Source organism: Pandoraea sp. E26 (assembly GCF_000681415.1).
Taxonomy (GTDB): Bacteria; Pseudomonadota; Gammaproteobacteria; order Burkholderiales; family Burkholderiaceae; genus Pandoraea; species Pandoraea pnomenusa.
Window position 1 is genome coordinate 458,865 of the sequence record NZ_AYXJ01000009.1, and the last position, 57,671, is coordinate 516,535.

A 57,671-nucleotide genomic window follows, 5' to 3' on the forward strand; every position below is an offset into this window, starting at 1 on the left:
GCCCAGACTCATGATGTGGACCGGTTCCAGGATCCGATGCTCGTCGGCCTCCACCACGAAGACCCGATACCCCGACGGCACATTGCGCAAGGCGTCCAGGCTCATGATCTCGACGCCGGAGGACAAGCGAAGGTCGCGACGTTCACACACTCGTCCTCCGGTCGGGATCCCCCGCCAGATCGATGGCAGCACGGGCCCGAAATGCCCGCTGCCTTCGTAGGCGGCCGCGTCGAGCAACGCGGCCCCGAACGCGTGGTTGCCGAGCCCCGAGCGCACCAGGTGTGCCGCGTCGCGATGCGCGATGTGAGGGACATAACACGCCCACACGCGTGCGATGTAGTCGCCGGCGAAGTCGACGAGCCACTGACTGTCGTGTTGCGCCGACAGTGGCGTCGAGGTTCCCATCACGAAATCCTCGATGGATTCGCCGAGGAAATGCGCGAACGGCAATCCCATGCAGTATCCGGACTGTGCAAGCGTATCGTAATGACACGTGCCGGGACGCGGGAGCGGGTGGGCCGCCGTCGCGCAGGCCCGGCGGACGTCCGCGAGAAGCCGTTCGCCCTGACGCGGCGGCAAGTCACGTGCCGCGTAGGCGATCGGGTAAAGCATGTCGCTCGCCGGGCGCCTGGGCAGCCCCGTCAGTTCGCCCGCCAAGCCCACCTCCGAGAGCAACCATTGCCGCAGGCCGCCCGCCACGTCTTCGTGACCGCGCCGGGCGAATGTCATGCGCAGCGCCGAGGCGGGCGCGCTTCCTTGCGCGGTATCGCTCAGCACGTTTTTCAGCCGTTCGGCATCGAAACGCGTGACGTGGGGCGCGAGAAACGCCTGTAGCGCGGGGTTCCCAGGCACGTCCAGGCGCGTGCCGAGCAGGAGCGCTTCACCCGTGACGAGCGACACGAGCAAATGGTCGAAGGCGCCTCGCAATGCCACAACGCCGGCTATCCGGCACCCCGAGACCTCCACGACCGACAGCTCGGTTGCCCCCGCGAGCCGTTCGCGAATCAATGTCTGGTGGACCTGCGGGACCCTCGGGAGGTACCAGAACAGCAGGCCCGCTTCGATGCGGGCAAGCGTGCGAACGAGCGATGTCCGAAAACGCGCGTCACTCCATGGTGCTTCGATGCGCTGTCGGATGTCCAACTCCGGCGCCTCGTCGGCAGGGCTCGCGGCGAGCGGCGTTATGACCGGTTCGCCGCTACAGGGCTGCGTACCGAACACATACCCCGCTTTCCATCGATCGACAAAGTATGCCCATCGTGCAAAGGCTCGCTGCCGGAGTGTCTCGTAGGTGGGTTCGTTGAAGTCGGGCGTGGGCCGCCGGGTCGTGGGTGCCGGCGGTGCGGGCTTGGACGGTGGCGGGCGGACGGACGACGCGCCCGCGCGCGTGGAATCGATCGCGGCGGCGCGCGTCGGCGTGCCGATGAGGATCACGGGGATCAGATCCTTGAGCGGCTCGATAAACACTTGAAAAGCGCGGCCGTCGCTTTCGACGCAACCGTTGCCCGTGAACTTCAACGCACTGTCATGCGCCGCGCCGCCGACCATGCCGAATCCGCCGTTCGGCAGTGTGGCAATGCTGTCGTCGGTACACGCGCCGGCGATGCGTCCCGCGCCGCACGTGACCCCCGCGAACAGCATGCGCCCCCGTGTGTCAGCGAAGGCGATCAGGTAGCCGGCGGGCACGCGCATGAGTTGCGCCTCCGACTCGACCGGCATGCATGCCGGACCGAGGAAATCATGCACGTTGTCCTGCCCCTCTCGTAGCGGCGGGCGCTGTGCACCGTCGCCACCGATGCGCAAATCCGTGCGGAATCGGCTCAACACGCGCCACGGGGTGTCCGGCACGCCGGAATGCCTGGAGAACTGCGTGAGCGCAGTCGCCAGATGGGTCAACTCCTCGCGCGCCCCGTCTGGGACCACGCTCGGGTCGAGGATGCGATCGACCAGCGCATAGACGGGTGGCACATCGCTCAGATGCGTGAGCAAGACGTTGACGGCGTCGGACAAGGACTGGTTGTCGGGACGCCGGAAGAACATCCGCATGGCGTTGGCGAACAGCATCTGACGGTGAATGCTGCGCAGCTCCGTGAGGTCCGCACCGGCCGAACGTTGCGAGAGCACGCCGTAACCAGCCCCCATCATGCTCGCCGCACTTGCACCGTAGACCAACTCGGCCTTCCAGCCGAAGCTGCGAACCAGCACGCCGCAAATGGCGATGGCCATGACCTTGAGTCCGTCGAACGCAGATAACCGCACCTGGTCCCAATGGCGAAGTTTGCGCCATGACTCGGTCACGATGTGCACGTCGATATTGAGCCGAATGTGGCGCACCCTCGCCGACCACATCAGGTCGTCGAGGTGCTCGGGCACGATGAACCGGAAGTCGGGATACGGCAGCAGGGCCTCGTACAGCGCATCGATCGTCGACGCTCGCGCGGGCGTCACATTTGCACCGTGCTGCGCCGCGCGCGCAGGCACCGTGTCGCCGGCCGACGCCGCGGCGATGCGAAACTTTCGTTGCTCCCAGAAGATTGGACTGTCGAGCTTCGACGCATCGACCATGGACATGTGGTCGCGCATGAATGACTTGAACGCCTGCGTGTCTTCCGTGGACGGGCGCCACACGAAGTAGTCACCCCGCTTGATGGAGATCAGTACGGCCAACTCTCCCTCGCGGACCACGTAAGCCGCAAGATCCGCGATCACGTGATGCCGGAACGTGATCAACTGTGTTCGCGCCGCCATCGCCTGATCGTCCTGTTCGAGCAGGAACCGGTCCGCGCCGCAGCCGATGGCGCGCTCGGCAATCGCGCGGTACAGCGTGCTGACGAACACCGCTCGCGCGAGTTGTGCATGGGCCGACGCCACCTCTCGGGAACGCTCCAGCGTCTGCACGGCCGCCACGTCGCTATCATGCAGCGCCTGCCGAAAGGCGTCGTTGTCGACGGCGGCGAGCAAGCGCTCGGCGCGGGTATCGCGGGAGGAAACCGACGTCACCTCGCGCGACCCGCCAAGTTTGAGATACTCCTTGCGAAAGTGGTGGCCCAGCGCGATCTGCGCCAGAGAAAACGTTTCGGGCGTCACGAGCTGGGCGTTGGCACCGTGCCCCTGAAAGTGAAATCCCTGCTCGCGATAACGCACCTCGACGATGGCGTCCCAAGGCAGGGCCTCGTCTCGTGCGTAACCCAGCGTGGTGCGATCGCCGAGCACGCGCTCCATCAAGGCTCTCGTATACGTCACCGTCTGACGCTCATAAAACGTGAGATCGCGCAGCGCATCCCGGACGGCCTCGCCACTCTCGTACAAGGTCAGCACCTGATCGAGCGACAGTACGTCACGTGCGTCGAACCGCGGCTCCGATCGATCCGCCAGGTCCGATCCATCCGACGGATCCGCGCGCTGTGCGTCCCCCGCGGGTGAGGCATGCCCCGGATCGTCGCCGCCGAGCAACGCTTCGCCCGACGGGCCCATGGGCGTCTCGCCGAACACCTTGCGATATGCCACGACGCCCGCGAGTGCGGCGACCGGTAGCAACGCCCCCCCCGCAACGACCTGACGCTTTCGCGTCGGCCAGTGTCCACACAGCGTCGCCAGCGACGCGCCCGCGCCGACCAGCCGCGCCGCCCCACCCAGCAGCGGCTGCGCAACGTCGCCGGAATTCACGGGCGGCGGTGCGGACGGCGGTGGCAATGGCGCGGCGGCGGATCGCGTCGTCGGCACGTGCGGCGCGTGTGTCGGATAGGGGGCGGCAGTCAGTTGCCTGACGGCGTTGGCCCGCGCGCGATCGTCGGCGTCCCACTGATCGCAGGTATGTGCCCACCGCCGCAGCTGCAACTGCCGATGGGCCGCCGCCACATGCTCGACGCCGCCCGACAGCGCGAATGCGCCGTGTTGATGCATCAGCGCGAGCAGCGCATCGAGCGCCTGTGCGGCCGTGCACGGTTGCAGGCGAAATGCTCGACCGGCGTTGTGGGCAGCCGCACGAACAAAGTCACGCGCATTGAGCCCTGCGATCACTTCGCCCGGCGTCTGTCCCGGGCTCCGGCTCTCGAGTCGGCGTCGAATCGCACTCGTCAGATGAAAAAAATCCAGCTGTGCATGCACGCCCATGAACCTGACGACGAGCGCGCCGATTTCCGCGCACGTCAGCATCGGCAAGGCGAGTGCCAGTGCCGCTGCGTATCGCGCTCGCGCATGCACGTCGCCCCCCCGTGGCAATGCCACTATCGCACGCGCCATGGCAGCGGCTTCCAGCGACGTGCTGACCACAATCCCCCACATCGGCAAATCGGACAGGACATAACCGGCGATGCCTGCCGCACCCAGCAACGCAGCGCTTTGCGCCAACGCACGCACCGGGCCGGGCCCATTGGGCGCCGCCACGCCATCGGCGTCGATCATGCCGGCCATGACGTGCTCCCATGCCCGCGTCGCCAGCGCGGGATGCCGCCTCACGAACGCGGGCAACCGTTCACCGAGCCATTGCGCGTCGGCGCTCGTGATGTCGTCGATGCAGCCCCCTTGCAAGGCGGCAAGAATCGCATGGCAAAGTCCGCCGAACGGCAGGTCCGGTACTCCCCAGTCGGGTCGGCCATCATGCCACACGCCAAACCGGCAGCCGTCCTGACACAACGTCAATCCACATGTCGCGCCCGCGCGCGCGGGGAGCGCCCCGGGGTGTTCAGACAGCAGCGCGTACAGCGACGTCTCGCCGAGCGTCCAGTGCGCCGCGTTGCCTGCGTCGCGCAGGACGTCCTGCCCGCCGAGCAGGCCCCGCATCAGTTGCGCGGCGACCGGCCCCCAGCGTTCCGGGGAAACGGCGAATCGATACACGACCTGCACGCGCCAGTCCATCGTGCTCACCGGCGCGAGATCCTGGGTTTGCTCGCACCATTGCGCGCGTGTGCGCGCCGCCGCCTCCCCCGGCGTCTCGGCGCCGTGAAGGCGCCACGGGGCGTACCCCCCGCCGTTGATCCGCATGCGGCCTCCTTGAACCGGTGTTCGCCGTTCCGACGGCATCCCACTGTCATCTTCGAGTCCACAGGCAGGCATCACTGCCACGATTCGCTCATCGGCCGCCGGACGGGCATCCCGGCGCACGCCCCACCGACGGCTCGATGCGCAACCCGGGTAGAATGGCGGTCGCACGTATTCGCAAGACTTCCGATTCCACGATGAACCACGATCTCGTCATTCTGGGCACCCCTGCCTCCCCACCGACTTCAGACGCGCTGCAATCCGCCATTCACGCGCTGGTGCCCGGCGCACCGGTGACCTTCGCCGGTAATGCGGCACGCATCGCCGACGTTGCCGACACGCCGGCATTGCGCGCGGCGGCGGCAGGCTTCGCGCAGCAGCATCAGGTCGACGCCGTACTCGTGGACAGCGCGCGCCGTCTGACGGACTTCAAGGTGGTGGCAATGGACATGGACTCGACGCTGATCACGATCGAGTGTGTCGACGAAATCGCCGACTACTGCGGGCTGAAGGCCGAGGTCTCGGCGATTACCGAAGCCGCGATGCGTGGGGAGATCAAGGACTTCAACGAAAGCCTCACGCGTCGCGTGGCGTTGCTCAAGGGGCTCGACGCCTCCGCGCTCGAGAAGGTGTACGACGAGCGCCTGCGGCTCTCGCCCGGCGCTGAATCCATGCTGCGTGGCGTGCAGGCGCTCGGTATTCGCACGCTGCTCGTCTCGGGCGGCTTCACGTTCTTCACGGAACGGCTGAAGACTCGCCTGAACCTGGACGTCACCCGTGCGAACACGCTGGAGATCGTCGATGGCAAGCTCACCGGGCGGGTGCTCGGCGAGATCGTCAACGCGGAAGTCAAGGCCCGCACCGTCGCCGAAGTGACGGAGCGATTCGGCGCCGCGCCCGAGCAGGCCATCGTCATGGGCGACGGCTCGAACGACCTGCAAATGATGGCCCTCGCCGGGTTGTCCGTGGCGTTTCGCGCAAAGCCGGTGGTGCGGGAAAAAGCGTCCGTCGCCTTCGACTACGTGGGACTCGACGGCCTGCTGTCGCTGTTCCGCAACGACTGAGACACCCCCAGCCCGACGGCCGCGCCCCCGTCGTCACGTGTCGCTCTCGCGCCCGCCAGACGATCCCGGCGTCGCCGCGGGACGGCACGACGCGAAACTCACCGGGTTGAGCAAGTGCGTCGTCGCGTCGTAGAGCAGATGGTCCGGGCGCAGATCCGGATGCGTTATGCCCGCGGCCCCGTGTCGACGCCCGGTGCAAAATCCGTGAAGCTGAAGGAGAACAGCAACTTGTAGACGTACGTTGCATCCGCCGGATCGGCAAAGACCTCGCCGCACCGCGCCGCCATCCGGACGCAGGACTGCCAGTGCACGAGTTCGAAAAGTGGTGCATGCACTTCGTCCACTTCCGGCACATGGCTGTCCATCAGCGCAGACACGCGCGCCTGCAGCGAAACCATGTGCGAATCGTCCGACGCCAGCGGGCCAGGCGTTGGCGCGTCCGGCCCCATCCGCAACCAGGCAAATACCGATGCGGCACCCAGGTCGACCGGCCAGAAGCGACGGGCCTGCGCGTCGAAATGCACGTTGGCGCTGTGAAGATCGCCATGCGTCACGCCCACCTCCACCAGTTGCGCCTGCATGGTGTCGAGCGCCTCCAGGATCTCTCGCTTCGACTCGCCGTACTCCGATGGCCAGACCTTGTTCAAGGGCTTGCCCGGCACCCGGCGCATTCGCAGACAGAGGTAATCGTCGCGCGTGAAAAATGCCTCGGCACTGCACGCGCCGTAGAACCGGTTGAACATTTCCGCCTCATGCTCGACGGCCGCCCGGATGAAATCGATGCCATCGACGCCATCAATGCCGCTCGCGCGCGGGCCGTGAAAAATCTTGATGACGAACTCGGGATCGCGAAGATCCTCGAATACCGCTCCGCCGTCGCCGCCACCGATTGGCCTGCGCTCGCCCGGTGCCCCGAGAAGATCGTCGCGCGTGCGGGGGTCGCGAATCATCGCGGAACACTCACCGCTCGAATGCGACGGGATTGGCGCAAAGGTCTGGGGCGATATCGCGGATGGCGATACGACGCGAACTTCGGTGGGAGGCGGCATGAGAGACGTCGATGGCATGGGTGACATGAACCGGATGAAGAAATCGTCGCGGCAGCACGGCCCGAGCTTGCAGGAACGTGGCCGGTTTGGGTGCACGCGCGTGCGGCGCTCAGCCGCTGTGCCGGGCGTCCGCCCGCGCTTCCGGCACATCTGGGCTCGGCCACGCGTCGCCAAAGCTCAGCGGATTGAGTCGATCGGTCGCGGCATCGAACAGCACGCCGGAGTTTGCAAAACACCCCGCATGAAGGATGCCCCGCGCCAACAAGCGTTCGTTCATGGCGAAGAGCAAATCGTAGAGCTTATCGGCATCGACTGTCCCGGCCGTCAACGGCTTGCCCGTCATGCGCTGCATGTGCAGAAAGATATCCCCGTCTCTGGTACGCACCAGCCGTGCGGACCCTTCGCCGTAGTACGCCTCGAACATTCGCTTCTCGCGTATCGCCCGCCCGAGCTTGGCAGGCCCTTCCGGCGCGCCGGCCCAGAAGTCAGGCAAATGAAAGCGGAACAGCAGCTTGTATACCTGGGACGCATCCCGAGGATCCGGGCTCACGTAGCCGCAGCGCGGATGAAGCGCCTGCGCGACGTCTTCGCCCAACAGATCGGCTCGCGTGGCGGTCGTTTCCGCAATCTCCGGCGAACGGCTGTCGATCAAGGCAAAGAGCTGATGTCGCGTGTAATCCAGTTGGCAATCGTTGACGGCGAACAGCGAGTGGGACTTTACCGGGGTGACATACGCTTCCCGGAAGCCAATGGGCAGAAAGGCCCCTTCGTGATAAAGCAGGTTCTCGGCGTGAAGACCGTGATGAATGACGCCGCTCTCGATCAATTGCCGCCTGAGCGCGTAAAGCGACTCGTTGACCTGCGCCTTCGAGCCGAGCGCCGACGGAAGCATGCCTCGCACCGGCATGCCCGCGAGCAGACGCATGCGCACACAAAGCCGGGCGTCACACGTGACGAATACCTCCGCGCCGGCTGGCCCGTAAAGTGCATTGAAGCACGCCACCTCGTGGTTGGCGCGGGCCAGTCCTCGCTCGGGCCGGGCCGCGGTGTGCGTGTCGTCGTAGACCTTGATCACGTATCCGGTGTTGCCGATCTCGCGAAAGACGCGCGAGTGCTCGCCGGGAACGACGCACTGTTGCTCCACGGGATAACCGATGAAAGCGTCCAACGGCCGCGAATCGTGAACGACGTTCAGCGTCGCATACGGGCTGGGGGAGTCGGCGGGAAGCCCATGGGCCGGGGCCCGGGCCGGATCGTGCTCCGGCAACCGGATGCCGGCTTGAGAGGCCGGGCTCGCCGTGGAGGGCGGCGATGAAAAAACGAAAGGCGTCAGGACGATGGAGAACATGGCGGCGGCAGCCAGCCGACGCGCCCGCGACGGCGAGCGTCATCCTCTGGCTGCGATTCGGAACGGAGGAGCCGCCAGCTTCCATCGTCCGCGCCGCGACGGCTTGCGAGATTCGCTCGCCGGTCGTCGCGGCAACCGCTCAGGCGCCCAGGTGCGCCTTCAGGCTGGCTTCGATGTCGGCCTGCAAATCGCGCACATCCTCCAGCCCCACATAGAAACGCACGAGCGAGCCCTTGTGCACCCATGGCGTTGCCGTACGCATGGACGACACGCGATACGGCACGACCAGGCTGTGCGCACCGCCCCAGCTGAATCCGATCTTGAACAGCCGCAACCCCTCGATGAACGCGTCGATCTGCGCCTGAGAATAGCGCTCGTCGAACACTACCGAGAACAGGCCGCCCGCGCCGGTGAAATCGCGTCGGAAACACGCATGTCCCGGGCAGTCCTCGAACGCCGGGTGCAGCATCGCCGCGATCTCGTGACGCGAATTCAGCCACGTGGCCAGCGTCATGGCGGCGCGATCGTGCGCCTCGAAGCGCAAGCGCATGCTCGGCAGGCTGCGCAGCACCAGACTGCAATCGTCGGCCGACACGCCCACGCCCATGCGCATGCGCGCCTGTTTGAGACGGTGATGCAGATCGTCGTCGACGCTCACCACGGAGCCCATCAGCACGTCGCTGCCGCCCGACTGGTATTTCGTCAACGCCTGTACCGAGATGTCCACGCCATGATCGAACGGCCGGAACGCCAATCCTGCGGAGTACGTATTGTCGATGGCGGTGACAACGCCACGCGCGCGGGCGACGCGCGCGATCGCGGGCACGTCCTGCACTTCCATCGTCACCGAGCCCGGCGCCTCGAGCCAGATGAGCTTCGTCTCGGGTCGAATCAGCGCGCCGATGCCGTCGCCGACCATCGGGTCGTAATACCGTACCGTGATGCCGAACGATTCGGCCAGCCAGTCACCGTGCTCGCGGTTCGGGCCATAGGCGTTGTCCGGAATCAACACGTCATCGCCGTGCCTGAGCAGCCCGAAGTACACATTGGAGATGGCCGCGAGCCCCGACGGGAACAGCAGGCAGTGCTTGCCACCCTCGAGCGCCGCCAGACGACGCATGAGCTCCATCGAGGTCGGTGTGGCATGCAAACCGTAGCGCCACTGGCTGTCGTTCTTCCAGTCGAGCGAGCGCATCGCCGACAGGTCGGAAAAAACGACCGTCGAGGCGCGCGCCACCGGCACCGGCATCGCGGAGAAGCCCGCCGGGAGCTGCGTGTCGGCGTGCAGGATGTTGGTCTGCCAGTGCCAGCCGTTGGCTTCCGGCGTATCGAGGGGCTTGCGGTTGTCTTGCGTCATCACGGCTCCGGAAAAGACTCGGGCCGGCAACGACGCCGGCCCCCGGGAGTAACTTACACGCGCTCGAACACGGCCGCAATGCCCTGGCCGCCGCCAATGCACATTGTCACCAGCGCGTAACGGCCACCGATGCGCTGCAGTTCATGCAGCGCCTTGACGGTAATCAGTGCCCCCGTCGCGCCGATCGGATGGCCAAGCGAAATGCCCGAGCCGTTCGGATTGACCCTGGCCGGATCGAAGCCGAGATCGCGCGTGACCGCGCAGGCCTGGGCGGCAAAGGCTTCGTTCGCCTCCACCACGTCGATGTCGCCGACCTGGAGTCCGGCACGCTCGAGCGCCTTGCGCGAGGCCGGCACGGGACCGATGCCCATGTAATTGGGGTCCACGCCTGCGTGCGCATAGCTCACCAGACGCGCCAGCGGCTTCGCGCCGCGGCGCTGCGCTTCGGCGCGCTCCATCAGGATCAGCGCGGCCGCGGCATCGTTCAGGCCCGACGCATTCCCCGCCGTCACGGTGCCGTCCTTCTCGAACACGGGACGCAACTTCGCCATGTCTTCCAGACGTACGTCGGCCCGCACGTGCTCGTCGGTCGTGAACGCGATCTCGCCCTTCTTCGTCTTGATCGAGATGGGAACGATCTGATCCCTGAAGTACCCCTCGGCCATCGCGCGCGCGGCGCGCTGGTGCGACTCGACGGCGAGACGATCCTGATCCTCGCGCGTGATGCCCCACTGCTTCGCGATGTTCTCCGCCGTCACGCCCATGTGGATGTTGGCGAACGGATCGTGCAGCGCGCCGAGCATCATGTCGACCAGGCGCGATTCGCCCATTCGGGTACCCCAGCGCGCGCCCGGCATCACGTACGGGGCACGGCTCATGCTCTCCGCGCCACCCGCCATTGCCACTTCCGCGTCGCCGAGCAGGATCGACTGCGCGGCCGAGACCACGGCCTGTAGCCCCGAGCCGCACAGGCGGTTCACCGTCATGGCCGGCGCGTGCTGGCTCACGCCAGCCTCGATGGAGGCGACGCGCGCCAGATACATGTCCTTGGGTTCGGTATGAATGACGTTGCCGAACACCACGTGTCCGACGTCTTCGCCGCTGACTTGCGCGCGCGCCATGGCTTCGCGGGCGACGATCGCACCGAGCTGCGTCGGCGCGAAATCCTTCAGGCTGCCACCAAAATCACCGATCGCGGTACGAACTCCGCTGACGATCACGACTTCTCGTTGCATGTCTCTTCTCCGGGTGGATATCAGTTGGCAACGAGTATAGCGCCGTCGCGGGTTCCCGCGATGTAAGGGTCACTGGAGGGAAGCTTCAGTGGCCAGTATGGCCAGCACGGCGTCCGTGCGCGGCACCGGGGCCACGGCGCCATAGCCGGTCGTGGACAACGCGGCGCAAACGTTGGCATAGCGCGCCGCCGCGAACGGATCGTCGCCGAGGGCCAGCCGCGCCACGAACGCACCGCCGAAACAGTCGCCGGCACCGGTGGCGTCGACCGCCTGCACGGGATACGGTGCGACGATGCGCCGTTCGTGCGGCGTGGCAACGTAGCACCCTTCCCGACCCAGCTTCAACGCCACAACCTTCACGCCGTGGGAAAGAATTTCGTCCAGGATGGCGTCGCGGTCGTCGAGGCCGGTCACGGCGGTCACGTCGTCCCAGCTCGGCAGGCAGACGTCGGTCAGCCCGAACGCTTCGCGCATCGTGGCGCGAGCGCGTGCCAGCGGCCAAAGCTTCAGGCGCAGGTTCGTATCGAACGACACCTTGCCGCCCGCCTTTCGGACGCTCGACATGGCGTCGAACGCGGCGTCGCAGGCGTTCACGCTGATCGCGAGGCTGATCCCGGACAGGTGCAGAAACGATGCGCCGGCGAGCGCATCGGACGGCAACTGCTGCGCACGATAGCGGCTCGCGGCCGACCCGGCGCGCAGGTAGTCGAAGTGATGGCCGTTTTCGTCGTGGGACACGAAGTAGACGCCGGTTGGCGCCTGCGGGTCCACCGTCACGTAGCGAGTATCAACCGCTTCGTCGCGCCACAGGTCGAGCAACATGCGGCCGAAGAGATCGTCGCCCACGGCGCTCACGAAGCCGGTCGTCACCCCCTGACGGCGCGCCGCAATGACGAAGTTCGACGTATCGCCGCCGAAGCCCTGCAGATACTGGCGGGCGTCGTTCGGCGACTGATTGAACTCGACCATCGCTTCGCCCATGGCCAGCACCTGGGGAACGGGCGCCGCCGGTTGCGGTTCCACGCGCGCCATCAGACGACCTCGCCCCACAGGTCGTGACCGTCGGCGCCGGTCACAGTCACGTTCACGAATTCGCCGACCTTCAGGCGCTTCGCGGCCTTCGCGGTGGGTTCGATGTACACGAGGCCGTCGATTTCCGGGGCGTCCGCCGCGGAGCGGGCCACGCCGCCATCCTGATTGATTTCGTCGACGATTACCTGGAGGGTCGTGCCGACCTTGCGCTGCTGGCGTTGCGCCGAAATCTCCTCGGCCACCTCCATGAAGCGCGCGCGGCGCTCCTCGCGCACTTCGTCGGGCAGGGCGCCCGCCAGCTCGTTCGCCTTCGCGCCCTCGACCGGCGAGTAGGCGAAGCAACCCACGCGATCGAGTTCGGCTTCGCGCAGGAAGTCCAGCAGGTATTCGAATTCGGCTTCCGTTTCGCCCGGGAACCCGGCGATGAACGTGCTGCGGATCGTGAGGTCCGGACACATCTTGCGCCACGCCTGGATGCGCTCGAGATTTTTCTCGCCCGAGGCCGGGCGCTTCATGCGCTTGAGCACGTCGGGATGCGCGTGTTGAAGCGGCACGTCGAGATACGGCAGGATATGGCCTTCGGCCATCAGCGGGATGATCTCGTCGACGTGCGGGTACGGATAGACGTAGTGCAGACGCACCCACGCGCCGTACTGCCTGGCCAACTCTCCCAGCGCCGTAACCAGTTCGGTCATGCGAGTCTTGAGCGGACGCCCGGCCCAGAACCCGGTACGGTACTTCACATCGACGCCGTAGGCGCTGGTGTCCTGCGAGATCACCAGCAACTCCTTGACTCCCGCCTTGAACAGGTTTTCGGCCTCGAGCATCACCTCCGCGACCGGGCGCGAGTCGAGATCGCCGCGCATCGACGGAATGATGCAGAACGTGCAGCGATGGTTGCAGCCTTCGGAAATCTTCAGATACGCGTAATGACGCGGCGTGAGCTTGATGCCCGCGGGCGGCACGAGATCGGTGAACGGATCGTGCGGCTTGGGCAGGTGTGTGTGCACCGCGCTCATGACTTCGCCCACGGCGTGCGGACCGGTCACGGCGAGCACTTTCGGGTGCACCGCGCTCACGATGTCCTGACCGGCGGCGTCTTTCTTGGCGCCCAGGCAACCGGTCACGATGACCTTGCCGTTTTCGGCGAGTGCTTCGCCGATCGCATCGAGGCTTTCCTGGACGGCGTCGTCGATGAAACCGCAGGTGTTGACCACAACGAGGTCGGCACCGTCATAGGTACCGGCGATGTCGTAACCTTCGGCGCGCAATTGCGTCAGGATCTGCTCGGAGTCGACCAGGGCCTTGGGGCAGCCGAGCGAAACGAAGCCGACTTTGGGGGTGCCGGCGGGCGATGGGCGGGACATGGGGCGAAATCCTGATCAGGTAAATACGGTAACGACTGCGCGAAGCCGCGTATTTTACCTTGTTCGCCCGCGGTCCGTTCCAACTATCGTTGCCGAGCGCTCCCTGCCTCCGCCCGACTGGCCATGAGACAGCGGGCGCGCCGCGCGGACACCCGTTATCTCGGCGCGGACCGCTCAGGGCTTCTTGTTCGGATCCTTGCCCGGCATGCCGCCGGGGGCGCCCGGCGCGCCCGGGAACGGGAACGTGCTGAACATGTTCTTGGCCTGGCTCTGCATCTGCTCCTGCATCTGCACGAACAGGTTCTTCGACTGCTCGATGTAGTTGGTCATCATGCCCTGCATCATCGGCGCCTGCATGTTCATGAATTGCGCCCAGACGTCCGGGTTGAAGGCTGCGCCCTCATAGATGCCCTTCGACTGATCGGCCAGCTTGTTCTGAATTTCGATGAACGTCTGGATATTCTTCTCGAGGTAAGTCCCCATCATCCCCTGCAGCGCATGGCCGTAGAAGCGGATGATCTGGGCGAGCATCGCGCTCGAGAACATCGGCACACCGCCGGTCTCCTCTTCCAGAATGATCTGCAGCAGAATGCTGCGGGTCAGGTCCTCGCCCGTCTTGGCGTCGACGACCTTGAACTCCTCGGTCTCGAGCACCAATTGCTTCACATCGGCAAGGGTGATGTACGTACTGGTTTGGGTATCGTACAGACGCCGGTTCGGATACTTTTTGATCAGGCGTTCGTCAGTCTTCTTGCTCGCGGCCATGCGGTGGGTTTCCTGCTTTTATGAAGGACTTCCCCGACCGGCGGTCGGGGTTAGTCACATATTATCGATTCTAGGACGTTTGCTGCTATGCGGCAAAGCCCTAACCCGCAACGGAGCGCGGCACCTGCTCTCGGCCCGCACGGGCCATCGCCCCGTTACCGCTTACCCCATGTGCAGACCGCCGTTGAGCGAGAAGTCCGCACCGGTGGAGAAGCCCGAGTCGTCCGACGCCAGCCATGCCACGATGGACCCGATCTCGCCCGGTTCGCCCAGACGCTTGACCGGAATCGTCGCCACGATCTTGTCGAGCACGTCCTGGCGGATCGAGCGCACCATGTCCGTGCCGATATAGCCCGGCGACACGGTATTGACCGTCACGCCCTTGGTCGCCACCTCCTGCGCCAGCGCCATCGTGAAACCGTGAATGCCAGCCTTGGCCGTCGAGTAGTTCGTCTGACCGAACTGGCCCTTCTGCCCGTTGACCGACGAAATATTGATGATGCGGCCCCAGCCGCGCTCGCACATTCCCTCGATCACCTGCTTGGTCACGTTGAACAGGCTCGTGAGGTTGGTGTCGATGACCGCGTCCCAGTCTTCACGCGTCATCTTGCGAAACACCACATCGCGCGTGATCCCGGCGTTGTTCACCAGTACGTCGACTTCGCCGACCTCGGCCTTCACCTTGTCGAACGCCGCCTTCGTGGAATCCCAATCGCCGACATTCCCTTCGGATGCGACGAAATCGAAACCCAACGCCTTCTGATCTTCGAGCCACTTCACGCGACGCGGCGAATTCGGACCGCAGCCCGCCACGACCTTGAAGCCATCCTTGTACAGCCGCTGGCAAATGGACGTACCAATACCGCCCATCCCGCCTGTCACATATGCAATGCGTTGAGTCATGGAACGCTTCCCCCTAAATAACGGCAAATCTGCCGCCTGTTGCGACTGCCAATTGACCGACGCGCAGGCCGCGCGTTCCCGCGCATGCCTTTCGTCTCCTGATGACCCGCCATCGCCGGTGCGCGTTGCACGCGCACGACCCTGACGGTTCAGTGTTTTTTGGTGGACCGCGCGAGTCGCGCCCTGCGCTTCAGCGCCTGGCGCCCTCGATGTCTCAGACGCGCTCGACCGCCAGCGCCACGCCCATGCCGCCGCCGATGCACAGCGATGCCAGACCGCGACGCGCGTCGCGACGTGCCATTTCATGCAACAACGTCACCAGAATACGGCAGCCCGACGCGCCAATCGGGTGACCGATGGCGATCGCGCCACCGTTCACGTTGATCTTGGACGTGTCCCAGCCCATTTGCTGGTTCACGGCCAACGCCTGCGCCGCGAACGCTTCGTTGATTTCCATCAGATCCAGATCGCTCGCCTTCCAGCCGGCACGCGACAGGCAGCGCTGCGAGGCCGGCACCGGGCCGATCCCCATCACCTTCGGATCCACGCCGGCGTTGGCATACGCGACGATGCGCGCAAGCGGCGTGAGGCCAAGCTGCTCGGCGCGCTTGGCCGACATCACCACCACGGCGGCGGCACCGTCGTTGATGCCCGACGCATTGGCGGCGGTGACCGTGCCGTCCTTCGCGAACGCCGGCTTCAGACCGGCCAGCGCTTCGGCGGTCACGCCGTGACGCACGAATTCGTCGGTCTTGAACACCAGCGGGTCGCCCTTGCGCTGCGGAATCGAGACCGGCACGATCTCGTCGTCGAAGCGGCCTGCTTTCTGCGCCGCTTCCGCCTTGTTTTGCGATGCGGCCGCAAAGGCGTCCTGCATCTCGCGCGTGATGCCGTATTCCTTGGCGACGTTTTCGGCAGTGATGCCCATGTGGTACTGGTTGTAGACGTCCCACAGGCCGTCGACGATCATCGTATCGATCAGCTTGGCGTCGCCCATGCGGAAGCCGTCGCGCGAGCCCGGGAGCACGTGCGGCGCGGCACTCATGTTTTCCTGGCCGCCGGCCACGACGATGTCGGCGTCCCCGGCGCTGATCGCGTTGGCGGCCAGCATCACGGCCTTCAGGCCCGAGCCGCACACCTTGTTGATGGTCATGGCCGGCACCATGGCGGGCAGCCCGGCCTTGATCGAAGCCTGACGCGCCACATTCTGGCCCGAGCCGGCCGTGAGCACCTGCCCCATGATGACTTCGCTGACGTCTTCACCCTTGAGCTTCGCACGCTTGAGGACCTCATCGATCACGATAGCCCCCAGATCCGGCGCCGCCACCTTGGCAAGCGAACCGCCAAACTTACCGACCGCAGTGCGCGCAGCCGACACAATCACGATATCCGACATGTCTCTTTCCTCGTTTTCAAATGGTTCGAACCGGGGGGGTGCCCGCTCGGTGTCCGTGGACGCGCTTCGGCGTCTCGCGGCACTTGCCGATCGCCGCCACACTCAGGCCTTGGCCTTCACATAGCGGCCGGGCGCCGGTTCGATGGGGGTATAAGCAACATTACCATACGCCTTTGGCGCCTTGATGCGTTTGCCGGCGTAGCCCGCGAGCCACTCGCTCCAATCGGTCCACCAGCTTCCCGGGTGTTCCGTCGCGCCCGCGAGCCAGTCGCCGGCGTCCACGCCCGTGTCGTCGTTGCGCCAGTAGCTGCGCTTCTTTTTCGCCGGAGGATTGACCACGCCGGCAATGTGGCCCGACGCCCCGAGCACAAAGCGACGTTCACCGCCGAGCAACGGCAGCGAGCGGAAGGCCGACGTCCACGGCACGATGTGGTCCTCGCGCGAACCGAAGACATATGCCGGGGCGTCGATGGCCCCGAGATCCACCGCTACGCCGCACGTTTGCACCATGCCAGGCTGCTTCAATTCGTTCTGCAAGTAGAGATGGCGCAGATACCAGCAGAACATCGGCCCCGGCAGATTGGTGCCATCGCCGTTCCAGTAAAGCAGGTCGAACGGCTGGGGCGCGTTGCCCTTCAGGTAGCTGTCGACCACGTAATTCCACACGAGATCGTTCGGACGCAGGAACGAGAATGTATTGGCCAGCTCCACGCCACGCATGAGTCCCGGAGGCTGACCGAGCCCGCCGCCGATCGTCTGCTCGCGAAACTGAACGTGCGGCTCGTCCACGAAGACGTCGAGAACGCCGGTATCGGAAAAGTCCAGCAATGTCGTGAGCAGGGTCACGCTCGCGACCGGCGATTTCGGGCCCTTGTGTCCCTTTGCCGCGAACACCGCCAGCGCCGCGGCCAGCAGCGTGCCGCCGACGCAGAAACCCAGCGCATTGATGCGCGACTGTCCACTGATCTCGCGCACCACGTCGATCGCGGCAATCGGCCCTTCGCCCACGTAGTCGTCCCACGTCTTGTGCGCGAGCGACATGTCGGGGTTGCGCCACGACACCACGAACACCGTATGCCCTTGCTCCACCGCGTAGCGGACCAGCGAGTTCTCGGGTTGCAGATCGAGGATGTAGTACTTGTTGATGCAGGGCGGCACGACCAGCAACGGCCGTTGATGCACGGTCGGCGTGAGCGGCTTGTACTGAATCAACTGGATCAGGTCGTTCTCGAAAACCACCGCGCCCTCGGTCGTCGCCACGTTGCGACCGACCTCGAAGGCTGCCTCGTCGGTCTGCGAGACCTTGCCCTTGCCCATGTCGACGAGCATGTTCTGCACGCCTGCGAGCAGACTGTCGCCGTGCGTCTGCACGAGGCGCTGCTGCGCATCCGGATTGGTGGCGATGAAATTGGCCGGGGAACTCGCCGCCACCCATTGCTCGACGGCGAAGCGAATCCGCTCGCGCGTCTTGGCGTCGGCGTCGATCAACTCGGCCATGCGCATCAGGAAGCGGCCGTTGAGCAGATAAAGCGCCGCCGGCAGTGCATAGAAGGGATTCCGCCAGCCTTCGCCGGCAAATCGACGGTCGCCCAACGTGGGCGCCGTGTCGAGCCCCGGCTGGTTGAAGCTGGCGACAAGTTCGGAAAATTCACGGGCATATTCGGACTGAAGCGCGTTCAGTCGCGCCGGGTCGACACGCATCGGTGCCGGATGCGGCAGAGTGCCCGCCTTGAAAAGTTCGAAAAGTCCCGCGAACGGATTCGCGGCGCTGGCAGCCCCATTGGCGGCAGCGGACGACGGGCCGGCAGCCCCCGGCAATGCCCCGAACATTTGTTGGGCGGCCTTGAACCACTGCGACATGTCCTGAGCGGAGAGCGAAGCGGAGGGAAACTGCTGGGCAAACGAGGCGGCAAACGAAGCCGGATCGAAGTTGGCACTGGCGCGATTCATGATAGCCTGAGTGTCACGTCCGTTGCGTTCACGGGCCGGCGCCCGAAACGCGGCGGCGTGCTTCGCTTTTACAGCGATGCGCCCCGCCTGTGAAGCATTCTTGCGTGCGCGCGCAGGCGTGTCAATGGCTTGCGGCGTACGTCCTGAGCGCATTGTCGCGTTGCAGCACCTTTTTTTGAATGCGCGTTTGCCCCGATGTTTATCGTCATTCTCGGTTGGCTTTATGTCATTGCGATGGTCGCCATCACCGCGCCGTCCGCATGGCTGGGGGTCATGATCTTCCTCGGCGGCGGCGTGGCGCCCGTCGCCCTCTGGCTTTACATCGCGGGAAGCCGCATCCGGCGCTCCCGCGCGATGCGACGCTCTGACGCAGGCGGTGTTGCACTCACGCCGTCCGCGTCCGATGCCGGCGCCGCCTCGCCCGGGGCCAGCCCCGCAGCGGGCACTTCGCCGGAGCGCGATCTCAATTAGTACGCCAGACGAGCGCGGCCATGCGACCGGTCGTGCGGTCACGGCGATAGGAGTAGAAGCGAGACGGTTCAGCGACGGTGCACCATTTGCCGCCCGACACGCTTGTGACGCCTTCGCGCGCGAGTCGCAGACGCGCCAGCGCGCAAAGATCCGCCATAGACTTGCCAACGTCCGGGGCGCCGTGCGCGACGAAGGCGGCCCGAGTGGCATCGTGCTCTTGCGGCGTGGCCGCGGCAAGGAACGCCTCGCGCACCTCGGGACCGACTTCGAACGCTGTCGGGCCGATGCACGGCCCGAGCCACGCAATGACGGGCGCGTCCGCGTCGTCTTGCGGCAGCCGAGCGCGGAGTGCCCGCACCGTCTGCTCGATCACCCCGGCGCAAAGTCCACGCCAGCCCGCATGGGCGGCGGCGACAGCGCGCCCCCGGGCATCGCACAGCAACACGGGCAGGCAATCGGCCACCATCACGATACTGGCCAGACCGACGGCGCTCGTCGCACTGGCGTCGGCCTGCAACGGCTCACCGGCATTCAGGGCATCGAGTGCTGTGCCGGCGTCGACCACGCGCGGACCGTGGACCTGCGCCACAAACGCCGACGGCACACCCGTGCGGGCAGCCAGCAATTCGCGGTTGATGCGCACGGCATCGGGATCGTCGTCTGCCTTGTAACCCAGGTTGAACGTGGCTTGCGGGCCTTGGCTCACCCCGCCCGCGCGAGTGGTGAACACGGCGCGGACATTGGCGGGGGCCGGCCAGTCGGGCACGATCCAGTCCGCGGGCATCGGGTCTTGCTCCGGCAGGAACTCAGGCAGGAAAGAAGTCATCGAGCGAATCGGGGAGCGTTGAGAAGTCGAATTCGAGCCCGAGCGCGGTCATGAGTTCACGCATGTCGTCAGGCAAAGGCGCCTGCCAATGCATGGGCCGTCCGTCTTCGGGGTGCATCAGTCCAAGCCGCCAGGCGTGCAGTGCCTGCCGTGCGAAGCCACCCGGCAGGGTCGGTCGCTTGTGGCGAGGCTTGTATAGCGGGTCGCCCAGCAGCGAATGCCCGAGGTGCGAGAGATGCACGCGTATCTGGTGCGTTCGCCCCGTGTCCAGCGAACAGAGCACGAGCGACACCGGGGAGCCGTCCCATTCCGTACTGGCGACGGTGACGACGCGGGTGCGCGCCGGTTTGCCGCCCTGACCGTGCACGACAGCCATGCGGGTACGCTCGCGAGGGTCGCGCCCGATGGGCGCGTCCACGAGGGTGCGTTGCGGCGCGCGCCCCCATACCAGCGCGGCATAGTGTCGCTTGACCGTGCGCGCCTGCAATTGCCGCACCAGATCGGTCTGCGCCACCAGCGTGCGCGCCACGACCATCAGGCCCGAGGTTTCCTTGTCCAGTCGATGCACGATCCCCGCGCGCGGCAGGTCTGCCGCCGCCTGGCCGTAGCGATGCAGCAAGCCGTTGAGCAGCGTGCCGGACCAATTGCCCGCGGCCGGATGCACGACCAGCCCCGGAGGCTTGTTGAAGACCGCGAGCGTCGCGTCTTCGTACACCGCATCGAGCGGCACCGGTTCCGGCGCGAACGCAAGTTGTTCCGGCAGCGCGGCGGGGGTGATGCATACGGCCTCGCCGCCCGCCACCTTCTGGCGTACCTTCGCCGCCTCGCCGTCGAGCGTCACGCGACCGTCCTCGACCCACGCCTGCAAGCGGCTTCGGGAATATTCGGGAAAGCACTGCGCGAGCGCCTTGTCGAGGCGCTCGCCCGCGACCGATTCGGGCAGGATGGCGCGCAGCGGCGCGGAGTCCGGGGCACCGTCGGGCGCGGCTGCCCCCGGGGATTCTCCCGCGGCAAGGGCGACATGGGGGGCACTCGGAAAAGCGTCGGGAAGCGAATCGAGGTCGTCGTCGGACGAATCCTCCGCAATTTCCGTGGCAAATGAGGCGGTTACGCTATAATCCGGCAGAATTGATCGGGTCATCGAGAAGTGAAGCCAACGAGCATGCAAGCCCTGAAACTTGTCAAACAACTGATGCTGGCCGCAGTCGTGGTCGGCGGCGTGGCCGCCTGCGGCATTTTGCCGGAGAAAGTCGACGAAACGGCCGGCTGGTCGACGAACAAATTATACTCGGAAGCCAAGGACAGCTTCGATAGCGGCGACTACACCAAGGCCGCGAAGTACTACGAGTTGCTCGAAGGCCGCGACCCGTTCGGCCCGCATGCCCAGCAAGCGCAAATCAACACGGCTTACTCCTATTACAAGGACAACGAGCCGGCACAGGCGCTGGCCGCCGTCGATCGCTTCATCCGGCTGCATCCGGACAGCCCTTCGATCGATTACGCCTATTACCTCAAGGGTCTGATCAACTTCAACGACGACCTGGGTCTGTTCGGCCGCTTCTCCGGCCAGGATCTGAGCGAGCGCGACCCGAAGGCCCTGCGTGCGGCCTACGACAGCTTCAAGTATCTGGTCGAGCACTATCCGACCAGCAAGTACGCGAACGATGCGGCCCTGCGCATGCGCTACGCCGTCAATGCAATGGCGGCCCATGAGGTTCACGCCGCCGAGTACTACTATCGTCGCGGCGCCTATCTTGCCGCCGTGAACCGGGCGCAGAGCGCGCTCAAGGAATATGACAAGGCACCGGCGCTGGAAGATGCGCTCGGCATCATGATCAAGTCGTACGACAAGCTCGGCATGACCGAACTGCGCGATGACGCCCGCCGTGTGATGGAGAAGACCTATCCGAACAGCGGTTACCTGACGGTCGGCCATCGCACCGATACGAGCGGTGACAAGAAATCCTGGTGGCAGATCTGGCGCTGACCGGAAAAGCGAGCGCCGACACAGCGCCCACGAAAAAGCCAGACCCGCGGGTCTGGCTTTTTTTATGCTCTCCCGCGACGACTCAACCGTTCGCGCTGGCGGCGATCTCGTCGAAAAAGCCGCGCACGATGGGCAGTTCCCGGGTCCGCTTGAACGGCGGCAGACTTTGCCAGATACGGCGCCCGTAAGGCTTGTCGACAAGACGCGGGTCACAGATCATCAACACCCCGCGATCCCCCTCGGAGCGGATCAGTCGCCCCGCCCCCTGCTTGAGCGTAATCACGGCCTGCGGCAATTGATGAACGGCGAACGGACTGAGTCCCTTCTTCGTCAGCGCGTCCAGACGCGCAGCCAACACGGGATCGTCGGGTGGCGCGAAGGGCAGCTTGTCGATGATGACCAGCGACAACGCCTCACCGCGCACGTCCACCCCTTCCCAGAAGCTTTGGCTGCCGATGAGCACCGCGTTGCCGAGCGCGCGGAAACGGTCGAGCAACTCGGTTCGGCTCGCCTCGCCCTGCACGAGCAACGGATACGTCCAGCCGCGCCGCTCGAATTCATCGCGCAGGCGCTCCGCCGCACGATTCACGGCGCGCAACGTCGTGCACAGAACGAACGCGCGCCCGCCGCTCACCTCGAGCACTGGCAAGGCGGCGTCGAGCACGGCGTCGGTAAAGCCCGGCGCGGACGGCTGCGGCAAGCCACGAGGCACATACAGCAGGCTCTGGTTCGGATAGTCGAACGGACTGGCGAGCGTGAGCGACTTGCCCGCATCGAGCCCCAGTTGCGCCGCATAGTGCATGAAATTGCCCTTCACCGACAACGTCGCCGACGTGAAGATCCACGCCCTCGGCGCGCCTGCGCGCTGCTTGGCGAAAATGGGGGCAATCGATAGCGGCGTCTGATGCAGTTGCACCGCCTGCGAAAACACTTCGATCCACCGGACGGTCTCCGGGGGCGTATACGTCTTCGGCTCGCTGCCCTCGCCTTGCCCCGCCTCGGCTTGCTGCGCGGCCTTCGCTTCGGCGGCCACGCGGGCCGCCTCCGCCTCGCGCGCCCTGGCGGCCTTCTCGCGTTTGCCGTCGGTCACGCGCGGCGCCTCGGGATCCAGCAGCGGCAACGGCGTCTCGCCTGGCGTGGGTGGCGTCACCCCCATCTGCCATCGCTCGAGCTGCTGATGTAGTTCCACGGCGCGGCGCGCGCATGCCCCCAGCGCTTCGGCCCGTTCGGCCTGGTGCTGAAGCGTCTCGATCATGTCCTGCAGGGCGAGATCCACCGCATCGAGCGCACCGAACAGTTCGTGATCGTCCGCAAGTTGCGCCACCGACATGCGCACATTGTCCTGCCCGAACGTCAGGCGCACGTCGCGCGCGGCACGCTCGAGACTGGCGCCGAGCCTGACCCAGTCGGCTGCGTCGCGCGCATGGATCAGGCCCTCGGCCACGCAGTCGCGCGCCAGTTCCAGCAACTGTCCCGTCGAAACCGTTTCACCGAAGAAGAGCGTCGCGGTTTCGGGCAACTGATGGGCTTCGTCGAAGATCACCGTGTTCGCGCTTGGCAGCAACTCGGCCATCCCCGTGTCGCGCAGCATCACATCGGCGAAGAACAGGTGATGGTTCACCACGACGATGTCCGCCTGCTGCGCCTCCTTGCGCGCCTGCATCACGAAGCAGTCCTTGTAGCGCGGACATTCCTGGCCAAGGCAGTTATCGCGTGTCGACGTGACCTGCGCCCAAATCGGCGAATTCTCGGGCACCGACGCCAGTTCGGCCTTGTCGCCGCTGTGCGTGATCTGCGCGAACGTGGTGATCTCGCGCAACTGCGCCGCTTCGTGCCGCGACGCGAAGCGGCCTTCCTGCTGAGCACGCTCCAGATAATAGTGGCAGAGGTAGTTCGCGCGGCCCTTGAGCATGGCCACGGTGACCGGCACGGCAAGCGCCTTGCGCACGGTCGGAATGTCGCGCGCGAAGATCTGATCCTGCAGGTGCTTGGTCCCGGTCGAAATGATGGTCTTGCCGCCCCACAACATGGCGGGCACGAGATAGGCGTAGGTCTTGCCCGTGCCCGTTCCGGCCTCGGCGATCAGCGTGTCGTGCGTGTCCATGGCGGCCGCCACGGCGCGCGCCATTTCAGTCTGCGGTTCACGCGAGCGGTAGCCGTCGATCGCGCGCGCAAGCATCCCGCCCTCGCCGAAGATCTCCTGCAACTCGCGCTCGCGCTTGGCGGCGAGCGGCTTGAGTCCATGGAAAGTGGGTGCGTCGGGGCTCAGGGAAGCGTCAGGGGAATCGCTGGGTGCGGCGGAATCGGTCAAAACGGCTCAGAAACTCAAAGGCGCCGCGAATCGCTACAGCGGGATTCGCGACGCCGGCAATGGAAAAAAATGGCGCGAACGTCGAGGCAGTCGCCTCGAACGCCGCGCAGACGCCCCGCTTACGCGGGTTGGTCCGGCATCTGCTGCACTTGCAGCAGCGTGATCGTGTCCTTGATCTTCAGGCGCCGCTTCTTGAGCCGGGTGACCTGAAGTTCATCGTACGCGGGCTCCGTCAGCAATTTGTCGATCAGGTAGTCCAGATCGCGGTGTTCGATCTGCAACTCGATGATGCGGCGTCCAATGGAGTGAAGATCGTGCTGCATCGTGGCAACTCTCCTGCAACTCTCGAATGTTTCCCGTCATGGCCAGTGACGTCATGCCCCGAAGGCCGGTCGGCGGTAACGCAGTGACGCGAGGGCGTTGCGCACACCACCCCGGCGCTACGGGGTGCGGCGCACGGCGCCCGAGCGCGGCGCCAACAGGTTACTGTCCTTGCAGCGCCTTCTGTGCCGGCGTACTTCCCGATTGCGACTCCTTGCGACGCTCGTCCGACTTCTTCTGGCGCTCGATCGCTTCCTGTTGCTTCAGGTTGTACTTGCGTACGTTCTCTTCGCGCTCGGCCGCCTTCTGCGCCGCCGTCGCCTTGGCATCGTCGAGCTTCTGCTGTTGCTCGGCCTGCTTGGCATTGTACTGCTCGGCGTTTGCCGCACGCTGCGGTGCCTGCCCCGTTCGCTCGGTCACGCGCTGCTGATATTCCGCTTGCTTCGTCTGATAATCCTGGACGTTCTTCGCGCGCTCGGCTGCGCGTTGCGGCGCTTCGGCCTGCGTTTGTGCGCGCTTTTCGGCCAGACGGGCGTCGCGCTCCTCGGCGCGCGCCTTGCGCTCCTGGTCTTCGAGCACCAGACGCTGGCTGCGCAGCGCACGCAGCGCCTCACGTTGTTCGTCGCGCGCATTGTCGATGCAGTAGTTCACGAAGAACTTCGACGCGCATTCGTACTTCGCCTCTTCGAACCGGTAATCGATCCAGGCGCGCTGGCGATCGAGCAAGGCGCGCCGGCCGGCAAAATCGTCGTCGGCGGGATGCAGGTCGAGTTGATCGTCGTAGGCGACCGGCTTATCGTCTTCGATCCGGGCCGCAGCGGCCTGACTGGCAGATGCCGGCACGCGGTCGGCTGTTGCATCGAACGGCACCTGCGGCACGCGGATCTGCGACGAAGTGCGCCCCGCCGCCTCGGTGGCCGAAAGGCCTTGCGCGAACGACGCGCCGGGCACGGCGGCCGCAACCGCCGCGAGGCCGAACACTGCGGCAACGACGCGCGAGGCGCGGCGTTCACGATGCAAAGTCAGGCGCGGAAACAATTTTGCGAAAGAAATCATGAGGTTGAGCAGAGTGATGCCAAATTTTAGCATTGCCGGCCCGGACGCGCCCGCGGTTTATGGCAAAATGCCCCGCTCCTGGCACTTGGGTAAATCGCAACACTCATGACGCAAAACGTAGCCCTTCAGATCGTTCAACGCATCGCCGACGAACTCAGCGTGCAGCCGCGTCAGGTCGCCGCCGCCGTGCAACTGCTGGACGAAGGCGCCACCGTGCCCTTCATTGCGCGCTACCGCAAGGAAGTGACCGGCAACCTCGACGACACGCAGCTGCGCACGCTCGAAGAGCGCCTGCTTTATCTGCGCGAGCTCGAGGAGCGCCGTGCGTCGATCCTCGCGAGCATCGACGAGCAAGGCAAGCTGACCGACGAACTGCGCACCGCCATCGAGGCGGCCGACACGAAGCAGACGCTCGAAGATCTCTATCTGCCCTACAAGCCGAAGCGCCGCACCCGGGCGCAGATCGCCCGCGAAGCCGGCCTCGACCCGCTCGCGCAGGCCCTGCTCGCCGACCCGACGCTCGATCCGCAAGCCGAGGCCGCCAAATTCGTCGACGCCGAAAAGGGTGTGGCGGACGTCAAGGCCGCCCTCGACGGCGCCCGCGACATCCTCTCGGAACAGTTCGGCGAGACGGCCGAGCTGCTCGGCAAACTGCGCGACTATCTGTGGAATCAGGGCGTCGTGTCCTCCAAGGTCGTCGAAGGCAAGGAAAGCGAGGAAGGCGAGAAATTCCGCGATTACTACGACTACGCCGAGCCGATCGCCGCGGTGCCGTCGCACCGTGCGCTCGCGCTGTTCCGTGGACGAAATCTCGGCATCCTGATGGTCAAGCTGGGCCTGGGCGAAGAACTCGATGCGCAGGTCCCGCACCCGTGCGAGGGCGTGATCGCCGGCCACTTCGGCATTCGCCAACAGAACCGCGCCGCCGACAAGTGGCTTGCCGACGTGTGCCGCTGGTGCTGGCGCGTGAAGGTGCAGCCGCACCTCGAATCGGAACTGCTCACGCAAATGCGCGAGAGCGCCGAGAGCGAGGCCATTCGCGTGTTCGCGCGCAACCTCAAGGCGCTGCTGCTCGCCGCGCCGGCCGGCCAGAAGGGCGTGATTGGCCTTGACCCGGGCCTGCGCACCGGTGTGAAGGTCGCCGTGGTCGACGCAACCGGCAAGCTGCTCGGCACCGACACCATCTACCCGCATGAGCCGCGCCGCGATTGGGACGGCTCGCTTGCCCGCCTGTCCAAGATCGCCGCCGCCACCGGCGCCGAACTCGTCAGCATCGGCAACGGCACGGCGTCGCGCGAGACCGACAAGCTGGCGCTGGAACTGATCAAGCGCCACCCCGAGCTCAGGCTGCAGAAGATCGTGGTCTCGGAAGCCGGTGCTTCGGTCTATTCCGCATCCGAATTCGCCGCCAAGGAATTCCCGGAACTCGACGTGTCGCTGCGTGGTGCCGTGTCGATCGCCCGTCGCCTGCAAGACCCGCTGGCCGAGCTCGTGAAGATCGAGCCGAAGGCCATCGGCGTTGGCCAGTACCAGCACGACGTGAACCAGCGTGAGCTGGCCCGTATGCTCGATGCCGTGGTGGAGGACTGCGTGAACGCCGTGGGCGTGGACGTGAACACGGCATCGGCACCGTTGCTCGCGCGCGTGTCGGGCCTGAACAGCACGCTCGCCAAGAATATCGTCGACTTCCGCGACAGCAACGGCCCCTTCCCGAACCGGGAGGCGCTCAAGAAGGTGCCGCGCCTGGGCGACAAGACGTTCGAGCAGGCCGCGGGCTTCCTGCGCGTGAACGGCGGCGACAATCCGCTCGATCGCTCGTCGGTGCACCCGGAGGCGTACCCGGTCGTCGAACGTATCCTCGCCAGGATCAAGAAGTCCATCGGCGAAGTGATGGGCAATGGCTCGGTGGTGCGCAGCGTCTCGGCCAACGAATTCGTTGATGAACGCTTCGGCCTGCCGACCGTCAAGGACATCCTGACCGAACTCGAGAAACCGGGTCGCGACCCGCGCCCCGAATTCAAGACGGCCACGTTCCAGGAAGGCGTCGAGAAACTGACCGACCTGAAGCCCGGCATGCAGCTCGAGGGCGTGGTCACGAACGTGGCGGCCTTCGGCGCGTTCATCGACATCGGCGTGCATCAGGATGGTCTGGTGCACGTGTCGGCCATGTCGACGAAGTTCATCAAGGACCCGCACGAGGTCGTCAAGGCCGGCGACATCGTGAAAGTGAAGGTGCTCGAAGTCGACCCGCGCCGTCAGCGCATCTCGCTCACCATGCGGCTCAACGACGACCTCCCGGTGGCCGGCGCGGGCGATCGCCCGGGCAACGGCGGCGGTGCACGCGGCGGCAATGGTGGCAGCGGCCATCGCAGCGGTGGTGGCGCGCGTCAGCGCGAACCGGAAACGGTCAGCGCCATGGCAGCCGCTTTCGCCAAGCTCAAGCGCTGAGCCGTGTGACAAGCACGCCGCGCGGCAGTCGAATCGCCGCACCGCGGAGCAAGCACGAAAACCGCCGTCTCGCGACGGCGGTTTTTTTTTTGTCGATGCCTCGCCCCCGGACCGAAGGCGGAAATAAAAAGCCGGCGGAGCCCTCGCTCCACCGGCAGCTTTCGATACTGCGCGCGGCGTGTTACGCCGCTCGCCTCCTTCGCATCAGATCTCGATCTTCGTGCCCAGCTCCACCACGCGGTTCGCGGGAATGCTGAAGAAGTCGGTCGGCTTGGCCGCATTCTGATGCATCCAGGCGAACAGGCGCTCGCGCCAGATCGACATTCCCGGCAGCTTCGTCGGGACCACGGTCTCGCGTGCGAGGAAGAACGACGTATCCATCAACTCGAAGTGCATGTCCGTCTTCTCTTCGAGCAGATGCAGCACCTCTTTCACGTCGGGTGTCTCGTTGAAGCCGAAGGTGGCTACCACGCTGAACAGCCCGCCGGTGTGGTCCTTGACCTCGATACGGGTCGAATCTTCCACGTACGGCACGTCGACGGTTCGGAACGTCAGGAAGATCGTGCGTTCGTGAAGGATGCGGTTGTGCTTGAGGTTATGGAGCAGGCTCACCGGCACGAGCGAATTGCCGCCGGTCAGGTAGATCGCCGTGCCTGCCACGCGGTGCGGCGGGTGCGCCAGCAGACCCTGCAGGAACGGGCCGAGCGGGATACCGTCGGCGGCGGTGCGCTCGCGCAGCAACTGACGTCCCTTGTGCCACGTCATGAGCATGAAGAACAGGAATGCGCCCAGTGCCAGCGGCAACCATCCGCCCTCTTCCACCTTGATCAGGTTGGCGCCGAAGAACGCGAAGTCGACGACCAGGAAGCCGGTGATGACCAGCGCGACGAGAAACTTGTTCCAGTTCCAGACCTTCACCATGACGACGCAGGCCAGCACGGTAGTGATCACCATGGTCGTGGTCACGGCGATACCGTACGCCGCCGCCAGGTTGCTGGACGACTTGAATGCCAACACGATCCAGACGATGACCAGCAGCAGCGCCCAATTGATCACCGGCATATAGATCTGCCCGATCTCACGATCGGACGTATGCAGGATCTTCATGCGGGGCACGTAGCCGAGTTGAATGGCCTGGCTCGTGAGCGAAAACGCGCCCGAGATCACCGCCTGCGATGCAATCACGGTCGCTGCGGTCGCGACGATCACCAGCGGCATGAGCGCCCAGTCCGGGGCCATCAGAAAGAACGGATTCTCGATGGCCTTCGGGTTCGTCAGCAACAGCGCACCCTGACCGAAATAGTTCAATGCCAGCGCGGGAAACACGAGGAACGACCAGGCGAAGCGAATCGGACGAATCCCGAAGTGCCCCATGTCGGCGTACAGGGCTTCCGCGCCCGTGAGCACCAGGAACACGGAGCCGAGCACGATATACGCCTGCAGCGCGTGCGTGTGGATGAAATGAATGCCGTAGTACGGATTGATCGCCTTGACGATCTCGGGCGCGGCCACGATGTTGTAGACCCCGAGCACGCCGAGAATCACGAACCACGTCACCATCACCGGCCCGAACAGGCGGCCGACCTTGGCCGTGCCGGACTTCTGCATCGAAAACAGGACGATCAGGATGACGATCGTGATGGGAAGCACAAAGCGCGAAAGCGACGGCGCGGCGATCTCCAGGCCTTCGACGGCCGACATCACGGAAATCGCAGGTGTAATCACCGCGTCGCCGTAGAACATGCAAGCGCCGAACATACCGAGCATCATGAGCACCGCGGCCCATTTGCTGCCCGCCCGCACACTGCGCAGGCTGAGCGCCATGAGCGCAAGCACGCCGCCTTCGCCGCGGTTGTCCGCGCGCATCACGAACAACACGTACTTCAGGGAGACGACGATCACCAGTGCCCAGAACAGCAGCGAGATGATGCCGAACACGGCTTGTTGATTAAACGGAATGCCGTGTTGCGGATCGAAACATTCCTTGAGCGCATAGAGCGGGCTGGTGCCGATATCGCCAAAGACCACGCCAATGGCCGCCACCATGAGCGCGGGCATGGCCTGAGGGCGGTGCCCGTGTCGTATGTTTTGCGTCATAAGGTTTGGGTAATCGCTTTATTGCGCTGCACAAAATGGGCGCTATTCTAACTGGGCGCCGGTTCCCTCGCCAGTCCGGGCAGGTGCGGATTTCCGGGGGTAATGCGCGACATGCCACGCTAGGATAATTCGCGCCGCGCCCCATGACCAGTGCGGCACGCCGAGGGTTTTACCGCGTCTCGGCGGCGCGGGACCGCGCGGGGAGTCCCGTATTTCGAGTTGCAAATGCGCGACATATCCCAGGCATGCGCGATTCGTGAGTCGACAGTCCCCGCAAATGCGTGTAGCGCCCACGAAAAAGCCGCCCGAAGGCGGCTATCTTTTGCTGCGAGGTGCCCGCTGCCTCCGAAGGGCCGCAGGGCCGGTCGGGGCCCTCCGTCAGCGCGCCGCCTCAGACGAGGCGGCGGCGATCGGCGGCGATCGGCGGCAATTAGCGACAATCAGCGACGACGTGCCGGCTTGCGCGTGCCGGCCCCCTTGACCGAGCGCACGAGGTCGGAATCTGCGCTGTTCTGCTCGGCTTCGAGCGAGCGGATCTGGCCCTGGAGGTCCGTCAGGCGAATACGCGCCGCGTTGCGTTCCGTTTCCAGCGCCGAGGCCTGCTCACGCACGGCCTGTTGATTCTGGGCCAGCGCCTGTTCCTGCTGGCGCTGAATTGCCAGATCGCTCTGCACGGCGTTCAGGCGCGCTTCGCTCTCGGCCAACTGGCGCTCCATCATGGCCCGCTGCGCTTCGAGCTTGATCCGGCGGATTTCCACGTCGGCGAGCACTTGCGTCTGGCGCACGAAGTCGGCGTACAGCGATTCGGCCTTCTTCTCGTTGTTCAGCTTGACGGCACGCCAGAACTGGCCTTCGTGAAACAGGGCGACGTAGTAACCCATCGTCTGCGGATAGAACAACAGGCTCGCCCCGTAGCGGCCGTTGTATGTGGTGCGAAGTTCGGTGACTTCCTTGTTCTGGATGCGATCGCGCAGTTCCTGGATGGTCCCCGATGCGGCGGCCGGCGCCGTGGTCTGCGAACGCGCAGCAGGCGCAGCAGGCGCGGCGGGCGCTGCCAGTTGCGAAGGCGTTGCGCCGGTGACATCCTTGACCGGTTCGGCGGCGCCTGCCGACGTTCCCCACGCAGCCAGGCATGCCACCCCCACGCCTAACCAAAACCGCCCCCGGCAATCACTGATTTTCATCTGATCTGTTTTCCTGTTATCGACTGGATCGTTTGTCGACCCTTATTCGTCGCATTCATTCGCCACCCCGGACTCCGTCCCGAGGATCTGAGACCTGCGTATTTGTTGAATGATAACCGCACGCCCGCAATAGCCGCCAATTCTATCCATTGCGGGGCGCTCTTCCAAGCAGGGAATGCTGAATTGTGCAGGCGCGATTTCAACTGTTGATACCGCGCAACTCCGGCGAACGCGCGAGTTCCTCCGAGCGGAACCTGCTTGTCGGAAAAATCCCGTCACAAGCCGACACATTGCGCACGCGCCCACGCAAGCCGCGGAAAATGCCCCGTGCCCCGTGCCCCGTGCCCCGTGCCCGGTCCGCCCGCTTACCCCTCGTACTCGCTGGCCAACTCCGAGTCGTTGCCGAGGATCTGATATTTGCGCATTTTTTCCCACAGCACCTTGCGGCTAATGCCCAGCGCGTTGGCGGTGTCCTGACGGCGCCAGCCGTTGGCATCGAGCGCCGCCACGATACGGGCCCGTTCGGTGGCGTCCCAGCGAGCGCGATCGGCCGAAGCACCGGCGCGCGCGGTATCGTCGCCGCGCGTGGCCGGGCTGATCGCCAGCGCGTCGAAGATCGGCCGGATGCGACGCTCGTCCCAGCCGCCGAGTTGCCGGTAGATGATGCCGACGCGCTCGGCGATATTGCGCATTTCGCGCACATTGCCGGGAAATACACCGCCTTCGACCAGTTCGCGAAGCCACCCGGGCACCTGCGCCGCGACGTCGCCATCGCCATCGCCGGCGAGCTTGCCGACGACCTTGTCCAGGTACGCCGTGAAGACCGCCAGCTTGTCGATGGCGCCGCGCTCTTCGAGGCTCGGGATATGCAGTTCGATGACCGCGAGCCGATAAAACAGATCGGCGCGAAACAGCTCGTCGCGCACCATCGACTTGAGATTCTTGTTGGTCGCCGCCACCAGCCGGAAATCGAGCTTGACCGGCTGTGCGGAGCCCAGGCGCGTGACCGCGCTGTCTTCGAGCACGCGCAGCAGTTTGACCTGTTGATACAGCGGCAGATCGCCGATTTCGTCGAGAAAGAGCGTGCCGTCGTTGGCCTGCTCGAAATAGCCCTTGTGCGAATAGAGCGCTCCGGTGAACGCGCCCTTGGCGTGGCCGAAGAAGTGCGACTCGAAGAGCCCGTCCGGGATCGCGCCGCAGTTCACCGCCACGAACGGCCCCTGCCCGTAGTGACTGTGCTTGTCGTGCAGCAGGCGCGCAATGCGCTCCTTGCCTACTCCGGTTTCGCCGTGAATAAGGACGTTGGAATCGCAATCGGCGAACGCATCGACCTCGGCGAGCAGTCCGAGCATGGCGCTCGATCGCGCGACGAGCGGATCGGCCGGCGTGGGCGCGCGGTCGGCGTCGGCAATGGCGCCCGAGAGCTTGAAGATGAGCGTGCGCAGCTCCGCGCCCGTGAAGTCGAGCGTGAGGATATTGCTGTACTCGGGCGGATATACGCGCGGATCGTTCTCGCGCGGCGACGTGGCCACCCAGATCACGGGCATGCCGTGACCGAGCTGCCACTCCTGTGCGTTGGTCGACGCCCCCTCAATGACCGACACGCTGACCACGGCGATCGACGGACGCGCCCTGGTGCGCTCGCGCGACAGGTCGATGCCGTCGGCGCGAATGACTTCCATGTCGAAGCTCGCGAGGCAATGCGCCACCCGGTCGGCAATGTCCGACTTGCCTTCCCACACGTACACGTCGAGGTCTTCACGTACTGGCTTGCTTTTCATGCTGATCCGCGTTTTGCCGAACGCCCCCGGCGTCCGGCATGGTGAAGTTCCGTAGTCCGGCCCGATGCCGAATCCGGGTCAGGGCAGCGTTCGTGATCCATTGGCCATTGTCGTCGCCCTGCCCTAATACACCAGTTGAACGAGGCCGTTCTGACAGTTGATGCTGTCGACGGTCACCGTCGTGGTACCGATCGTGATGCCGAGCGCCGACAGCGCGCTGTTGATCAGGGCGCTCAACGGCGCGAGCAGCGGGTTGAGCAGCGTGTAGAGCACGCTCGTCAGCACCGGCGTGAGGTTGCTCGTGCTGATGATGTTGTTGTCGTTGATGTACTGCGCGCGACAGCTCGTCGGGTTGCCACTCAGGCTGCATCCTGTGTCGGCCAGCGTCGTGACGACGTTGCCGAGCAGCCCGCCCAGAATACTCCCTACCGTATTGACCAAGCCGGTGATCGTGCCGGTCAGGCCGCCGACGATCGATCCGACGTTCAGCGTGAGCACGCCGCCCAGCGTCGTGTTCAGGCTGGAGAGCGTCGCTTGCAGGTTCGACGCCGCCGTATTCAGGTAATTGTTCACGGTCGTGATGCCCAGTCCGGCATTGGGGACGACGCCGAGCAGCCCGTTGGTGACATTGCTCAGACTCGCGCCCGACGAATTGCCGATCGGCTGCGTGCCCACGTCCACCGTGAGGCCGCCGAGCAGCGCCCCCACGATCTGGCTCAGGTTCACCGTCGAGCCGACCGGCCCCCAGGTTTGCGGAAACGGGCCGGTAAAGGTCTTGGTCGGCGCCGGCGTGGTACTGGTCACCAGCGAGGCGCTGACCTTGCCGTTGACCGTGATCGCCCCGAGCAGCGTGGCGATCGGCACGCGATTGGTCAGCACCGTCGTGCAACTCGCGGCGCTCGTGTTCTGCACGCTGCCGGATGCGTCCGATCCCACGCACAGATTCACGAGCCCCGAGGTCTCCTGAAGTGTTGCCGAAGGGGTCGCACCGCATTGCAGGGCCGTCACGGTCGCCGTCGACTGGGCGAGCTCGACCGTGAGCGGCAGGGTCAGCCTGGTGCCGGCGATGTTGAGCACGCCGCCCAGCAAGCCGTTGGCCTGCGTATTGACCTGGAGAAACACGCGCACCTGCGCCGTGCTCGCCGTGGCGCCCACGCCACCGATGCCCAACTGCGGCGGTGAAATGATGCTGGCCTTCGCGCTCACCGTATTGCCGAGAATCGAGAGCGACGGGATCGAGATCGCGCTCGTGCCGCTGCCACCGATGATCGCCGTCGAGATCAGGTCCATCACATTCACATTGGCCGTCAGCGCGTTGGCGGCACTCACCCCGGCCATGTCGATGTTGGCGAACACGCCCGGCGTGGTGGCCGTGCCGAAGAGATTCACCGGCAGGCTCAGTGCGTTGGACCCCGCCAGCGCGCTCACCACACCGTTGAGCGCCGTGACCGACGCCGAAAGCGCACCGCTTTGGGCGGCGAGCGCCGTTTGGGTAGCGCTCAGCAACGTGCCCACCGTAAGATTCTTCACGGTCGCCAGCCCCTGCAGCGATGCGACGGTGACGTCGCCGGTAATCGGCACGCCCAGCGCCTGCAGCAGGCCACTCGGGGTGATCGTCGCACCCACGAGCTGCTGTCCGTTGGCGATATACGCCGCGGCATTCACGCCGAGCGACGTGAGCAACGGACCGAGCACCGAGTTGCCCGTATTGAGCGCGAGCAAGCCGGAATCCACGGTGAACGTCACCACTGCCGGCGCCTTGCGCGCCGTTGCCGTGGCGGTGATCGTGCGGGTTCCGGCCAGTTGAAAGAACGATGGCACCTGCTGGAAAAGCGTGACCGAGACCGCATTGCCGGTCGATGCATTCGCGGACGTGGCCGCCACGAAGGTGCCCGGGCCGCTGGCCGTCGCCGCGGGCGAGGTCCAGAAACCGCACGCCGAGGTCACCTGCAAGTCGGTCGCGTTGGTCCCCATGTTGGCATTGACGTTGTTCTGCACGGCGGTGGCATACGACGTTGCGTTGGCGCACCCGGGCAATGTCTGCGCGCCGGCCAGCGCGGCCATGTCGGCGGCGCGCTGCAGATCGCGCCGCTTCATGAACGCGAAGCCCGCGTCGATGGCGACCGCGAGAATCATCACCACGATCACGAAGACGAAGGCCAGGATCGGCACCGACCCGCGCTGCCGCCTGCCGGGCGGCAGCGCACGATCCGTTGGGTGCACGGGCGCACGCACTGTCATGGCACCTCACTGGCTCGCGCCAGCCCCCGTCGCCGTTGCGCCCCCGACCCCGCCACCGCCGCTCCCACCGCCGGCGCCGTTGTTTTGCACCACGGCCGAAAAGAATTCGGGAATCGGATAGGCGAAGCTGTCGAGGTAACGCTTGTACGCCCGCGTGGTCGTCGCGCCGAGCATCGGCAGGCCTGGGCCAGCGGCCATGCCGCTCGCCTGCAATGCCAGCAACGCTTGCGTTTCATCGCCGAGCATGCCGTCCGCGGCATGTTCGCCAACGCGCAGCGGGGTCGTGCGGCGCACGACATTGGCCGGGATGGGCGAAGCCTGCGGCGCACCGGCCGTTGCCGCCGTCGCGGCACCGGGCGCGCCGGTCGTTGTTATTGTCGGCACCGCTTGCGGTCGCGCGACCGGTGCGGACTGCGCCTGTGCGGGCGCGACGGCGCGAGCGTCCGTGCCGCCCATGGTCCCCGTAATCGGCGGATTGATTTGCGCGACGACTTCAACCGCCCACAGCGCGAGCATGGCCACCGCAAGCCGCATTGCGGGGGGCGGCCGGGTGCCAGAGGCGCGTTGTGATGTCTGGACAGCCATGATCACCTCTCCCTGAATTTGCGTGACTCGTTTCCCGAGCGGGTCGCTCGTCGCCTCGCGGGTACGGACGATCCGCGGCGTCATTGAGACCGCCCGAAACGATCGAGCATCGATGTCGGCATATCGCTGCGCGCGACGTCCGCCGCGCGTGCGAGTTTTGCTTCCGCGCCACCCGTCGCGGGCGTGGCGAGTGTGGCAGGCGTAGCTGCCGTAGCTGCCGTAGCGGGCTGCATCGGTGCCTGCGCCGGGCGCGACAGCTGCACGACCACCGGACCCGAGTCGCCCATCGTGGCGCCTGCGTCGTTGGCGGCGCCGCGAGTGGCGGCGACCGGCAACGCACCCGACGCAAGCATGCTCAACGACGCAGCCTTGAGCGCGGCCAGGCGCGCTGCGTCCGCCGCGGCCGCGGCCCGTCTGGCCTTCGCGTGCGCCTTGATATCGGCGGCAAGCTTGTTGATGGCCTCTCGCGTGGACGGCGGCATTTTCGCGCGCGTCATCATGTCCTCGGCGCGCGCACGCTCGCCGGTCACCACGAGATAGACGGCGAGATTGCTCAATACCTTGCGGTTGTCGGGGCGCAATTCGGCCGCCTGCGCGAGCGGCACGCGCGCGGCGCTCGTCTCGCCATTGCGCAACAGGGCGAAGCCGAGGTCGCTCAGATAGAACGCTTCGGTCGGCGCACGCGTCACGGCCTCGCGAAGCGCCTGCGCCGCGCTCGCGTAGTCCTTGCGCTGCGCCGCCACCAGACCGAGACCGTGCCATGCCGCTGCCGATTCGGTTCCGCCGAGCAATGCCCGGTAAGCCTGCTCGGCCGCATCCGGTTGGCCGGTCTCGCGCAACGCATCGGCGCGAAGCAGATCGACATCCGGCGCAGCACCATACTGAATGCGGAACTGGTCGATGTGCGCGAGCGACGCGAAGTAGGAACCGTGCTCCTGCATTTGCCGAATCATGGAGAGGTACAACTCGCGCGTGTCGGGCCTGGCCGCCTTGGCCTTCTCTTCATCGTTCTGCTGGGCTTGCATGAGCGCGGCGGCCGACGGTGCACCGTACCCGCCGATATTCGTGGCGCTACATGCGGCGAGCAACGACAAGCCCAGCGCGGCAAGCGAGACGCCCGCGAATGCACGGGCGAGCACGCCGGCCGCCGGCCCGACGCGCACCACGGGGTCGATGTCGCCAATACCTGCGATGTCGATCGACCGACGCACCTCACGGGCGCTCGGTCCTGATGTCGGAATGGGTCGATTCACTGCATGACCTCCATGGATTTGGTCAGCGAGAGCAACGCCGGCCCGGCGACCACCAGCATCAGCGCGGGCAGGAGGGTCAGCATCATCGCCAGAGTCATCTTCACGGTGAGCTTGCCGATACGCTCCTTCATCGTCTGACGACGCTGCTCGCGCAACCGGTCGCTGAACTGTTGCAGCGGCTCCTGCACGGCGCCGCCGTGCTGCTCGACCTGCACGATCAGGCGCACCAGCGCGCGCAGATCGTCGTTGTCGTACACCTCGCGCAAACGGCCCATCGACGCCTCGCGCCCGCGCCCCGAGGCATATTGCCGGTTGGCGTTCTCGAACTCCTTCGACAGGATCGGCAGCACTTCGCGGAAATCCGACACCATCACATACAGGCTCTGGTCCATCGACAGCCCCACGCCCTGGAGCAGGCGCAGCAGGTCGATGAGCAGCGGCAGTTCCTCGATCAGATCGCGACGGCGCGCAGCCGCCTTGCGCTGCACGTAGAACTTTGGCGCAAGCAGGCCGACGCCGACCGCGCCGAGCAGGCGCACGATCGTGCTCAGGCCGCCGCCGCCCGGAAACCAGAGCCACACGAGCAGGGGCAGTACCACGGCGAGCGCCACGCGGGAGAACAGGAACAACGATTTGGCGCGCACGCTGTCCCAGCCGCACTGCGCGAGCAGCAGGCGATCCTCTGCGGCGATCAGGTGCTGCCCCAGACGCGTCTCCGACCACTGCTTGCCGAGCGCCGCTGCGCGGTCGAAGACGGCACGCCAGCCGCGTCGTACGCCCTCGCCCGCCTCGCCGGGGTCCGTCGCGGCATCGTCGCCCGCCGCCCGATGGCCGAGCGGTGCGCTGGCCGCACGCAGCGCGGCGAGCGCCTGTTGCTGGCGGCTCGCGAGAACCTGGTCGATCATTCGTTCGTTGCGCCCCTGGCGCATGGCGCGCAACAGGATGGCCGAGGCGGCCAGCAACAGCCCGGCGGCGACCATCAGCACGCCGAGCATCATCCACAGATGCGAATTGCCCGACAGGTTCGACAGGGACGAGAAGTTCATGGACGTCACCCTTGCCCGCTCACAGCGACTTGGCCAGCCGGTACAGCAAGAAGCCGCCCAGCACTTCCAGCCCAACGCCGACGGCCAGCAACTTCTGCCCCGAGGGCTCCTGGAACATCGGCTCGAAGAATCGTGGATTGAGCAGCATCAGCATCGCGCTCACGATGATCGGCAGCGCCGCGAGCACCCAGGCGGACAGACGGGTCTCGGACGACAGCGCATACAGTTCGGCCTGTGCCTGCTCGCGATCGCGCATGAAACCCGCCATGCGCGCAAGAATCTGATCGGCGCGCCCGCCGAAGCGCGTCGAGAGATCGACGACCGCCGCAAACAGGTAGATCTCCTCGACCTGGTACACGCGGGCGATCTGCTTGAGCGCCACATCCAGATCGACCCCCGCCTGCACCTGCCGCACCGCCCGCTCGAGCAGTTCGCGCAGTGGCATGTCCGCATTGCCCGCAGCCGTCTGAAACGCGGCGGGCAAACTGTTGCCGACCGTGAGCATGCGCACCATGCCGTCGAGAAACACCGGCAATTGCCGCACGATATTGCGATGCCGGCGCGCCGCCTTGAACCAGTAACGCAGAACGGTGCCCACGGCATACATCACGAGAATGACGATCGCCGAGAGCGGCCCGTGCCAGAGCCAGAACCCCAGCACCAGCGCCAGCCCCGGCGCGATGAGCAACGTGTAGAACGTCGGATCGGGCTGCACGCCCGCGCGCTCGAAGAAGAACTCCCATGGCAATGACTTGCGCCGGGGCGCGCGCCTCGCGCCGTTCGCGCCGGCGTCACCGGGTGTGCCGGGGGTACCGAAGCGCGGGGCGGTCTGGGCAAGCTGCCTCTCGATGAACGCGCTCGTCGCCTGCGCCCTGGCGCGCAGTTGCGTGCGGCGCCAAAGCTCGAGCCCCGCCGCCACCAGCAGCAGCGCGATACATGCGGCCCACAGCACGACGGCGTTCATCGCCGGCGTCCGAAGAATCCGCCGCCGCCGGAATCGGGCGGCGGGTTGCCCTGGGTCTGCGCGGCGGCAGCCGCCGCGTTGCGCGTGTGCTCCCTGTAGCGTTGCAGCTTCGGCGAATGCGGCTGGAGCCCCAGTGAAATCCAGCGATCTTTCTCTTCCCCGTCGGGCCCCACGACCGTCTCGTGGCGATACAGTTCCTGCGTCGAGATCACCGTATCCGAAACACCGGTGACTTCGGTGATCGACAAGATTCGGCGTCGCCCGCTCGACAGGCGCCCGATCTGCACGATGAAATCCAGCGCGCTGGTAATCTGCCGGCGCAGGCTGCTTTCGCTGCCCTGGAAGCCCGCGAAACCCGCCAGCATTTCGAGGCGGTAGAGACACTCACGCGGCGAGTTGGCGTGAATCGTCGCCATCGAGCCTTCGTGGCCCGTGTTCATCGCCTGCATCATTTCCAGCACTTCGGAGCCGCGCACCTCGCCCACGATGATCCGGTCCGGGCGCATGCGCAAGCTGTTGCGGATCAGGTCGCGGATCGTCACTTCGCCCGAACCGTCGAACCCGCCCTGGCGGGACTCGAGGCGCACCACGTGCGGGTGATTGAGCGAGAGCTCGGCCGTGTCCTCCACGGTCACGACCCGCTCGGTGGCCGGAATGAAACTGGCAAGCGCGTTGAGCAGCGACGTCTTGCCCGAGCTGGTGCCCCCCGACACGAGAATGTTGCAACGAGAGCGCACGGCCGCTTCGAGCAGCGCGTAGATTTCTTCGTTGAAGCTGCCGAGCGCGAGCAGGTCCGACGGCTTGAGCGGGTCCTTGCGGAACTTGCGGATCGAGACGACCGGTCCGTCCACGGCAAGCGGCTCGATCACCACGTTCAGACGACCGCCGTCGGGCAGGCGCGCATCGACCATCGGGTTCGATTCGTCCAGACGACGACCGATGGGCGCGAGAATGCGGCGTACGATGCGCAACAGGTGCTGGTTGTCCGAGAAGCGCAGCGCTTCACGGGCCAGCACACCCTTGCGCGACACGTACACGTCGTTGTAGCCGTTGATGAGAATATCCTCCACGGCCGGATCGGCCAGCAGATCCTCGATGGGACCGAAACCGGCGAGTTCCTTGGTGAGCGCGTCGGAAATCTGGCGCAGCTCCGACTCGTTGATCGGAATGCGGCGCAGGCGCACGAAGCCGTCCATCTCGAGGTCGACGAATTGCTGGATCGCGCCACGGCTCCAGCGCCCAAACTCCGCGCCGAGTTCCTCGATGCGCGCGAGCAGATGTTCGTGCGCCGCGTTCTTGATGTCCTGGAATTGCTGCGAGTTGGCGAACGCGCGCTTGTCGTCGGCGAATTCGATGGAGTCGGTCATATCAGTGCTTTCCCATGAATCGCCCCAACCAGCCCGAAGGCTGGCGGTGCGCTGCGGTCTTCGCATGCTGCGCCGAGAGCAGCCGTTCGACGAGCGGTTGCAAAGCGCGCACATAGGGATCGCCGCGCGCGGTGTCGAGAATCAGCTTGCCCTGGTTGGTCGCCGAGAGCATGGCCAGCGGGCGGTCGGGCAACGTGGCGAGCAGCGGCACATCGAAGCGCTTTGCGATCTGATCGGCCGCCATGCCATAGCGCGGGTCGTAGCGATTGAGCACCAGATGCAAATGGCCGCGATCGACGCCCTTTTCCTCGAGATCGCGCAACATCGACGCAAGCGAAACGATCGCCCCCACGCTCTGGTCGACCACCAGCCAGACCTCGTCGGCCGCGCGTACGAGGCCCGCGACGAACGCCGGGTTCGAGAAGCCTCCCAGATCTGCCACGATCAGATCGAAGAACGCGCGCAGACGGTCGGTCAGCGCGAGTGCGTCGGCGGCCGCCACGCTGCGCATGTCGCCCAGGTCAAGCGGCAACGGCAGCACCGCGAGTCCGCTGGGCGCATGCGAGAGCGCGGTGTGCACCAGCGTCTCGTCGAAGCGCCGCAGGTTCTGTACCGCCTCGGCAAAACTGAACTGGCTTTGCGTGTTCAGGTACAGCAGCCCGTCGCCGGAGGGCAACCCGAGGTCGAGCAGCGCGACATGGCCCAGCAACGACGTATCGACCTTGTCGTCCTTGCCGGCCGCCGCTTTCGCGAGCCTGGCGGGCTTGTCGTCGACGGACCCGACCGACATCTCCTGCCCGAGTTGCGAGAGATGCGCCGCGAGCGTGCTGCAGCCCACGCCGATACGTGCGCCCAGCAGAACGACGAAGCGTCCGTGGCGCTGTGCAGCGCTCGGGCCCGGCGGCGGCGTGTGATCCACCACGCGACGAACCACCTCGAGCGCCTCGTCATGCGTGGCGTGCACGTCGATGAAATCGTGCACACCGGCGCGAATCGCGGCCTTCATGCCGTCGGCGCGAGCCATCGATCCCACGGCCACGAGCGGCAGCTTGGGCGCCACGCGCTTGAGCATCTGTGCGAGCTCGACGGCCTGGGCGATGCCGCCTTCGGGCGCGTCGTCGGCGTGTCCGGTCGGCTCGCCCGAAAAGTCGAGCAGCACGACCTGCGGATCGAGATCGCCAATGCGCTGCTGCAATTGCGCCGGACGCCCCGCTTCCTGCAGCACCACGCCCGCTTCGCGAAGCGCTGCCGAGAGCCACTGTCCGTGGCCCGCGTGCGCACTGCAAAAGAGGAAACGGTGCAACTCGGTCATGGTGTCCAGTATTCGCGTCGGTGCGTTCATTTATGCACTCCTTACTGCTTGCGCGCAGCGCTGCGGCTCCCGCGTCGCCCGGCCCCGTCGTGACGACGGTGCCGGCGCTACTTCGAGAATCCCGGCAGCTCGCTGTCGCTTGCCCCACCCATCAGATAGTCGCCCCACACCGGCCCCGGGCGCTTCTCGCGCGTATCTCCGGGCAACGGCATAGCCACATCCTTGGCCACCGGCTTCACCAGATGCGGCGTGACGACGATGACCAGCTCCTTTTCGGCGCTGCTGTACTTCAGATTCCGGAAAAATGCGCCGATGAGCGGCAGATCGCCGAGCAGCGGCACCTTGTCGACGGCAGCCGTCGTGGTGCGGGAGATCAGGCCGCCGATGACGAAACTTTCGCCGTCGCCCAGTTCGACGGTCGTGTCCGCACGGCGCGTCGTGATCGCGGGGATCTGGATCGAACTGGTCACGATGGCGTTGGTGTAATCGATGTCGGACGCCTCGGGCGCGACCTTCAGCGCGATGCGATTGGGTGACAGGATCGTCGGCGTCACCGTGAGTCCCACGCCGAACGGCTTGTAAATGATGCTCGTGGTGCCGAGCCCACCCGCCTGCGGCACGGGGATCTCGCCGCCGGCGAGAAAGCTCGCGCTCTGTCCCGAGAGGGCGACCAGCGTGGGCGCGGCCAGCACGCGACCGAGACCATTGGTTTGCAGCAGGTCGATTTCGGCGGCGAGATTGAATGCGCCGCGCGTGATCGTGCCGAAGAACGATCCGAAGTTCGGCACGGCGCCGCTGCGGAACGCCGAGTTGAGCGTGGAGCCCACGCCGAAGCTGCCCGAGCCCGAAGTGCGCGAGGCGCTGAAGCTCGCACCCAATTGATTGAGGATGTTGCGATTGATCTCCACGATCTTCACGTCGACCTGCACCACCCCGGTGTCGCCCACCGTCGAGCGGTCGACGACCACCCCGCCCTTGCCCGACGCATCGACGGCCGCCGATTGCAGGCCGCTGTGCTCGATCATCGTATTCGCGTGGCCCTTGATGAGCGCTGCATTGCCACGCGCATCGACGCTGGCGGTGCCGGTGTCGCCGAGCGCCCCTTGCAGGTCCCCGGTGACATGCACTTCCCAGCGCACGGGCTCCCCGCCACGCGGCCACGCCGAGACCTGCGTCGTACCCGGCTTCTTGCCCACGACGAGTACCGAACCGCGCCGCCCGCCGGTGCCCTTGAGCACGACGATGTCAGCCACCGTGGGGTCGGCCACCGCCACACGCTCGAGCGAGCCGGGCACCGGCAACTCGCGCTGCTCGCGAACGCCCATCGTCAGCGAGCGCGTTGCGGCGCTCACGCCCGAGTCGGCCGCATCGGCCAGGCGTACCGATACCGACGCCGAGCACGCGAGCAACGCGGCGAAGCACAACAGCAGTCCCGTAACGCGTCTCGTCTCTCGTTTGGCAGTGCGAACCTGGCTTCTGGTCATGGCGTGGCTGTATCGGTCACTGTGTCGGTTGATGGGTTTGTCGGCGGCTTCGTGTGGCTCAATAAGCGGCCGTCGATCGTTCGGCGCCGCGCACCACCTCGATGGCCCCGCCCGTTGCGCCGCCCGAAGTCCCCGACCCACGCGACGCCGTCGCCCGACGCACCGGCTCTCCCGCGAGCCCGGTCGCGGCGATCCCGGCGTAGGCCTGGTTCTCGGGTGTGGAGAGCGCAGCGCGATCGTCGACCCTCAGACCGGCCTTGCCAGCCAGCACCGGCGGTGGCGATGGGAACAGCGACGTGTCGGGCATGGCGTCATCGCCCGGATTGCGAAGTGCCAGCATGATTTTTCCCTGCTGTGTGCCGAGCATTACCCGGTTGACGTCGGCCACCGGCACGGCGACCACGGCGGACGTCGCCGGCACCGGCGGCGGGTTGCTCGCCGGTTGCGGCGGCGGTGCCGTGGACGCCACGGCCTGCACCGTCGAGGCCACGCCGGGCGACGCCGGCGGCGGCGTCACGTCGTCGAGCGACGCATTGCCGTAGGTCAGCACCCGCACGCGCGAGGCCAGCAGACGTGCCTGCGTGTCATCCGCCACGGCGCCGTTGGGTCCCGCCTGGTTGGTCTTGAGGGTGAAGAAGACGTCCACGTAGTCGCCCGGGCGAATCCGGTTGCTCACCCCGACCGTTTCCGTGACGGGGATGGCGACCGCACGCTCGCCCGGCGCGAGTTGCAATGAGAGACCATGCGCGAGTGTGCCTTGCGTGAGCGCCACGCCGGGCGCCAGCGCCACGAGCGGCACGCGCCCCACCACATCGGCCGGGTTCGAGAAACCGCCCACCGTCTGGCTATTGAACGCCTCGATCTTCACGTCGCCCGCGCCGATCGGCTGCCCCGGCGCGAGCGCCTTGGCCGCCACCACGGCCGGGAAGCGTTGCGTGAGCGTTTGCGTCACCGGCGACGGCGTGGTCGCGGGCGCAGGCGCGTTCGACGTCCCCAGACGCAACGCGAAGAGCGCGAGCAGCACGCCTGCGACAACCAGCACGGCAGCAAGAATCTTGGTGGCTTTGTTCATGGCTTGGGGCCTTTCGGCCGTTCAGTCACTACCTGCGGGACGCCGGCGCACCGGCGGCATGACAACCTGGCAAACCGCACATCGCTTGTTTCGAGCCCGGCACGCAAATCACGCGGCGACACGGCTAACTTCCGCCGATCGTGGACGTATCGAGTGTGACCGCCGCCGCGCCCACGACACTGGCCGGCACGAGCGCCCCCAACCCCGGCCAGTTGACGGTCATGGGCTGCGTCAATGTCAGCGTCACGTGAACGATGCATTGCGAACTGGTGGCCGACCCCGATGCCGGACAGGGATACGTGGCGTCAGCCGGAAAACTGGTGCTCACGACCGACGGTGACGGCCAGGTCAGCGTGTTGGCGATCGCCGACGTGGCGTAGCTCTGACGCTGGGCCATCGTACCCGCGCGCAGCATTGCACGGCCGGCCTCGGAGGCGGCTTGCGTGAGCATCTGTCGGGCGAGAATATTGATGGAGAAAGCGACGGCGACATAGAAGGCAGGCAGCAGGACCATCAGGATCAGCATGAATTCGAGAGCAGCGACGCCGCGCGAGCGCGCACTTAGCCGTCCCGGCCATGCCGATGCTGCCTGTGCCCCAAACCGCTTCATGACGAAACTCCCCGTCGCGCACGGCGCTGTGTGGCCGTGTTTGGCGACGCATTGGTGCTGCTCATTTGCGCGGCGTCGCCCGCGCCTCCCGTTCTAGCGGTGCCGCTTCTTGCAGCACTCGTCCCCCAACACGCCACCTCGGCGACATCTCGAACGACGCCCTCACGCCGTACCGGCTTCGCCGCCGCCAACGACTTCCAATCTTCCGATCACCTCACGACGAGCGCCGCGGCGGCCAGATACGCCCCGTAGGGCAATCCGATGCGTCCATCCCGCCAACGCAGAATGCTTTGCCAGGCTCGCGATGCCGCAAACCGGTCACGCCACCGCGCCAGGCCCCTCACCCGTCCGGCCAACAGCACCAGGGCATGCAGGCCGGCCGCCACGCTCGCCAGACACCAGACCGGCAGCAACGCGGGATATCCCGCCACCAACCCGATCACCGCGAACAGCTTCACGTCGCCCGCTCCCATCACACCCCGCCACCAGAACGGCAGCAACACGATCAACCCGACGAGCGCGCCCAGGCCATGCACCCACCACACCCGAGGTTCGCCGTGCCACGCACGCCATGCCATCCAGGCCAGCGTGAGCGCACCGACGCACAATAGCCACACGTTCGGAATACGGCGCGCAATCAGGTCGGTGACCACGATCGGCACGCACAACAGAGTCAGCAATATCAGCACGCGATGTTCCGCCTCGATACGAGCAATGCAGAGCAATGCCGAGCAATGCGCTCCCCGCGCTAATGCGAGACCGCCGACGTCGCCGCCGACGACACGGTGCTGAAGGCCGTCGTCAACGCGCTGCTCAGGTTCGTGTACACGACCCCGCCGATGATGAGCGCCACGATCGCCGCCAGAATTCCGTACTCCAGTGCCGTAACGCCGCGTTGCCGCGAAAGACGGTGCCCTCGATGTCTTGTTCCCGCTCGCATTGCTTTCATGATGCGCATCCCCGCGAATACAGCATCCGACTTCCCGCAACGGCGTCTCGATGACTGCGGCGCCCGTTGTGTTTTTTTGCATGGGCGGCGGCAGCCGCGAACACGCTCGGCGCCCGCCGGTCGACGTCAGTGAGCGTCAGTGAACGTCAGGCACCGACAGCCGTCACGGCAGAGGTCACTTTCGAGAAGACCGTCGAGAACGTGCCCGTGAGGTTGGCGTAGATCGTGCCACCGATGATCACGGCGACAATCGCGGCGAGAATGCCGTATTCCAGCGCCGTGACACCTCGCTCGTCGCGAGCGAACAGTCGAATACGTTTGCCGAGTTTCATATCAGTCTCCCTCATGAAGGCGCGAGGCGCCCATTCACCCACGGCGGCGCATCATCGGCCTGTCGGCCGCGTGACGCATCCCGCCAAATCACTCATCAATTCTGGACTTCGGCCTCAGGTTCGTTGCGCAGCAAGGCTTTCGAACCTCTTTTACGTTGTACGCCACCAATTCTTTGCTTGTCGACACATCATTTGCGGCGGCGCGCTGATTTTTTCTGATCGTAATTTAAAGTAAATCGCAAAAACTAGAGTCTTGGTTCCAATCACCACCGAGAGTGTAAGAAATCGTTACATGGGTTGATCAAACAATACTCCAAAACCACGCAGCACAACGCTTGCGAGGGAAAACCATGATTTGCGCGACGCCACATCCAATCGCGAATGGAATACACCAGCCGTTTAAATAACTTTTCATTCATTTCCACGCTGCCGACGCCATTGTCGAGTGCAACATCCGCCCCGTTTCATTCCGAGGTCGGACGTACTTCAACGACCGGCCTCGTAATGCGCCCGGTTTCGCGCCCGGTTTACCACCCGGGAACGCGCTCCGCAACACGCTCTATAGCACGCTCCGTATCGCGCGTCGAAACCGCCTTGGCACGCCGGCACAGGCGAGCCAGACGCGCAGTCTTTCCCATCCTTTCCATTCATGATGCGTTCCGGGCCCCGCCCCGCGCCCGAGAGATTGGTTCGTCATTCGATTCGATTTCAATGTCGAAAACTAGCCGTGCCACGCGTGCTGTAACAACCCAATTCGAGCACGACGACCATATCAGCGCGAATTCGCATTGAAGCGGACACGACGCATCCAGGCGCTTCAATTTGTCGGCACCCCGAAGGCTTTTCGAACAGCGGCGTTACGTAACGTTACCCGTAACGCCCGACGTAACGGGAACGGATTTGCGCCCGACACTCGCCATATTCCGATCGCGTTAACCCTGACTTTTACCCATTCCCTGCGAACACCGATCTCTCGATCCAAAAGATTCTTGTTTTCCAAAACGCAAATAAATACAGGCTTTTCAGCCGTTTGACGGAAAAACTAGAGCAAGTCTTCAAATCCGAAATCATTGATTGGCACACCTCTTGCGCATACCCCTGCATCGCAACGCTGAAGATCACCGGGGGGACACCATGATCATTGGCAATACCAAGCAACCGACGCAGCGCACCGAAGCCATCACCGCGCAGCGTCAGCGCATCGGCGGCAACGATCGTAGAGGCGCAAGCCCAGGGAGGGGCGGTGAAGACGGCGGTGGCGTGCGCGCCACCGCCACACCGTTCGATCCGGCCAACGGCCACGCCACGCATTCGGCCCATGCAATGACGGGCTTCGGCAGCGCCGCTGTCGACGCGCTGCTGTTCGCGCTCATCGCACAACGCATGAACAACCGTCTGGCGGCACAAGCCGTGCTCGCCTGATAACGACAACGACCAGAGGACACCATCATGAACAACCTTCAACGCAACCTGCTCGCTTCCGCCTGCCTGCTTGCCGTCATCACGATGACCGGCTGCGCCAGCTCAGGCTCCGGGGGCACCAGCGGCTCGCTCGGCGACGGCGGTGGCAGCGGCACCACGGCCGGCGCTGGCGGTGGCGGCGGCACGGGCGCCGGAACGGTCAGCGACGGTTCGGGAACCGGCGGCTCGGGCACCGGCGGCAATGGCAACACGGGTGGCAACGGCAACGGCGATGGCGGCACCGGCACGAGCGCGACCACCAACCCGATCGGCACGGTCGCCGGTACGGCAAGCACGGGGGTTGTCACCCAAGTCGGCAAGACCGTCAGCGACGTGGGCACGACGCTCGCCGGCACGCAACTCCCGCTGCTGAGCACACAAACGCAATCGGGTCTGTCGGGCGCCGTCGTGTCCACCGGCACCGCCGTGCAGACACTTGGCACGGGCCTGACCAACGGCATCGGCAAGCTCGGTTCGGTCAGCGACCCGCTCAACCCGACGCTCGCCAGCGTGGGCGGGGCGGTGACGAATCTCGGCACGGCGGGCACGCAGTTGGGCAGCGCCGTCGCCGGTCTCGGTCAGACAGGCCCGCTCGGCAGCACGCCGATCAACGGCGTCACCACGCTGCTCGGCGGTGTCGTGACCTCGGTCGGCATGGCCGGCCAGTCGCTCGGTACCGGGCTCACGCAGACCGTTACGAGCGCGCCGGTGCAGCAACTGACGACGTCGCTCTCCTCCGCGATCACTCCGATCACGAACGTGGTGACGAACACCACGCAAACGGTCGGCAATGCGACGGGCCTGGGTACGCCGGTTGCCGGCTTGCTGGCCACCGTGGGCGGCGGTCTGGCCGGCGTGGGCACGAAGATCGGCGGGCAACTCAACAACCCGGTCGCCGCGGACGTTGGCGGCATCGTCGCAGGCGTGGGCAACACCGTGGCAAGTCTCGGCGGCGCCGTGCACGGCACGCCGACCAGCGCCAATCCGCTCGCGCCGCTTACGTCGGCATTGGGGGGATTGACAGGCGGCCTGGGTGGCCTGGGTGGCGCCACTGGCGGCGCCAACCCGCTCGCCCCGGTCACGAGCGTGGTCTCGGGCCTGACGGGTGCGCTCGGCGGTGCCGCTGGCGGCACGCCGGGCAGCAACGCCCTCGCCCCGGTCACGAATCTCGTCGCCGGTCTGACAGGCGGGATCGGTGGCGCCACGGGCGGCGCCTCGGGCGGCAGCCCGCTCGCACCGGTCACCACCCTCGTCGCCAGCGTGACGGGGGCGCTCGGCGGCGCCGCTGGCGGCACGCCGGGCAGCAACGCCCTCGCCCCGGTGACGAATCTCGTCTCGGGTCTGACGGGCGGGCTCGGCGCCGTGGCCGGCGGCGCGACCGGTGGCACTGGCGGCGCGACCGCGGGCGGCGCCCTTGCGCCGGTGACCAACCTGCTCGGCGCGGTCACGGGCGCGGTCGGCGGCGCAACCAGCGCCGGCGGCACCGGAAGCACCGGCCCGCTCGCCCCGGTGACGGGTCTGCTGGGCGGCCTGCTCGGCGCGAAGAAGTAAGCGGCGATGCGCCGAAACCGAATCGAAACTTTCAGAACGACACAGGAGATAGACACCATGAACCTCGCACTCCAACGCACGCTTCTCGCCTCGGCCGCCATCGCCGCCATCGCACTGACCGGCTGCTCGAGCGGCGGTGGCGGAAGCGGTGCCACCTCGGCCGGCACCACGGGCACGCCGAACGCCGTGGGCACCACCGCAACGAACGCGGGCGGCGTCGTGAGCTCCGCCGGCAACGTCGTGAGCGCGCTCGGCGATCAGGTCGCCAGCACGCAGTTGCCGCTCGTCTCGCCGCAAGCGTCACAGGGATTCGGCGGCGCACTCAAGAGCACCGGCAACGCCGTCACCGATCTCGGCAACGGCGTGAGCGCGGGTCTCGGCCAAACCGGCACGTCAGGCGATTCCGTCGGCACCACGCTTGCCAGCACCGGCAACGTCGTGACCGATCTGGGCCAGGCGGGCGTTCAACTGGGTAGTGGTGTGGCCGGCATCGGCAAGAGCGGCCCGCTCGCCGGCACGCCGGTCGACGGACTGACGTCCGCCGTGGGCAATGTGGTATCCACGGTCGGCCAGGGCGGCATCGCGGGCGGCGCAATTCTGAAGCAGGCCTTCACGGGTGGACCGGTCACGCAGGTCACTTCCACGCTCTCGAAGGCGATCAACCCGGTCACCAACGTCGTGTCCGACACCACCCGCACGGTAGGTACCACGACCGGTCTGGGCGGCCCGGTGCAAAACCTGCTCACGACGGTCGGCAACACAGTCGGCACGGTCGGCACGACGATGAAGGGCACCTCGTCGAACGGTGTGGTGACGGCGCTCGGAAACACCGTCATCGCCACCGGCAACACAGTCGGCGGCGTGGGCTCGTTCCTGAACGGATCCACCTCGACCGGCACGGCCAACCCGTTCGGCTCGCTGCTCGGCAATCTCGGCTCGACCGCGGCGGGCGGCAACGCGAATCCGCTCGGCTCGGTGACGGGTCTGCTGGGTGGACTTGGCGGCACCAGCGGCGGGGGCAGCCCGCTTGCGCCGGTCACGGGTCTGCTGAGCGGACTGAGCGGTGCCGCGTCGGGGTCGGGCGGCAGCGCCAGCCCGCTCGCGCCCGTGACGGGCCTGCTCTCCGGCGTGACGAGCGCGGCCGGCGGCAGCTCGGGTGGCGCCACCGCCGGCCTCGGCGGTCTGCTCGCACCGGTGACCACCCTGCTCGGCAGCGTCGCCAGCGTCGGCAAGTAAATCGCAAGTGACACATGGCATCGCGCGCGCCGCCGACGTTCCGGCGCCGCGCATGCCTCAGGCAATTCATCGATAAGGAGATGCCATGGCCCGCTTCCTATCCGACACCGGCGTGCTGATGCGCGGTCTTGGCGAATCCGCCTCGCAATATGCCGAACCCCCGGCCATGCGCGAGACCGCCGGCGGTGTCGGCGCCCGCCAGAGCCACAACACGTACGGCGCCGATTCGGGCGCTGCTTCCGGGGCGACGGCCACTGCCTCCCCGCTCAACGCAACGCACGGCACCATGAGCGACCGACATACGAACCGAAACGATCTCGTCGCCGGCATCGTCCGCTCGCTCGGACGCCGGCTCGCCGTGTACACCGCGCTCTATCACGCAGCGCTGGCCGAACAGCTCGGCCTGAACGTCACCGATCTGAACGCGCTCGACCTGATTCTCGAACTCGAATCGATCACCGCCGGTCAGTTGGCCGAGCTCATGGGCGTGAGTTCTGGCGGCATCACCACCGTCATCGACCGGCTCGAGCGCGCCGGCTTCGTCGAGCGCGAAAAGAATCCGCACGACCGTCGCATGGTGATGATCCATCCGATCGCCGAACGCTGCGCACAGATCGAGCAGTTCCTGTCGTCCGTCTCGCGCGAGCTCACCGCCGTGAGTGCCGCCTACGACCACAGCGAACTCGCCGCGATCCACGACTTCCTGGTGCAGAGCATTCGCACCCTGAAGAGCGAAACCTTCCGTCTGCGCTTCGAGGCCGACCAGGACATCGCCGGTCTGGTCTCCAGTGCCAGGGGCCCCACGTCCAAGGCCTGACGGCCGCCGGCGAACCACGCCCCCGGAAGCGCTCGTCCCTGTTCGAGGAGACATGTCATGTCGAAATGGCTTCACCCCACCTTGCTCGCCGCGCTCGTCGCAGCGCTCTTCGGCGTCACCGGCTGCTCCAGTTCGGGCGGCGGCAGTGGCGCGACGTCGAACACGCCGACAAACCCCAACAATCCCAACACACCGACCAATCCGAACGACCCCAACAACCCGACGAACCCGACAACGTCGAGCAACGGTGTGGTGAGCTCGGTCGGCTCCGTGGTCAGCGCCGTCGGAAACCAGGTGTCCGGCACGACGATTCCGGGCGTGTCGCCGCAGGCCACGCAGGGCTTTGGCGGGGCCCTCACGCAAACCGGTAACGCCGTGACCGATCTGGGCACCGGCGTGGGCAGCGGGCTCGGACAGTTGGGCAAGACCGGCACCGATCCGGTCGGCACCACGCTCGCGAGCACCGGCAGTGTCGTGACCGATCTCGGCAACGCGGGCAAATCGCTCGGCAGCGGCATCGCGGGCATCGGCAAGAGCGGCCCGCTCGCGAACACCCCTGTCGACTCGCTCACGGGCGTGCTGGGCAATGCGGTCGCCACCGTCGGCCAGGGTGGCGTGAGCGGCGGCGCGGCGCTCACGCAGGCGCTCGGGAGCGCACCCGTCGTGCAGGCGACCACGGCGCTCTCGTCCGCCATCTCGCCGATTACGAATACGGTGGTGAGCACCACGCAGACCGTGGGGAACACGACCGGGCTGGGCACGCCGGTGGCAGGCCTGCTGGGCACGCTGGGCGGCGCGCTGAATCTGGCGGGCACCCAGGTGAAGAGCGCCGCGCCGAACGCCGTGGTCGCCAGCCTTGGCAATCCGCTCATGGCACTGGGCAACACGGCGACCAGCGCCGGCGGTCTGCTGTTCGGCAACACGGGCGCAACGAGCCCGAACGCGCTGGGCAATGTGCTCGCCAACGTCGGCAATACGACGGTGTCGCCCGCAACGGCCGGTGGCAACAATCCGCTGGGCGCCCTGACCGGTCTGCTCGGCGGTCTCGGCGGGACAGCAGGCGGCGGCACGTCGGGCGCCAATCCGCTGGGCAGCCTCACCGGCCTGCTCGGTGGCGCCACGGCAGTGACCGGCGGCACCGGGGGCGTCGGTGGAAGCGGCAGCAGCGCCACGAATCCGCTCGGCACCGTCACCACGCTGTTGAGCACCGTCACGACCCCGCTCACGTCGCTCGCCAGCGCGGGCTCGGGCGGCACGACCGGGTCAGGCAGTGCCGCCGGTGTGCTGGCGCCGGTCACCGGACTGTTGGGCGGGCTGGCCAGGTAAGCGGACGCGTCGGCATCCGAAGATCGCGAGGGGGAACGTCAGCGGCGTGCAGGCGCCAATGACGTCGGCAAACCCGGACAGTGAAGCGACACTGCCCGGGCTTTGTCGTGCTCGGGTGTTGCCCCACCTGTCGCCATGGCCCGACGTTTGGGAAATGAGCCATTCCTGGTGTCCGACAGCGTCGCGCGCGAGCAGAATCGCTCGCCGTTCCGCCACCGCGTCGCCCTTACCCGCGTCATTTCCCGACGCCGGGCGACCCGCGCGCGGTTTCCCACGACGCTTCCCCTGACGCACCGACATCATGATTGGCCCAACAAGTCTGCGGCACGCCCCTGCCGCAACGCCCAACGTCGTCCTCGACGAAACGCCTGCCCCCGCCACCCATAGCGAGGCAAACCCCGAGCAAGCGCACCATTCTTCGGCATCCGAAACATCAGATCAGTGGCATGCCCTGACGCGTGAGCAACGGATCGCCAGCGCGCGATGGCGACGCACCTTGCGCGGCGTCCAGACGTCTCCCCGAATCGGACATGACGCCGATCCGCATTACGCGCACGAGCGTCGCTCGAGGGCGTTGACGCAGGCATGGATCGATGCGACGCGCGAGCTGTGCCGGCGCTCGTCCCCGGTGCGCCCGTCGGACCCGCAACAGGCGGCGGCTTTCGACAGCGTGCTCGAACAATTGACATCACTCGTGGACGAAAGCGAGGCGAAAGCGTCGGCATATCAGACGTCGCGTCTCGTGGCTGTCGCGCAGCGCGTCGACGAGATTGATGCGTGGATCGAGACGCACGGCATCGACGCGATGCCTCGCAAGATGCTCGAACAACGTAACGTCGTGACCGCTGCGCTTGTGGATCATGACGTCTACTTCGACCAGTCGATCCCGCAGATCCTGCCCGCGCGCGTGCAACGCATCGACGCGCATGACGACAACGGCCCCGGGGGGTCCGGGTTCTTTGGTGCCGTTTACGCCGACCCCGTCAGCGGCAACATCCTGGCCGCCAATCGCGGCACGGAGATGAACATCGCGGCACGCGCTTACGTCGACTGGAAGCAGAATGTTTTGCAGGCGCTGGGGTTACCTTCACGCCAATACGAGGCGGCCATCGCCTGGGGGAAGACGTTGACGCAGTTGTACCCGGCGTCGCGGCTGATGTTCACGGGGGCACTCGTTGGGCGGTGGCCTCGCTTCGGCGCAGACCTCCGTGGTGGAGCGATCGCACGGCCTGACATTCGACGCCGCCGGACTGCACGAGCGCACGGTGGCCCGGCATCACGCGACACCGGCGTCCTCGCGCGTGGACGCCTATCACGTGCAGGGAGAAGTGCTCTCGCGGGTTCAAAGCGTGGTGCGCACCGCCACGGAAATCGCCGAGCGCATTCCCCTGATCGGCACGACGGTGGCATGGCTGGCACGGCTGTCGATGCCGCATCCGGTCGGCACACGCATCGGACTGCCGCCCGCGGCGCCGTCGGGTTCGCGCGGGACGCAACCGGCGTCTTCCCCGGCCACCAGCAGCCTCGCCGAATCGATCGAGCGTCATTCGATGCCGCAGATGATTCGGTCGCTATTCGTACGTCTGGCACGTCTGGCACGTCTGCCTTCGATGGCATCGGCAAGCCGTAACTTCATACCGCTCGAGTGACGCAGGCGCGAGGCATCCGAGGCAGGTCACGGATCGCATCGGCGGCGCGACTCCCTCGGCGCGGCACCGCCGCGGCAACCCTCGCGACGTCTGGCCACGCATGAACGAGAAGGCCCCGGACGTATCGTCCGGGGCCGTTCCTGAGCCTCGACGACGAAATCGCGCCGAGGTCGATGCACACGTGATGGCCGCTGCGTCCGAACTCGCGGCCGCATCGGCGACCGCTTGCATCACCCTGCTTTACTGCTCGCGCTCCCAGGTCTGCGTGCGGCCCAACAGCGAAATGCCGATATAGCCACGCACGTCGAGCTTCTGACCATCGTCCTTCACAGTCATCTTGCACTTGTAGACCTTGCCGTTCTCCGGATCGAGAATGGTGCCGCCGTCGTAGGTATCGCCGTCCTTTTGCATGCCGCGAATGATCTGCATGCCGAGCATCTTCTGGTCCTTGCGCTCGTCCGTGCACTTCGTGCAGATGCGCTCCGGATCGTCGTTCGGCCCCAATCCCTTGGTGATCACGCCCACGAGCTGGCCATTCTGCTCCGAGATCGTGACGAGGGCCTTCGGCTTGCCGGTGTTGTCGTCGATCGTCTTCCATACGCCGACAGGCGAGTTGTTGTCGGCCGCCATGGCCGCTTTGGCGACGCCGCCGAGCAACGCCACGGCGACAAGCGCGTGAGCACCCAAACGTCGCCACGACGTTGCATTCGAGATCTGCTTCATGATTGTCATCCTCCCAGATACGGATTGATTGTCGTAGGACTCGCGCTGGCGATGAGCACCCCGGCGCATGCACCGGTTCGCACGTGAGTCGCTTTGAAGATTACGCCAAAGGCGTGACGTCGTGCTGAGGAAGTCCTCTAGCTGAGCTCACACGTCTGGCTTATGTGCACGTCAATCGATGTCCCGGGAAAATCGGCTAAGGCTCGCGAATCCACGTCTGTGTGCGGCCCAGCAAGGAGATGCCGAAATAACCTCGAACTTCGAGCTTTTTTCCGCCGTCCACCACGCGGATCTTGCAGCCGTATTCGCTGCCGCTGTCCGGATCGAGAATCTTCCCTCCGGTGTATTCGTCACCGTCCTTGCGCAGGCCGCGAATGATCTCCATGTCCTGGAGCTTCTTGCCCTTGCGGTCGTCGGTGCAGCCATCACAGCGACGCTCGAGCGCATCGCGTCGCCCGAGACTCCTGACAAGCGTCCCCACATACTGGCCGTCGCGCTCGGAGATGACGATCAGCGCCTTCGGGTCGCCGGTCTCGTCGACGATGCGCCACACCCCGACCGGCGAAAGCGTGTCCGCGAACGCCGGTGTCACGGTCGCGCTCATCGCGCTTAGTGCGTAGAGCACGCACAGCCTCAACAAGGCAGGCAGGCAACCGGCGGCGAGCAGACGCCGCCGGAACATGCCGTTCAACATCGCTTTCAAAGGGATCTTCCTGCGAGTGTGCAACGCGCCGCGCCGATTACAGCGGCGGCAGCGCGATGGCGCTCAGGCGCCACTGCACGAGATTGCGCCGGGTGAGCGTAAACGTCACCACGCGCTCGGGGCGGTCGCTGCGCGACACGTGCACGAGGAAGTGGTTGAAATCCTGGAACTCGGTGCGTGTCGTCGTTCGCGGTGGGGCGGTGTCCGCACCTTGCGGCCTCCCACCATTGGACGGCGCGTCGGAAGACGGCGGCGTACCGGACGGTTGCTGCGGTGCCTGGGGCGCTGGGGGTGTCGGAGGTGCCTGAGGCGCCACCTGGTCCGGGGCCGGAGCGCCTGGTGCAGGCGGCAGGCCGGTACTGTCACCGCGCAGCATCGCGGCAACGGCCTCGGGCGTGAGCAATGCCTCGACCACCCGATCTGACACCCAACCGCCAAGTGCCAGCGCCAGTGCACCCAGTGGATTGCTGCGCTGTTTGTCCATCTGACGCGCCATTTGATCGTGCAGGCTCGTCTTCAGGCTGTCGCGCACGGCGGGGTAATCGACGTACGACGAGAGCGTGTCGGCATCGCGGGCGTTCGCGGCTTCGCGCGCACGCCACAGCGTGTAATACGGTGTGCCGAACAGCAGCCCCACCACCACAACCACGGTCACGACGCAGGTCGTGACGATCGAGAGCTTACGCATTTCCAGACTCCGACGTTCAAACAGCGCATGGTAGGGGACGCACGCCAGCCCGCACCCTCCGGCTTACATTGCTTTACAAATCTTTACAGCACGCGGGCGTCCACCCTTTTACTCTCGAAGCGTAGCCGCAACGTTCGTCGCCCATGCTGCATGTCTCTCATCCGCACGCCGGCTGGTGCAACCCGGGTCCGACGCGCGGCAATCCAACCGACAAGGAGGTGGCACCATGCGTCACACCCGACTTGTCCGGATGATGGGTATCGTCATGCTGGCCGGCGCCGCGATGAGCGCAACGGCCCAGGCGGCGTCGGCCAGTCAGTTCTTCCAGGGCTGGTTCGCACAGGGTGCCGAACGTCCCAACGGACGCGGCGATCATCATGGCGGCCCACGCTCCGGACCGTCGCGCCCGCAGCCTCAGGAAATACGGCCGCAGGGCGACCTGCGCGGCGACATCTACAACCATATCCGCGAGCAGCGCCAACCGCCGGCGCCGCCTCCTCCGCCTCCGTCACGCAATCCCAACGGACGACAACGCGGCGGACGCTGAAGACGGTCACCCCCGGGTCGAACAGACAAGATCGGCCCCGTGACATGCGCTGATCGGGCACCGATTCCTCAGTCCCATCGGGCGCATTTTTGCGCGTTTATCTCGCCCTTCCCGGGCTTCCCGACCTTATCCAGGCCTTATCGCGGCCTTATCCCGGCCTGACCGAGCCCGTGTCGCGCCCTGTTTCCGCCAGCAGGCGTCGGCCAACGATGCGACGCCACCTGAAGTTCAGGTCAGCGAAGTGTCCACCACGCGCCGCGGGGCCTCGAGATATTCGCGCGACTGCATTTCCACCAGGCGCGACACCGTGCGCGTGAACTCGTTGGCGAGCGTACCTTCCGTGTAAAGCGCCTCGGGCGGCACTTCGGCGGAAATGAGCAGCTTCACCTTATGGTCGTAGAAAACGTCGACGAGCCACGTGAAGCGTCGCGCCTCCGACGCCATGCGCGGCGTCATGCGAGGTACGTCCGAGAGCACCACGGTGTGGAAGCGGTTGGCCAGTTCAAGATAGTCGTTCTGCGAACGCGGACCGCCACACAGCGTATGGAAATCGAACCACACCACGCCACCCGCGCGGCGCAGCGCCTTCAGCTCGCGTTGCTCGATATGCAGCAGCGGGCTTTCGTCGGGCACACCGGCAATCTCGCTGAACGCCGCGCGCAGCGCACGGTTGGCCTCGTTGCCGAGGGGGTAGTGATACACCTGCACCTGCGCCAGCGTGCGACGGCGGTAATCGATGCCGGCATCCACGTTGAGCACGTCGAGCCGGTCTTCCAGCAATTTGATCGCCGGCAGCACACGGTCGCGGTGCAGACCGTCGGGATACA

Annotated in this window: 48 protein-coding genes (2 of these 48 cut by a window edge); 11 read left to right on the plus strand and 37 right to left on the minus strand. The window is 66.0% G+C overall.

Features of this window, described 5'->3' with window-relative positions; translation table 11 throughout:
* Positions 1-4,983, minus strand: partial view of a hypothetical protein gene (locus W930_RS0107515; protein WP_023874585.1) — the 5' portion only. It extends 780 nt beyond the left edge of the window; 4,983 of the gene's 5,763 nt are visible here — the first part of the coding sequence; the start codon lies at positions 4,981-4,983; the stop codon falls past the left edge of the window.
* Positions 4,984-5,177: 194 nt separating this feature from the next.
* Here W930_RS0107515 and serB point away from each other — a divergent pair, with 194 nt between their 5' ends.
* Positions 5,178-6,044, plus strand: a complete 867-nt coding sequence (gene serB / locus W930_RS0107520) for a phosphoserine phosphatase SerB (protein WP_023874586.1) — start codon at positions 5,178-5,180, stop codon at positions 6,042-6,044.
* A gap of 164 nt (positions 6,045-6,208) precedes the next feature.
* Here serB and W930_RS26560 read toward each other — a convergent pair whose 3' ends face one another.
* The 10 genes from W930_RS26560 to phaC all read right to left on the minus strand — a co-directional run bounded on the left by W930_RS26560 (position 6,209) and on the right by phaC (position 18,446).
* Positions 6,209-7,267 (minus strand): hypothetical protein, encoded by a 1,059-nt coding sequence (locus W930_RS26560; protein ID WP_145929463.1) that lies wholly within the window; start codon positions 7,265-7,267, stop codon positions 6,209-6,211.
* A complete protein-coding gene (locus W930_RS0107530) occupies positions 7,203-8,261 on the minus strand; it encodes a hypothetical protein (RefSeq protein WP_025249041.1) in 1,059 nt (352 codons plus the stop codon). The genes W930_RS26560 and W930_RS0107530 overlap by 65 nt, the downstream gene beginning before the upstream one ends.
* 319 nt (positions 8,262-8,580) lie before the next feature.
* Complete coding sequence (locus tag W930_RS0107535; protein WP_023874589.1) at positions 8,581-9,798, minus strand: cystathionine beta-lyase; 1,218 nt, start codon at positions 9,796-9,798, stop codon at positions 8,581-8,583.
* A gap of 53 nt (positions 9,799-9,851) precedes the next feature.
* Positions 9,852-11,033 (minus strand): beta-ketothiolase BktB, encoded by a 1,182-nt coding sequence (gene bktB / locus W930_RS0107540; RefSeq protein ID WP_023874590.1) that lies wholly within the window; start codon positions 11,031-11,033, stop codon positions 9,852-9,854.
* A gap of 69 nt (positions 11,034-11,102) precedes the next feature.
* Entirely contained in the window at positions 11,103-12,065 is a 963-nt protein-coding gene (locus W930_RS0107545) for a sugar kinase (protein ID WP_023595674.1), read from the minus strand.
* Positions 12,065-13,432: a 30S ribosomal protein S12 methylthiotransferase RimO gene (gene rimO, locus W930_RS0107550; protein ID WP_023595673.1), complete on the minus strand. Its 1,368-nt coding sequence runs from the start codon at positions 13,430-13,432 to the stop codon at positions 12,065-12,067. Before rimO ends, W930_RS0107545 begins: the two co-directional genes overlap by 1 nt.
* Positions 13,433-13,606: 174 nt before the next feature.
* Positions 13,607-14,197, minus strand: a complete 591-nt coding sequence (phaR, locus tag W930_RS0107555; RefSeq protein ID WP_023595672.1) for a polyhydroxyalkanoate synthesis repressor PhaR — start codon at positions 14,195-14,197, stop codon at positions 13,607-13,609.
* A gap of 162 nt (positions 14,198-14,359) precedes the next feature.
* Positions 14,360-15,100 (minus strand): 3-ketoacyl-ACP reductase, encoded by a 741-nt coding sequence (locus tag W930_RS0107560; protein WP_023595671.1) that lies wholly within the window; start codon positions 15,098-15,100, stop codon positions 14,360-14,362.
* A 214-nt stretch (positions 15,101-15,314) separates the two neighbouring features.
* Positions 15,315-16,496 (minus strand): acetyl-CoA C-acetyltransferase, encoded by a 1,182-nt coding sequence (locus tag W930_RS0107565; protein ID WP_023595670.1) that lies wholly within the window; start codon positions 16,494-16,496, stop codon positions 15,315-15,317.
* Positions 16,497-16,598: 102 nt separating this feature from the next.
* Positions 16,599-18,446, minus strand: coding sequence for a class I poly(R)-hydroxyalkanoic acid synthase (gene phaC / locus W930_RS0107570; RefSeq protein ID WP_023874592.1), 1,848 nt, complete (start codon positions 18,444-18,446; stop codon positions 16,599-16,601).
* Between the two features lie 195 nt (positions 18,447-18,641).
* Between phaC and W930_RS30595 the strand changes: the two genes are divergently transcribed.
* Positions 18,642-18,917, plus strand: a complete 276-nt coding sequence (locus tag W930_RS30595) for a hypothetical protein (RefSeq protein WP_023595668.1) — start codon at positions 18,642-18,644, stop codon at positions 18,915-18,917.
* On the opposite strand, the gene pgeF is transcribed toward W930_RS30595, so the two are convergent.
* Together pgeF and W930_RS0107585 are read right to left on the minus strand one after the other, a co-directional pair.
* Positions 18,910-19,743, minus strand: coding sequence for a peptidoglycan editing factor PgeF (pgeF, locus tag W930_RS0107580; RefSeq protein WP_023874593.1), 834 nt, complete (start codon positions 19,741-19,743; stop codon positions 18,910-18,912). The two genes, W930_RS30595 and pgeF, sit on opposite strands and share 8 nt — an antisense overlap.
* Complete coding sequence (locus W930_RS0107585) at positions 19,724-20,884, minus strand: RluA family pseudouridine synthase (protein WP_024788466.1); 1,161 nt, start codon at positions 20,882-20,884, stop codon at positions 19,724-19,726. Before W930_RS0107585 ends, pgeF begins: the two co-directional genes overlap by 20 nt.
* 21 nt (positions 20,885-20,905) lie before the next feature.
* On the opposite strand from W930_RS0107585, the gene W930_RS0107590 reads away from it, so the two are divergent.
* On the plus strand, positions 20,906-21,730 hold the full coding sequence (locus W930_RS0107590) for an outer membrane protein assembly factor BamD (RefSeq protein WP_023874595.1): 825 nt from the start codon (positions 20,906-20,908) through the stop codon (positions 21,728-21,730).
* Positions 21,731-21,812: 82 nt separating this feature from the next.
* On the opposite strand, the gene W930_RS0107595 is transcribed toward W930_RS0107590, so the two are convergent.
* The 3 genes from W930_RS0107595 to W930_RS26565 form a co-directional block, all read right to left on the minus strand.
* On the minus strand, positions 21,813-24,041 hold the full coding sequence (locus W930_RS0107595; RefSeq protein WP_023874596.1) for an ATP-dependent DNA helicase: 2,229 nt from the start codon (positions 24,039-24,041) through the stop codon (positions 21,813-21,815).
* A 119-nt stretch (positions 24,042-24,160) separates the two neighbouring features.
* Complete coding sequence (locus W930_RS0107600) at positions 24,161-24,364, minus strand: YdcH family protein (protein ID WP_023595663.1); 204 nt, start codon at positions 24,362-24,364, stop codon at positions 24,161-24,163.
* A 160-nt stretch (positions 24,365-24,524) separates the two neighbouring features.
* On the minus strand, positions 24,525-25,382 hold the full coding sequence (locus W930_RS26565; protein WP_141571859.1) for a hypothetical protein: 858 nt from the start codon (positions 25,380-25,382) through the stop codon (positions 24,525-24,527).
* Between the two features lie 141 nt (positions 25,383-25,523).
* Here W930_RS26565 and W930_RS0107610 point away from each other — a divergent pair, with 141 nt between their 5' ends.
* Entirely contained in the window at positions 25,524-27,866 is a 2,343-nt protein-coding gene (locus W930_RS0107610; RefSeq protein WP_023874598.1) for a Tex family protein, read from the plus strand.
* Between the two features lie 204 nt (positions 27,867-28,070).
* Here W930_RS0107610 and W930_RS0107615 read toward each other — a convergent pair whose 3' ends face one another.
* The 16 genes from W930_RS0107615 to W930_RS0107690 form a co-directional block, all read right to left on the minus strand.
* Positions 28,071-29,963 (minus strand): potassium transporter Kup, encoded by a 1,893-nt coding sequence (locus tag W930_RS0107615; RefSeq protein ID WP_023874600.1) that lies wholly within the window; start codon positions 29,961-29,963, stop codon positions 28,071-28,073.
* Positions 29,964-30,403: 440 nt separating this feature from the next.
* On the minus strand, positions 30,404-31,147 hold the full coding sequence (locus W930_RS26570; RefSeq protein WP_080685102.1) for a DUF2968 domain-containing protein: 744 nt from the start codon (positions 31,145-31,147) through the stop codon (positions 30,404-30,406).
* Positions 31,148-31,512: 365 nt separating this feature from the next.
* On the minus strand, positions 31,513-32,928 hold the full coding sequence (locus W930_RS0107625) for a sigma 54-interacting transcriptional regulator (RefSeq protein ID WP_023595658.1): 1,416 nt from the start codon (positions 32,926-32,928) through the stop codon (positions 31,513-31,515).
* 123 nt (positions 32,929-33,051) lie between these two features.
* Positions 33,052-35,169, minus strand: coding sequence for a pilus assembly protein TadG-related protein (locus tag W930_RS0107630; RefSeq protein ID WP_023874603.1), 2,118 nt, complete (start codon positions 35,167-35,169; stop codon positions 33,052-33,054).
* Positions 35,170-35,175: 6 nt separating this feature from the next.
* Positions 35,176-35,754 carry a DUF3613 domain-containing protein gene (locus W930_RS30400; protein ID WP_158516339.1) on the minus strand — a complete coding sequence of 193 codons (579 nt, stop codon included), beginning with the start codon at positions 35,752-35,754 and terminating at the stop codon, positions 35,176-35,178.
* Positions 35,755-35,834: 80 nt separating this feature from the next.
* Complete coding sequence (locus W930_RS30405) at positions 35,835-37,007, minus strand: tetratricopeptide repeat protein (RefSeq protein WP_158443198.1); 1,173 nt, start codon at positions 37,005-37,007, stop codon at positions 35,835-35,837.
* Complete coding sequence (locus W930_RS0107645; protein WP_023595654.1) at positions 37,004-38,053, minus strand: type II secretion system F family protein; 1,050 nt, start codon at positions 38,051-38,053, stop codon at positions 37,004-37,006. Before W930_RS0107645 ends, W930_RS30405 begins: the two co-directional genes overlap by 4 nt.
* Positions 38,054-38,072: 19 nt before the next feature.
* Complete coding sequence (locus W930_RS0107650; protein WP_023595653.1) at positions 38,073-39,017, minus strand: type II secretion system F family protein; 945 nt, start codon at positions 39,015-39,017, stop codon at positions 38,073-38,075.
* Positions 39,014-40,384: a CpaF family protein gene (locus W930_RS0107655; RefSeq protein WP_023595652.1), complete on the minus strand. Its 1,371-nt coding sequence runs from the start codon at positions 40,382-40,384 to the stop codon at positions 39,014-39,016. The genes W930_RS0107650 and W930_RS0107655 overlap by 4 nt, the downstream gene beginning before the upstream one ends.
* A gap of 1 nt (position 40,385) precedes the next feature.
* Positions 40,386-41,726: a MinD/ParA family protein gene (locus W930_RS0107660; RefSeq protein ID WP_023874605.1), complete on the minus strand. Its 1,341-nt coding sequence runs from the start codon at positions 41,724-41,726 to the stop codon at positions 40,386-40,388.
* A 77-nt stretch (positions 41,727-41,803) separates the two neighbouring features.
* Positions 41,804-43,180 carry a type II and III secretion system protein family protein gene (locus W930_RS0107665; RefSeq protein ID WP_029753893.1) on the minus strand — a complete coding sequence of 459 codons (1,377 nt, stop codon included), beginning with the start codon at positions 43,178-43,180 and terminating at the stop codon, positions 41,804-41,806.
* 58 nt (positions 43,181-43,238) lie between these two features.
* Positions 43,239-44,252, minus strand: a complete 1,014-nt coding sequence (gene cpaB, locus W930_RS0107670; RefSeq protein WP_023871577.1) for a Flp pilus assembly protein CpaB — start codon at positions 44,250-44,252, stop codon at positions 43,239-43,241.
* A gap of 124 nt (positions 44,253-44,376) precedes the next feature.
* Complete coding sequence (locus W930_RS0107675) at positions 44,377-44,862, minus strand: TadE/TadG family type IV pilus assembly protein (RefSeq protein ID WP_023595649.1); 486 nt, start codon at positions 44,860-44,862, stop codon at positions 44,377-44,379.
* A gap of 209 nt (positions 44,863-45,071) precedes the next feature.
* Positions 45,072-45,551: a prepilin peptidase gene (locus W930_RS0107680; RefSeq protein WP_200873090.1), complete on the minus strand. Its 480-nt coding sequence runs from the start codon at positions 45,549-45,551 to the stop codon at positions 45,072-45,074.
* A 59-nt stretch (positions 45,552-45,610) separates the two neighbouring features.
* On the minus strand, positions 45,611-45,811 hold the full coding sequence (locus W930_RS29525; RefSeq protein WP_224785233.1) for a Flp family type IVb pilin: 201 nt from the start codon (positions 45,809-45,811) through the stop codon (positions 45,611-45,613).
* A gap of 146 nt (positions 45,812-45,957) precedes the next feature.
* Positions 45,958-46,143, minus strand: coding sequence for a Flp family type IVb pilin (locus W930_RS0107690; protein ID WP_023595646.1), 186 nt, complete (start codon positions 46,141-46,143; stop codon positions 45,958-45,960).
* Positions 46,144-47,277: 1,134 nt separating this feature from the next.
* Here W930_RS0107690 and W930_RS0107695 point away from each other — a divergent pair.
* The 5 genes from W930_RS0107695 to W930_RS26590 all read left to right on the plus strand — a co-directional run bounded on the left by W930_RS0107695 (position 47,278) and on the right by W930_RS26590 (position 52,534).
* Positions 47,278-47,565 (plus strand): hypothetical protein, encoded by a 288-nt coding sequence (locus tag W930_RS0107695; protein WP_023595645.1) that lies wholly within the window; start codon positions 47,278-47,280, stop codon positions 47,563-47,565.
* Positions 47,566-47,592: 27 nt separating this feature from the next.
* Positions 47,593-49,155 (plus strand): collagen-like triple helix repeat-containing protein, encoded by a 1,563-nt coding sequence (locus W930_RS0107700; RefSeq protein WP_023595644.1) that lies wholly within the window; start codon positions 47,593-47,595, stop codon positions 49,153-49,155.
* A gap of 57 nt (positions 49,156-49,212) precedes the next feature.
* Entirely contained in the window at positions 49,213-50,391 is a 1,179-nt protein-coding gene (locus W930_RS0107705) for a collagen-like triple helix repeat-containing protein (RefSeq protein WP_023595643.1), read from the plus strand.
* Positions 50,392-50,476: 85 nt separating this feature from the next.
* Positions 50,477-51,208, plus strand: coding sequence for a MarR family winged helix-turn-helix transcriptional regulator (locus tag W930_RS29100; protein WP_023595642.1), 732 nt, complete (start codon positions 50,477-50,479; stop codon positions 51,206-51,208).
* Between the two features lie 57 nt (positions 51,209-51,265).
* On the plus strand, positions 51,266-52,534 hold the full coding sequence (locus W930_RS26590; protein ID WP_023871580.1) for a collagen-like triple helix repeat-containing protein: 1,269 nt from the start codon (positions 51,266-51,268) through the stop codon (positions 52,532-52,534).
* Between the two features lie 688 nt (positions 52,535-53,222).
* On the opposite strand, the gene W930_RS0107725 is transcribed toward W930_RS26590, so the two are convergent.
* Positions 53,223-53,396 carry a hypothetical protein gene (locus tag W930_RS0107725; protein ID WP_235195520.1) on the minus strand — a complete coding sequence of 58 codons (174 nt, stop codon included), beginning with the start codon at positions 53,394-53,396 and terminating at the stop codon, positions 53,223-53,225.
* 346 nt (positions 53,397-53,742) lie between these two features.
* Here W930_RS0107725 and W930_RS0107730 point away from each other — a divergent pair, with 346 nt between their 5' ends.
* Positions 53,743-54,183 carry a hypothetical protein gene (locus tag W930_RS0107730; protein WP_152552655.1) on the plus strand — a complete coding sequence of 147 codons (441 nt, stop codon included), beginning with the start codon at positions 53,743-53,745 and terminating at the stop codon, positions 54,181-54,183.
* A 240-nt stretch (positions 54,184-54,423) separates the two neighbouring features.
* Here W930_RS0107730 and W930_RS0107735 read toward each other — a convergent pair whose 3' ends face one another.
* From W930_RS0107735 to W930_RS29105, 3 genes are all read right to left on the minus strand, one after another.
* A complete protein-coding gene (locus tag W930_RS0107735; protein WP_023871582.1) occupies positions 54,424-54,906 on the minus strand; it encodes a DUF2147 domain-containing protein in 483 nt (160 codons plus the stop codon).
* 196 nt (positions 54,907-55,102) lie between these two features.
* A complete protein-coding gene (locus tag W930_RS0107740) occupies positions 55,103-55,510 on the minus strand; it encodes a DUF2147 domain-containing protein (protein WP_048806678.1) in 408 nt (135 codons plus the stop codon).
* Positions 55,511-55,646: 136 nt separating this feature from the next.
* The gene (locus tag W930_RS29105; protein ID WP_023871583.1) at positions 55,647-56,297 is read right to left on the minus strand and encodes a DUF2939 domain-containing protein; all 651 of its coding nucleotides are present in this window, start codon (positions 56,295-56,297) and stop codon (positions 55,647-55,649) included.
* Between the two features lie 226 nt (positions 56,298-56,523).
* Here W930_RS29105 and W930_RS0107750 point away from each other — a divergent pair, with 226 nt between their 5' ends.
* Positions 56,524-56,844, plus strand: a complete 321-nt coding sequence (locus W930_RS0107750) for a hypothetical protein (RefSeq protein ID WP_141571873.1) — start codon at positions 56,524-56,526, stop codon at positions 56,842-56,844.
* Positions 56,845-57,072: 228 nt separating this feature from the next.
* Here W930_RS0107750 and zapE read toward each other — a convergent pair whose 3' ends face one another.
* Positions 57,073-57,671 carry the 3' portion of a cell division protein ZapE gene (gene zapE, locus W930_RS0107755; protein ID WP_023595634.1) on the minus strand. The gene runs 499 nt beyond the window's last position, so the window shows 599 of its 1,098 coding nt (coding positions 500-1,098); its start codon lies off the right edge, out of view; its stop codon occupies positions 57,073-57,075.

What these genes read in the sequence shown, in the direction of transcription:
- W930_RS29100 (WP_023595642.1), top strand. Translation starts at nt 50,477, where the DNA reads ATGGCCCGCTTCCTATCCGACACCGGCGTGCTGATGCGCGGTCTTGGC.
- W930_RS26590 (WP_023871580.1), top strand. Translation starts at nt 51,266, where the DNA reads ATGTCGAAATGGCTTCACCCCACCTTGCTCGCCGCGCTCGTCGCAGCG.
- W930_RS0107625 (WP_023595658.1), bottom strand. Translation starts at nt 32,928, where the DNA reads ATGAAAAGCAAGCCAGTACGTGAAGACCTCGACGTGTACGTGTGGGAA.
- W930_RS29525 (WP_224785233.1), bottom strand. Translation starts at nt 45,811, where the DNA reads ATGAAAGCAATGCGAGCGGGAACAAGACATCGAGGGCACCGTCTTTCG.
- W930_RS0107735 (WP_023871582.1), bottom strand. Translation starts at nt 54,906, where the DNA reads ATGAAGCAGATCTCGAATGCAACGTCGTGGCGACGTTTGGGTGCTCAC.
- W930_RS0107675 (WP_023595649.1), bottom strand. Translation starts at nt 44,862, where the DNA reads ATGAAGCGGTTTGGGGCACAGGCAGCATCGGCATGGCCGGGACGGCTA.
- W930_RS30595 (WP_023595668.1), top strand. Translation starts at nt 18,642, where the DNA reads ATGTTTATCGTCATTCTCGGTTGGCTTTATGTCATTGCGATGGTCGCC.
- W930_RS0107560 (WP_023595671.1), bottom strand. Translation starts at nt 15,100, where the DNA reads ATGACTCAACGCATTGCATATGTGACAGGCGGGATGGGCGGTATTGGT.
- W930_RS0107600 (WP_023595663.1), bottom strand. Translation starts at nt 24,364, where the DNA reads ATGCAGCACGATCTTCACTCCATTGGACGCCGCATCATCGAGTTGCAG.
- W930_RS0107740 (WP_048806678.1), bottom strand. Translation starts at nt 55,510, where the DNA reads ATGAGCGCGACCGTGACACCGGCGTTCGCGGACACGCTTTCGCCGGTC.
- W930_RS26570 (WP_080685102.1), bottom strand. Translation starts at nt 31,147, where the DNA reads ATGAAAATCAGTGATTGCCGGGGGCGGTTTTGGTTAGGCGTGGGGGTG.
- W930_RS0107645 (WP_023595654.1), bottom strand. Translation starts at nt 38,053, where the DNA reads ATGAACTTCTCGTCCCTGTCGAACCTGTCGGGCAATTCGCATCTGTGG.
- W930_RS0107725 (WP_235195520.1), bottom strand. Translation starts at nt 53,396, where the DNA reads ATGATCCACAAGCGCAGCGGTCACGACGTTACGTTGTTCGAGCATCTT.
- W930_RS0107615 (WP_023874600.1), bottom strand. Translation starts at nt 29,963, where the DNA reads ATGACGCAAAACATACGACACGGGCACCGCCCTCAGGCCATGCCCGCG.
- W930_RS29105 (WP_023871583.1), bottom strand. Translation starts at nt 56,297, where the DNA reads ATGCGTAAGCTCTCGATCGTCACGACCTGCGTCGTGACCGTGGTTGTG.
- phaC (WP_023874592.1), bottom strand. Translation starts at nt 18,446, where the DNA reads ATGAATCGCGCCAGTGCCAACTTCGATCCGGCTTCGTTTGCCGCCTCG.
- phaR (WP_023595672.1), bottom strand. Translation starts at nt 14,197, where the DNA reads ATGGCCGCGAGCAAGAAGACTGACGAACGCCTGATCAAAAAGTATCCG.
- W930_RS0107655 (WP_023595652.1), bottom strand. Translation starts at nt 40,384, where the DNA reads ATGACCGACTCCATCGAATTCGCCGACGACAAGCGCGCGTTCGCCAAC.
- bktB (WP_023874590.1), bottom strand. Translation starts at nt 11,033, where the DNA reads ATGCAACGAGAAGTCGTGATCGTCAGCGGAGTTCGTACCGCGATCGGT.
- W930_RS30400 (WP_158516339.1), bottom strand. Translation starts at nt 35,754, where the DNA reads ATGGCTGTCCAGACATCACAACGCGCCTCTGGCACCCGGCCGCCCCCC.
- serB (WP_023874586.1), top strand. Translation starts at nt 5,178, where the DNA reads ATGAACCACGATCTCGTCATTCTGGGCACCCCTGCCTCCCCACCGACT.
- W930_RS0107700 (WP_023595644.1), top strand. Translation starts at nt 47,593, where the DNA reads ATGAACAACCTTCAACGCAACCTGCTCGCTTCCGCCTGCCTGCTTGCC.
- W930_RS0107590 (WP_023874595.1), top strand. Translation starts at nt 20,906, where the DNA reads ATGCAAGCCCTGAAACTTGTCAAACAACTGATGCTGGCCGCAGTCGTG.
- W930_RS0107630 (WP_023874603.1), bottom strand. Translation starts at nt 35,169, where the DNA reads ATGACAGTGCGTGCGCCCGTGCACCCAACGGATCGTGCGCTGCCGCCC.
- W930_RS0107585 (WP_024788466.1), bottom strand. Translation starts at nt 20,884, where the DNA reads ATGACCCGATCAATTCTGCCGGATTATAGCGTAACCGCCTCATTTGCC.
- W930_RS0107610 (WP_023874598.1), top strand. Translation starts at nt 25,524, where the DNA reads ATGACGCAAAACGTAGCCCTTCAGATCGTTCAACGCATCGCCGACGAA.
- W930_RS0107705 (WP_023595643.1), top strand. Translation starts at nt 49,213, where the DNA reads ATGAACCTCGCACTCCAACGCACGCTTCTCGCCTCGGCCGCCATCGCC.
- W930_RS0107695 (WP_023595645.1), top strand. Translation starts at nt 47,278, where the DNA reads ATGATCATTGGCAATACCAAGCAACCGACGCAGCGCACCGAAGCCATC.
- W930_RS0107650 (WP_023595653.1), bottom strand. Translation starts at nt 39,017, where the DNA reads ATGAACGCCGTCGTGCTGTGGGCCGCATGTATCGCGCTGCTGCTGGTG.
- W930_RS0107545 (WP_023595674.1), bottom strand. Translation starts at nt 12,065, where the DNA reads ATGGCGCGCGTGGAACCGCAACCGGCGGCGCCCGTTCCCCAGGTGCTG.
- W930_RS0107565 (WP_023595670.1), bottom strand. Translation starts at nt 16,496, where the DNA reads ATGTCGGATATCGTGATTGTGTCGGCTGCGCGCACTGCGGTCGGTAAG.
- W930_RS0107690 (WP_023595646.1), bottom strand. Translation starts at nt 46,143, where the DNA reads ATGAAACTCGGCAAACGTATTCGACTGTTCGCTCGCGACGAGCGAGGT.
- W930_RS0107535 (WP_023874589.1), bottom strand. Translation starts at nt 9,798, where the DNA reads ATGACGCAAGACAACCGCAAGCCCCTCGATACGCCGGAAGCCAACGGC.
- W930_RS0107660 (WP_023874605.1), bottom strand. Translation starts at nt 41,726, where the DNA reads ATGAACGCACCGACGCGAATACTGGACACCATGACCGAGTTGCACCGT.
- W930_RS0107750 (WP_141571873.1), top strand. Translation starts at nt 56,524, where the DNA reads ATGCGTCACACCCGACTTGTCCGGATGATGGGTATCGTCATGCTGGCC.
- W930_RS0107665 (WP_029753893.1), bottom strand. Translation starts at nt 43,180, where the DNA reads ATGACCAGAAGCCAGGTTCGCACTGCCAAACGAGAGACGAGACGCGTT.
- rimO (WP_023595673.1), bottom strand. Translation starts at nt 13,432, where the DNA reads ATGTCCCGCCCATCGCCCGCCGGCACCCCCAAAGTCGGCTTCGTTTCG.
- cpaB (WP_023871577.1), bottom strand. Translation starts at nt 44,252, where the DNA reads ATGAACAAAGCCACCAAGATTCTTGCTGCCGTGCTGGTTGTCGCAGGC.
- pgeF (WP_023874593.1), bottom strand. Translation starts at nt 19,743, where the DNA reads ATGACTTCTTTCCTGCCTGAGTTCCTGCCGGAGCAAGACCCGATGCCC.